Here is a 53,805-nt window from a genome sequence, read left to right on the forward strand (position 1 = left end):
GCGCTCGGGATCCGCGAGTACGCCGGCCCGTTCTGGCAGTTCGTCTTCGCCGTGCCGCTGGTGGGCCTGCCCATCGCGTTCCTCATGATGATCGCGATGAACATGTAGGCGAGCGTGCGCTCCGCGCGTCCGACGCCCGCCGGCTCCTGTGGCTTCACCCGTCAAGGATAGGGCGGCCCCGGTCGACTAAACTGATGGCTGCTTCATTTCCAGGAGGGGTCTGCATGCCTACCGGCAAGGTCAAGTTCTACGACGAGGAGAAGGGCTTCGGCTTCATCAGCACTGATGACGGCCAGGAGGTCTTCCTGCACGCTTCCGCGCTGCCCTCCGGGACCGCGGTCAAGGCCGGCACCCGCCTCGAGTTCGGCATCGCCGACGGCAAGCGCGGGGCGCAGGCGCTCTCGGCGCGCGTCCTCGACGCTCCGCCGAGCCTGGTGAAGCTCAACCGGAAGTCCGCGGACGACATGTCCGTGATCGTGGAGGACACGGTCAAGCTGCTCGACGGGATCGGCGCCGGGCTCAAGCGCGGCCGCTACCCCGACAAGGCGCACGGGCGCACGATCGCGGCGCTCCTGCGCCGGGTTGCGGACGAGCTGGATGCCTGACGCCGACGGCACGACCGACGAGCAGGGCCCGGTCGAGGAGACCGTCGCCGCTCCGACCCCGGAGGACGCTCGCGTGGAGCAGTCCTCGGGAGAGGGCGTCTCCGGCGCCGAGCCCGACGCGACTCCCGCCGATTCTGACTCCTCCGCTGAGGACGCGCGCGGAGCCGACGAGGAGACCGACGCCGACCAGGCGGCTCCTGTCGACGAGGCTCCCTCCGGCGAGGGTGAGAGCGACGCGGCCCTCCCGGTGACCGAGGCTTCTGGCGAGGACTCCGCCTCTGCGGAGGAGACTCCTCCGGCCGACGATGTCGCCGCTGAGGCGAGGGCTCCCGGCGCGGACACGGATTCTGCTGCCGTGCCGACTCCTGCTGAGGACGCGGCTCCTGCTGACGCTGCGGTTCCTGCTGACGACGCGGTTCCGGCCGAGGACGGGGCTCCTGCTGAGGATGCGACTTCTGCGGAGGATTCCGGCCCCGTCGCCGACGACCGTTCCGAGGCCGACGACGACGCTTCCACGGGGGAGGCGGACCAGACCGCCGCGGACGAGGCTCCCGAGCCCGTCTACGAGGCGGACGCCGTGCTTGCCGGGTCTCTCGATGTCGCGCGCGCCGCGCTCGCCGAGATCGCCCCCGAGGGGACGATCGGCGAGCTGGTCACGACTCTGGCGCAGGGCGAGCACGTCGTGTCGCTGCAGTTCGCGAACCTCATGCGCGGCTACCCGGGTTGGCTGTGGACGGCGACGCTGTCCCGGATCGACGAGACCGAGGACGTGAACGTCCTGGAGGTCGAGCTGCTGCCGGGCGAGGGCGCGGTCCTCGCTCCGGACTGGGTGCCGTGGTCCGTGCGTCTCGCCGACTACCAGACCGCGCAGGACGCGCTCGGCGAGGAGGTCGAGGACGCGGACGACGACGAGCTCGAGGACGCCGAGGAAGACGACCTCGACGACGAGTCGGACGACGACTCCGACGAGGACGAGGACGCGGGCGACGACGACGACTCGGATGACGACGACGACTCGGAGGACGATTCCGACGACGACGACTCGGACGACGAGGACTCGGACGAGGACGACTCCGACGACCCGGACGACGACTCGGACGACGAGGACTCCGACGACGTCGAGCCCGAACCCGCTCCCGCCCCGACCACCCGTCGCCGTCGCCGTCGCCGCTGATCCGGTCCGGCGCCGCCCGATGAGCATCGACTCCGACACCCGCGTCGCTTATCCCGACGGCGCCGTGCGCTCCTCCGGGCGCGTGCAGCACGTGGGCCGGCTGGAGGACGGCCGCTGGGCGGTCGTCCTCGATGCGACCTCCGCTCACCCCGTCGACCCGACCTGGCCCGACCAGGGGCCCGACCGCGGCGCGCTGGTCGTGGCGGGGGAGCGGCATCCCCTCATCGACTGCCGCATCGGGGCGTGGCAGGGCGGCGAGCTGCACGTCGGCGAGCGGCTCCCGGCGCGGCTCGGCACTCCGGAGTGGAGCTTCGTCGTCGTCCACATCGTCGACGACGCCTCCTCACTCCACGTGGACGACGAGGTCGACGTCGAGGTCGACGCGGACCACCGGCACGAGCTCTCCCGCGGGCACACCGCCTGCCACCTCGCCTCCCTCGCCCTCAACGCCGCTCTGGCCTCGTTCTGGTCGAAGCCGGCGCGCACCGATGCCCTGGGCAACCCGGACTTCGACCAGGCGGCGATCCAGACCTCGCGGATCCGCGAGTCCGGCTCCACCGACGTCTACCGCCTCGGCAAGTCCCTCCGACGCAGCGGGATGGACACCGCCCGCCTGCTGGCGGAGATCGTCGAGGTGCAGGAGCGGGTGAACGCCCTCCTCGCCGAGTGGATCGCCTCGGACGCGGAGGTGCGCATCGAGCGCGACGACGACCTCCTCAGCACGCGGCGGACATGGCGCTGCACCCTCCCCTCGGGGGACGCCGCGATCGCGTGCGGCGGCACCCACGTCGAGCGCCTCGGCGAGTTCACCGGCCTGCGCGTCCGTCTCGAGCCCGAGGCCGACGGCACCGGACTCCGGATGGAGACCGACGCGGTCTAGCGGCGGTTGCGGCTGTAGAACAGCCCGATCGTGCCGAGGACCAGTCCGATCACGACGGTCGACAGGGCGACCGGCTCGATGACGGCTCCGACGGCCGTCGCCACGAGCACGGCCACGAGCGCGACCGCCCAGACGACGCACCCGACCAGCAGAGCCGTCGCGTCGTCGCTCGCGTAGGGCGGCGGCGCGGGCCGCCGCTCCTCCTCGCGCAGCCACAGCCGCATGGCGTGCCTCAGACCGCCAGGCGCTCGAGGACGTGGTCGATGCAGCCGAGCAGCGAGCGGACGTCGTCCGGCTCGATCGCGACGAACGTCGCCACGCGCAGCTGGTTGCGGCCGAGCTTGCGGTACGGCTCCGTGTCGACGATCCCGTTCGCGCGGAGGATCCTCGCGACGAGAGCGGCATCGACGGAGGCGTCGAAGTCGACGGTCGCGACGACCTGGGAGCGGTGCTCGGGCACCTCGACGAACGGGGCGGCGAGGCTCGAGGCCTCGGCCCAGTCGTAGATCGCGGAGGAGGACTCGGCCGTGCGCGCCGACGCCCAGGCCAGGCCGCCCGAGGCGTTCATCCACTCGAGCTGCGACTCCATCAGCAGGAGGGTCGAGAGCGCCGGAGTGTTCAGCGTCTGGTTCAGGCGCGAGTTGTCGACGGCGTTCTTGAGGCTCAGGAACTCGGGGATGTAGCGGCCGCTCGCCGCGATGCGCTCGATCCGCTCGATCGCGGCGGGGGAGAAGAGGCCGAACCAGAGTCCGCCGTCGGAGGCGAAGTTCTTCTGCGGGGCGAAGTAGTAGACGTCGGCCTCGGCGATGTCGACGTCGATGCCGCCCGCCGCGCTGGTGGCGTCGATGACGGTGAGCGCGCCCTCGTCGCCGCGGACCCGGCGGACCGGGGCCATCACTCCGGTGCTCGTCTCGTTGTGGGGCCACGCGTACACGTCGATCCCCTCGACGATCTCGACCTCGCTCCGGGACCCCGCGGGGACGGAGACGACGTGGGCCGGCTCGAGGAACGGCGCGGAGGCGGCGGCCGCGAACTTCTGGCCGAACTCGCCGAACGTGAGGTTCTCGGCGCGGCGCTCGATGAGGGAGAAGGCCGCGGCGTCCCAGAAGGCGGTCGAGCCGCCGTTGCCCAGCAGGACCTCGTATCCCTCGGGAATGCGGAACAGCGAGGCGAGGTGCTCGCGCACGCGCCCGACGAGGTCCTTGACGGGCGCCTGGCGGTGCGAGGTCCCGAGGAGGTGCGCGCCCTGCGTCGCGAGGTGGGCGAGCTGGTCGTGCCGCACCTTGGACGGGCCGCAGCCGAACCGTCCGTCGTGGGGGAGCAGCTCGCGAGGAATGGTGAGGTCCGGCATGCGTTAATACTAGGGTTCCCGGCCCGCACCCCTCCTCCGAGCGACGGAGGCCTGCGTCGCGCCGCAGCGCCGATGCTGCGTCGTGGCGACCACTAGGGTGGACCGCGCCGAGACGGGAAGGCTGAGATGACGGATCTGATCGACACCACCGAGATGTACCTGCGCACCATCCTCGAGCTCGAGGAGGAGAACATCATCCCGCTGCGCGCGCGCATCTCGGAGCGGCTCAGCCACTCCGGGCCGACCGTGTCGCAGACCGTCGGTCGCATGGAGCGCGACGGCCTCGTCGTCGTCTCGGGCGACCGCCACCTCGAGCTCACCTCCGACGGCCGCCGCAAGGCGATCCACGTCATGCGCAAGCACCGCCTCGCCGAGCGGCTCCTCCACGACGTCATCAAGCTCGACTGGGAGTTCGTGCACGAGGAGGCCTGCCGCTGGGAGCACGTGATGAGCGAGCAGGTCGAGCGCCGTCTCCTCGAGATGCTCGACCACCCGACGGAGTCGCCCTACGGCAATCCGATCCCGGGCCTGGACGAGCTCGGCGACACCCCCGCCTCCCGCTTCGCCGACGGCGTCATCAGCCTGCCGCGCTTCGTCGCGGGGTCGAGCGAGCCCCGCCGCGGCGTCGTCCGGCGCCTCGGCGAGCCGGCGCAGGTCGATCCGGAGCTCCTCCTCCAGCTCAAGCAGGCCGGGGTCGTCCCCGGTGCCGAGGGCGAGTTCTCGGCCCTCAACGGCTACGTGCTCGCTCGCATCGACGGCGCCGAGGCGGGCATCGAGCTGCCGAACGAGGTCGCGGCGCACATCTTCCTCGTCGTCTGACCCGCGTCGCCCTGGGAGCGGCCCGTACGGGCCCTTACCGCATCCGGTGACCGGAGGCGAACGGGAGAGCGGTCTCTTCCCGCCGAGAAGGTGACAAATCGGTAACGGTCGCTTACGCTCTGTGGAGCCCTGCGGCCGAGCCTCGGTCCCAGGGCGCGGGATCCGACGCCCCCACACCCGTCTCGGATCCTGTGCACACCGATGCTTCGTGCATGAGACGGGACAGCTGCCTGGGCTGAGGGGACGTCGGAGGATCTCCCCCTTGCCCCAGAACCCCCTCACCCCGAACGAGGACGCCGGCTCACCCGACCGGTTCCGCTCCAACCACCCCGACCGCTCCGGCGACGCGACCTTCGAGAACCGGCCCCCGGTCATCCGCGCCCGGATCCACGGGGACGCACCCGTCTCCCGTCGCGCCGTTCCCGCAGCTCCTGCCCGCCGTGCGGACATCACCGACTTCGTGCCGTCGCCGGCCGGGACCCCGCGCAAGCGCCGGGGCCGTGTCGTCGGCAAGGTCGCGATGGTCGGCTTCGCCGGCGCGCTGGTCGCGACCATGGCGCTCCCCGCCTACGCCTTCACTCCGGGCAGCCAGGACGACGGCCTGTTCGCGGCATCGCGAGCCGACCTCCTCCGCCAGGGCTCCGCGCAGACCGTCGCCGTCGACGGCGGAGTGGTGCAGGCCGCGATCGCCCGAGACGGCTTCTCGGCCGAGGCGGCGCCCCCGCCGCCCGCACCGGAGCCCGAGCCCGTCGTGGTCGCCGAGCCCGTTGTCGACACGAGCGACGTCGCCGAGGCGCGCGCCGAGACCGCCGAGGAGTTCAACTCCTACTCCGGCGCCTCGGCCAGCGAGATCGCGGCCGCCGCCCCGACCACCAGCTACAGCCTCTCGGCGGTGTTCAACACGGCGATGCAGTACCAGGGCGTGCCCTACGTCTTCGGTGGAGCCGACCCGAGCGGCTTCGACTGCTCCGGCTTCGTGATGTACGTCTTCGCCCAGTACGGCATCTCGATGCCCCACTCGGCCGCGGGCCAGGGCGCCATGGGCACCCCCGTCTCGCTCGCCGACGCGCAGCCCGGCGACCTCGTCATCATGGACGGCCACGACGGCTTCTACGCCGGCAACGGCAACATCCTGCACGCACCCTACGAGGGCGCGAGCGTCCGCGTGCAGCCGCTGTGGACCTCCGACTACCGGATCGTGCGCATCAACGGCTGACCCGGTCTGTCCGCTCGAGAGCCCGTCCCCTCCTGGAGGGGGCGGGCTCTCGTCGTCCCGCCGTGTGAACGCCGCGTGACGAATCCGGACCGACCCCTGGTGTTCCGGGCGTGAAGGGTTAACCTGAACCCCAGTCCGCTCGCGTGGCGAGCGGACCGATTCGTCGAGGGACGGAGTGCCGGGATGGCCGAGCGGAGCGGGCGCCACAGCGTGGGGCTGCGCTCGCGCGTGCGGCCGGCCGATTCGATGCGCGCGCGGGTCCTCACCGCGGCGGTGCACTCCTCCGACACGCGGATACGACTCCACGTCATCGCGCGGCACTCCGCCGCGGCCTCGCAGGGCGCCGTCATCACGACGGCGCCCTTGCTCGTGGTCGCGGCGCCTTCGCGCGACGGCGTGCGACAGCACGGAGGTCACTGATGCGCACTCTGGTTCTCAACGCCGGCTACGAGCCGCTCGCGGTGGTGTCGTTCAAGCGGGCCCTGGTCCTGCTGATGACGGAGAAGGCGACCGTGATCGCCGCGGACGAGGGCAATCCGGTGCACAGCGCGCACGGCGACCACGTGCGGCCCTCGGTGATCGTGCTGACCCGGTACGTGCGCATCCCGAGCGGCCGGAGCGTGCCGGTGTCGCGCCGGGGCGTGCTCCGCCGGGACAACCACCGCTGCGGCTACTGCGGTCAGCACGCGGCGACGATCGACCACATCCAGCCCAAGTCGCGCGGGGGCCGGGACACGTGGGAGAACCTCGTCGCCTGCTGCCAGCGCTGCAACAACGTCAAGAGCGACCGCACCCCGCACGAGATGGGATGGCGTCTGCGCACCGTCCCCCGGATGCCGCGCGCCGGCTCCTGGCTCGTGCGCGGCGCGGAGCGGACGCAGCCCGACTGGGACGACTACCTGGCTCCCGCCGCCTGACGGGCCGCGGTCGCGTCGCTGGCGGCGTTGTCGTCGGGCGCGATACCGCCGGTATCGCTTCCTCCTCCGCCTTGCCAGCGACACGACCGCGACCCGTCAGGAGAGGGGCGTGGGGTGCGGCCCAGCGTTACTCGTTGTCGTTGCCGGTGTTGGCGCTGGCGTTGCCGGAGCGCTCGCCGGCCCAGGTCCAGTTCGCGACCTCGGGGATGTCCTCGCCGTGCTCGCGGGTGTAGGCGCGGGCGCGGATGCGGGCGTCCTGCATCTCCTGGCGGAGACCGGCGGCGCGGGCGCCGAGGCCGGGGGTCCGGTCGATGACGTCGATCACCAGCGAGTAGCGGTCGAGGTCGTTGAGCATCACCATGTCGAAGGGAGTGGTGGTGGTGCCGTTCTCCTTGTACCCGCGCACGTGCAGGTTGCCGTGGCCGGTCCGCTTGTAGGTCAGGCGGTGGATGAGCCACGGATAGCCGTGGTAGGCGAACACGATCGGGCGGTCGGGAGTGAAGATGGCGTCGAACTCGCGGTCGGAGAGGCCGTGCGGGTGCTCCGACTCCGACATCAGGCGCATCAGATCGACCACATTGACCGTGCGGATCGCGAGGTCCGGCAGCGTCTCGCGGAGGATGCTCACCGCCGCGAGGGTCTCGAGGGTCGGCACGTCGCCCGCGCAGGCGAGCACGACGTCCGGGGACTCGCCCTGCCGCTCGCTGCTCGCCCACTCCAGGATGCCGAGTCCGCGCGTGCAGTGGGCGACCGCCTCCGCCATCGTGAGCCACTGGGGCGAGGGCTGCTTCCCGGCGACGACCACGTTGACGTAGTCGACGCTCCGGAGGCAGTGGTCGTAGGTCGAGAGGAGCGTGTTCGCGTCGAAGGGCAGGTAGACGCGCACGACCTCGGGCTTCTTGTTGACGACGTGGTCGATGAAGCCGGGGTCCTGGTGGCTGAAGCCGTTGTGGTCCTGGCGCCAGACGTGGCTCGAGAGCAGGTAGTTGAGGCTCGCGATCGGGCGGCGCCACTCGATGTCGCGGGTGCCGTCCAGCCACTTCGCGTGCTGGTTGAACATCGAGTCGATGATGTGGATGAACGCCTCGTAGCAGGTGAAGAGCCCGTGGCGGCCGGTGAGCAGGTAGCCCTCCAGCCAGCCCTGGCACTGGTGCTCCGAGAGCACCTCCATGACCCGCCCGGCGCGGGCCAGGTGGTCGTCGAGGGGGCTGAGCTCGGCGTCCCACTGCTTGTCGGTGGCGGCGTAGACGGACTGCAGCCGGTTGCTCGCGACCTCGTCCGGCCCGAAGAGGCGGAAGTTGGTCGGGTTGGCGCGGATGACGTCGGCGAGCCACTCGCCGAGCACCTTCGTCGCCTCCGCGACGGTGCCACCCGGCTGCTCCACGACGACCTCGTAGCGGCGGAAGTCGGGCAGGTCGAGGGTCTGCCGCAGCAGCCCGCCGTTCGCGTGCGGGGTCGCGCTCATCCGCAGCTCGCCCTCGGGGGCCAGCGAGCGGACGCGGTCGACCACGCCGCCCTCCTCGGTGAAGAGCTCCTCGGGCCGGTAAGAGCGGAGCCAGTCCTCGAGGAGGCGGGTGTGCGCCTCGGTGTCGCGGGCGTTGGGCAGCGGAACCTGGTGCGAGCGGTAGGTGCCCTCCACCTGGACGCCGTCGATCTCGGTCGGGCAGGTCCAGCCCTTCGGCGTCTTCAGCACGATCATCGGCCAGGCCGGGCGTGAGAGGTCGCCGGCGGCGGCGCGCTCCTTGATCGCCGCGATGCGGTCGAGCACCGTGTCCAGGACGTCGGCGAACCGCTCGTGCACGCGCATCGGGTCCTCGCCGTCGAAGCCGCCCTCGACGAGGAACGGCTCGTGGCCGTACCCGCGGAGGAGGCTGTCGAGCTCCTCCTGCGGGATGCGGGCGAGGACGGTCGGGTTCGCGATCTTCCAGCCGTTGAGGTGCAGGATCGGCAGGACGACCCCGTCGGTGAGCGGGTTCACGAACTTGTTGGAGTGCCAGCTGGTGGCGAGCGGGCCGGTCTCGGCCTCGCCGTCGCCGACGACCGCCGCGACCAGGAGGTCCGGGTTGTCGAAGGCCGCTCCGTACGCGTGGCTCAGCGCGTAGCCGAGCTCTCCGCCCTCGTGGATGCTGCCCGGAGTCTCGGGGGCGGCGTGGCTGGGGATGCCCCCGGGGAAGCTGAACTGGCGGAAGAGGCGGCGCAGCCCCTCCTCCGACTCGTCGATGTGGGAGTAGATCTCGCTGTAGGTGCCGTCGAGATAGGCGTTGGCGACCATGCCCGGTCCGCCGTGGCCGGGACCGGTGATGTAGAGGGTCGGCTGGCGGCGCTCGCGGATCGCGCGGTTCAGGTGCGCGTAGATCAGGTTGAGGCCGGGGGTGGTGCCCCAGTGGCCGAGCAGGCGGGGCTTGATGTCCTCCCGGCTCAACGGGGTCTTCAGGAGCGGGTTCGCGAGCAGGTAGATCTGCCCGACCGCGAGGTAGTTCGCGGCGCGCCACCAGGCGTCGACCGTGTCGAGAGTGTCCTGGGTCAGCTCGGCGTCGGCGGGTCGCGCGATCCAGCTGTGCTCGGGGACGGGCAGGAGAGACGGAGCGGGGGAGTCGGCCATGTGCCCACGCTGGCATCCGGACGCCCGGGGCGGAAGGGCCTTGCAGGCCCGGCTCCGGAGGGGGTCAGCCGCGCGGCGTCGCCCGGCGGAGGACCAGCGAGCCCACCACCGTCAGGAGCGCGGCGGGGACGAGGAGCAGAGCTGCGGCTCCGGCGGTCCCCGCGCTCTCGAGGACGTCCACCACGACCGGCCGGCCGCCGGCGAAAGCGACGACGACGACCACCGCGAGTGCCGCCGCTCCGAGGGCGAGGAGGAAGGCCGTCACTCCGCGCTCCCGCCAGCGGAGGAAGACCGCGCCCGCTGCTCCGCCGAGGGCGAAGGCGGCGAGGAGCGAGCAGAGCAGGACGACGAAGCGCTCGAGCCACGGACCGTCGAGGGGGGAGGCGAGGAAGAGAGCGCCGCCCAGCCACCAGCCCCCGGTGGCCTCCTCGATCGCCCCGAGGACCACGACGATCGCGGACCAGAGCACGGACAGTGCCGCGAAGGCGAGGGCGCTGCCGAGGACGTGGTCGCGCCGGGTCGCTCCGTAGCTCAGCGCAAGCCCGAAGGTGGCGGTCGTGGCCTGGATGGAGCCGATGAAGAGGAAGACGACGATCAGCATCCCCGGCCCCACGAGGAGGATGCCGGAGTCACCGCCGCCCCGCTCGGCCCCGATCCCGCGGAGGACGAGCCACCAGATCACGAGGTTGCCGGCGAGGACGGCGAGCAGGACGAGCAGCGGCCAGCCGAGGACCGTCCCGGGGTGGGCGAGGTGGAGCCTCAGAACGGAGAGGATCCTCCGCGAGGAGGCGGAGCGGCGGGCGGGGGCGGTCATGGTCGGTCCTCTCGGATCGGGGGCGGTGGTGTCAGCTGCTGCGCGGGGTGGCGCGGCGGAGGATCGCCCAGCCCGCGACTCCGGCGATCGCGGTCGGGATGAGCGAGAGGGCGTAGCCGCCCGCGTATCCGACGCTGCCGAAGAAGGAGCCGACGGCGGGCCAGTTCTCGGTGAGCGTGAGGAGGGTGATCACGGCCAGCAGGAGGGCGCCGAGGATCCCGAAGAAGAGCAGCATCCCGCGCTGGCGCCAGCGCACGTAGACCGCCGCCGTCGCCGCTCCGATGAAGAAGAAGAAGAGCAGGGCGCAGAGCACCGCGACGGCCTGCTCGCCCACGGAGTCCCCGCCGAAGTAGATCGAGCGGAAGAAGCTGCCGCCGAAGCCCCAGCCGTCGGTCGCCCGCTCCACGATCCCGAGGACCACGAAGACGCCGGTGTAGAAGACCGAGAGGGCGACGAAGGTGAGGGCCGTGCCGAGGGAGAAGTCGCGGCGGGTGGCGCCGTAGCCGAGGGCGAGGCCGAAGGTGACGTTCACCGACTGGACGGCCACGACCATCATGTAGACGAAGAGGAAGAAGGACGCACCGGAGTAGGTCATCCCCTCCTGGGCCTCGAGGCGCTCGCCGGAGTCGAGCCCGCGGAGGATCAGCCACCAGACGACCAGGTTGCCCGCCAGGATGACGGCCGTGATGATCAGCGGCGTGTAGAGGATGGTGGCGGGGTTCGCGAAGTGCAGGCGGACGATGCTGCCGAGGCGGCCGGCGGCGGTGTCGTGGCGCGCGGGGGCGCCGGTGAGGGCGGTCATTCCGAGGCCTTCCCGGTGGTGAGCTGGACGACGAGCTGCTGGAGGGGGACGGACTCGAGCTCGAGCCCGTGGCGGGCGGCGGAGGCGCGGCCGGCGTCGTCGAGCCGGGGGAGCGTGGCCGAGGCGCGGCTGCCGAGAGCGGAGCGGGCGATGACCTCGCGGCCGGCGGTGAACGACTCGACGGCCTGCCGGGGTCCGACGACCGTTGCCGCAGCACCCCGCAGCTCCTCCGCGTCACTGTCGACGACGAGGCGGCCCTGATCGATGACGAGGACGTGCTCGAGCAGGCTGCTGACCTCGTCGATGAGGTGGGTGGAGAGGACGACCGTGCGCGGGTGCTCGGCGAAGTCCTGGAGGAGGCGGTCGTAGAACAGCTGCCGGGCGACGGCGTCCAGCCCCAGGTACGGCTCGTCGAAGAACGTGAGCGGGGCGCGGGAGGCGAGACCGACGATCACTCCGATCGCCGAGAGCTGTCCGCGGGAGAGCTTCTTGATCTTGCGGTCGACCGGGAGGCGGAAGTCCTCGACGAGCTCGCGGGCGAACGCCTCGTCCCAGCCGTCGAAGAACCAGGGGGCGCTGCGCAGGACGTGCTTCACCTTGAAGTCGTCCGGGTACTTCTGGCTCTCCTTGATGAAGCAGGTGCGGGAGAGGACGGCGGCGTTCTCCACCGGCGACTGCCCGAAGACGCGGATCTCGCCCGAGCTGGCGAACTCCTGGCCGGTGAGCAGCGACATCAGCGTCGTCTTGCCCGCGCCGTTGCGGCCGAGGAGGCCGTGGATGCGGTTCTCCTCCAGCGCGAAGCCGATGCCGTCGACGGCGCGCATGCGTCCGTAGTGCTTGGTGAGGTCGTGGACCTCGATGACCGCGCTCATCGCGATCCCCCTTCTGTGATCATGTCGGCGAGCTGCTCGGTGCTGAGGCCGAGCTTGGCGGCTTCGGCGAGCAGCGGAGCGACGAACTGGTCGCGGAACTGCGTGCGGCGCTTCTCGACCAGGCGGTCGCGCGCCCCCTCGGCGACGAACATGCCGATCCCCCTCTTCTTGTAGAGCACCCCGTCGTCGACGAGCAGGTTCACGCCCTTGCCGGCGGTGGCCGGGTTGATGCGGTGGAAGGCGGCGAACTCGTTGGTCGACGGGACCTGCGACTCCTCCGGCAGCGCGCCGTCGATGATGTCGTTCTCGATCTGCTCGGCGATCTGCAGGAAGAGCGGGCGGGAGTCGTCCACGCGGGCTCCTTCGGTGCTGGGTTGGGTGGTTAGTTGGTGTTGTAACTAACCATGGAGCCTCGGCGAGGCTGTGTCAAGAGGCGGGTGCCGCTCGGTCGGCGCGGGGAGGGCCGAGGCGCGCTTCGCGGGCGCTGTGATGGGGGCCGGTCGGCGCTTCGCGGGCGCCGGGGCACGGCGGGTACACTGGCTCGGCCAGCCTCTGTAGCTCAATGGAAGAGCGACTCCGTCCTAAGGAGCAGGTTGGGGGTTCGAGTCCCTCCAGGGGCACCAGGATCCGCAATCGGGATCAGTCCATCGGACGACCGCCGCCGTCGCTCCGTCTGACGCCAGGGTCTGCCCCCCCCCGCCCAGCACTCCGAGCTCTGCTCGTCGAGGCGACGACAGTTCGGGTCCTCGATGGTCCTGCCCGGGTCGGAACTCCTCGGCGGAAGGGACGCACGACCGAGGAGCTCCGTCGCGGGTTCTCGGCCGTCCTCGTCCGGAGCCTCGCCGTCCACCGGGACGCGTTCGCGAACAGCCGGCTCGCGGGATTCAGTGCGCTGCTCGCGTCAGCCGGTCGCATGGCGGCCGTCCGCAAGCGGTGGCCGGCGGAATCCGAGACCCCCTTCCTCGGCGGGATGTGGTAGGCCGTCCTCCGCCCGCGGTACGAGCGCGAGCTCCTCGATCAGGCGGAGAGCACGGATGCGCTCTCGGAGCGACGCCCAAGGCTCCGAGCGCTCACGGCCTTCTGAGGGCGTCTCGCGGGCCTTCGCTCAGGCGGCGCCGCCATGATCGAGGCTGGTACTCGACGGAAGGTTCTCTGTGAGCATGTTCAAGCGCGTTCTCGGCATGGCGTCGAAGGCGCTCGATTCGAAGAGCGGCCCGGGGTCGTCCTCGAGCGGGACGACCGATTGGCGCGATCTCGTGCGCACCGCCGCCGACAAGGTGACGGGCGACTCGCGGAGCGGGCAGGTCCAGCCGCCTCAGCAGTACGGCTCGCCGCAGCGACCCTCCGCGCGACCCCAGGACGCCCGGCCCGGGCAGCAGCCGGTCGTCACCAAGGAGGACCGCGCAGCGATCGCGCGCTACGACTACCTCCTCCGCACCGCCGACCCCGAGCAGCTCGAGCAGGTGCACCGGGACGCGTTCGCGAAGCTGACGACGACGCAGCGCACCCAGGTCGAGGCGCGGCTCCGCGACGAGCTGCCCGCGAACGAGCAGCCTCGGTCCTCCGCACCGGACGACCTGGCGCGCGCGGCGACGCGCGGCGAGGCGAACGATCCGGGGTTCCTCAAGAAGATGTTCTCGAAGCCGGGGACCCGCGGCGCCCTCGCGGGTGCTGGCGTCGGAGCGGCGGCGGGCATCGGGCTCGGCGCGGCGGGCGGACTGCTCGCGGCGGTCGCGGGCGGCGCCGTGATCAGCAGCGTCGCCGGTCCGCTGCTCGCGCAGGCGTCCGGCCTCGGCGTGGACTTCGAGAACCTCGCCGGCGGGTTCGGCGATCTGGGCGACTTCGGCGACATCACGGGCGGCGCGGGAGAGTTCGTCTCCGGTGCGGGTGAGCACGTGTCCGGGCTGGGGGACCAGGTGTCGGAGTTCGGCTCCGACTTCCAGCTGCCGGGGCTCGGCGACCTCGGGAACCTCTTCGACCGCTAGACGGACGGGACCGGAGCGCGCCTGCGGAGGAGCGGCGACGCGATCGCGAGTGCCGCGCCGACGACGAGCAGCACGGCCCCCACGATCGCGACGGCGGTCGTCGACCAGTCGGGGAGGTCGACCACCGTCGTGCCGTCGAGCAGCGTCCATTCGCAGGCCGCGCCCAGCGGCCACCACGACCAGAAGCCGCGGACCAGCTCGCCGGCCTCGGGCGGGACGCCGCCCAGGCTGACGCTGCAGACGTCGTCGAAGCCCTGACGGTCGATGTTCGCGTACTGCAGCGGCACGAGCGCGAGGGCCGCGAGTCCGGCGACGGCGAGGACGAGGCCGGCGAGCAGGGCGAGACGCGCGGCGGTCAGGCGCTTCCTCGCCGGCGTCGAGGCGGGGGCGGGCGGCGTCTCGGTCATCGTCCGATGGTGGCACGCGTTCGTGGGGAGCAGGCGTGTGCCCGGGATCGGCGCCGAACAGCGCGGAGGCACGGGGCGGATGCGTCGGAGCCGCTCCTCGACCGCAGGCGCCACGGACGTCGGCCGGCACAGCGGCGACGGGGAACCCTCGGCGTCGTACCCTCGACTGCATGGGGTTCGTCTTCTCGCTGGTGATCATCGTCCTGACAGTGCTCGCGCTGGTCGACGTCGTACGGCAGCCGGACAACGTCATCAAGAACCTGCCCAAGATCGTGTGGATCCTGCTGATCTTCTTCCTCCCGCTCATCGGCGTCTCGCTGTGGTTCCTGCTCGGGCACGACTGGAAGCGTGGCGACGGCGGATCCTTCGTGCCGGGCGGCCGAGTGCCCCGCCGCCGGAAGCAGGCGCCGCCGACGGTGGTGGTGCGGCCCGCTCCGAAGAGCACCGAGGAGCAGCTCGCCGACCTCGAGCGCGAGGAGGCGCACTACGCGCGGCTCGCGGAGGAGCAGCGTCGCCGCCGCGAGGGGGAGCGGCCGCTCGACGCGTGAGCGGCCGCTCCGGAGGCCGCTACTTCGAGAAGTTCGACGCCGTCCACTGGATCGAGGCGATCTTCGCCTGGCCCGCGACGCTCGGGTGGAAGTAGTCGGTGGTCCCGATCAGGCCCTTGGTGACGGGGGTCGCGGTGAGCGCTCCTCCGTCCCAGTCGCAGAGCTGACCGGCGGCGCTGCACGCCGTCTGCAGTGCGGTGTTGTACTGCGTCGTCCGCGTCTTCGCGGCAGCGGCGGAGGCGGCCGCGGCGGTGCTGCTGAGCCTGCGGCCGGTGGAGCTGACGCCGCGCGTGGTCCGGCAGAGGTCGCCGCCCGCCCAGACGAGCGCGCCGACTCCGGTCTTGACGACCGACCACTCGGAGGCCACGTTCGGCATCGACGAGAGGACGATGCGGGCGGAGGGCCACGTGGTGCGGATCTTCGTGATCGCGGCGGAGGCTCCGGTGCGGAACGTGCTCGCCGGGGTCATCGTGTAGCCGTCGGAGGCGACGCGGTTGTCGGGCGAGCAGAGGTCGTTGCCGCCGATGAGCAGGGTGACGACGTCCGGCCGCACGCCGGCGGCGACCGCGGCGTCGATCCGCGAGGGGACCTGCGCGACGACGTCGCCGGTGGTGGCGAAGTTCGCGGTCGTGACGGTGGTGCCGGGGAGCGCGGTCCGCAAGCGGGAGGCGAAGGAGTTCACGGAGGAGCTGGTGCCGGTGGACCAGTTGTTGCGGGGGCAGTCCGCGAAGGAGCCGCAGGTCCCGTAGGCCTGGGTGATGGAGTCGCCGAGGCTCAGCACCGAGAGGGTGGCGGGAGTGGCGGCGGCGGCGGCCTGCGCCGGGAGCAGCGCGGCGGCGAGGGCGAGCGCGGCTCCGACGGCGAGGGCGCGGACGCGGCGGCTCGGGGTCGGCGGGCGGGAGAGGGAGAGGCTCATGGGGGACCGTTCTCGAGGGGGAGGACGGTGGGGGAGCCGTCGGTGCTGACGCTAGGGGAGCGGCGCCCCGGATGACCCCGAACGGGTGACCCCAGAACGGGCCGGATGTGCGCGACGGCAGCGGATCCGGTCGTCCGGCGGGCGGAACCGTCTGGAAGGCGAGCGTCCTCTCAGCCGCCTGCCACCGGCACGATCCGCAGCCGGCTCATCGCCCAGACCAGCGCCCCCGACGCGAGGAACGCGACCGCGATCCCGACGACGAACACCGACACCTGCCCGTACCCGGTCGCGGGATCCAGGAACGGATAGGGCACCCAGCCGTCCGTCGCTCCGCGGATCAGCACCACGACGAGCCAGACGATCGGGTAGACCACGACCAGCCAGAGCCTGCGCCACGGCAGCGGAGGGCGATCCGCGAGCAGCAGCCAGTCGAGCAGTCCGTAGACGGGGAACAGCACGTGCATGACGGTGTTGGCCCACGGCAGCGCCACTCCGCCCGCCACATCGGTGAGGAGGGTGTTGTACACGAGGCCGACGACGATGATGTACCCGGTGAAGGCACCCCGCACCAGTAGGAGCCCGCTGGGCGCGGGACGGCGGCGGAGCGCGAGCACGGCGGTGGCTCCGAGCACGACGGCCAGCACGATGTTGCTCTGGATGGTGAAGAAGCCGAAGAAGTTGAACGGGTTCAGCGGCGTCCGAGAGGCGGTGTCGACGGCCGTCGCGATCACGGCCACCAGAACGGCGGCGGCCACGAGGAGGCGGAGGAGCGCGACCGTCACGCGGGCCGACTCCGCCCGGGAGGAGGGAGCGGGCGGCGTCATCGCTCGAGCGTAGCGCCGGAGCGCCTACCCTGTCCCCGTGCTCACGATCGGTGTCGACCTCGCTGCGGAGCCGGTGCGCACCGCTCTCGCCGCCCTCGAGTTCTCCGGCGGCCAGGCCGTCGTCCGCTCGCTCGTACTCGGCGCCGAGGACGCGACGATCGTCGATGCGTCACGGGACGCGGCGGTCATCGGGATCGACTGCGCGTTCGGCTGGCCGGTGGAGTTCGCGGCGTTCGTCTCCGCGCACACGCGACGGGAGGTCTCGCCGCGGACGCTCGCGGGACGCGACTGGCGCCGCCGCCTCGCGTACCGCGAGACGGACCGGGTGGCGCGCGAGGTCACCGGCCGCTGGCCGCTCAGCGTCTCGACCGACCGGCTCGGGATGACCGCGATGCGCTGCGCGGAGCTGCTCGACGCCTTCGCCGCGAGCGGGGAGGACGTCGACCGCTCCGGGCGCGGACGGCTCGTCGAGGCGTACCCGGCGGCCGCGCTGCGGCTCTGGGGAGTGGACACCACGGGGTACAAGACGCGACCGGAGGCCGTGGCGCTCGCCGCGGAGTCGCTGCGACGGGCCGCACCCTGGCTCGATGTGCCGGCGCCCGCGCTCGCGCTGATGAGCCGCTCCGACGACGCGTTCGACGCCGTCGTCGCCGCTCTCAACGCCCGCGCCCACGCCCTGGGCGCGACCATGCCGGTGCCTCCCGAACTGCAGGAGGCGGCGGAGGCCGAGGGGTGGATCGCGGTCCCGACCGGATCGCTCGCGGAGCTCGCGGGCTGATCCGGCCGTCTCGACGGGTGTGCGCTCAGGCCGGGATCTTCGCCCCCAGCAGGCCGGCGGCGACCTCGGCGGCCCGCTCGGCCTCCTCGACGGTCGAGAAGGGTCCGGTGGGGACGAGGGAGGGCGCGGTGGTCAGTCGGGCGTCGATCTCGAGTCGGAACCGGGGCAGCTCCGCCCCGGGAACGACGACGATCCTGACTCCGTTCCGGCTCCATCGCGCGGGTTGGATAGAGGAAATCTGTGTCATGGTGCTCTCCGCTTTCGCGATCATCCGCACGGGTGGCTGACGCCTCGACCGTGCACGCTTCACGCTACGTCCGGTGCCCGTCTCTCCGAACGGGCTTGACCTCTCAGGCTCGTCGGGCGTAGCGCGTCACTGCAGTCGGTCGAGGGTGTCGCTGATCCGCCGCAGGCACTCGATGAGGACCGACACCTGCGCGGTGTCCAGGTCGGCGAGCACCTCGCCCTCGGCGGCGACGAGATTGCGCATCGCCTCGTCGACCCGCTTCGTGCCCCGCGGGGTGAGCGAGACGATCTTGCTGCGCGAGTCGGCGGCGTTCTGCTCGCGGACCACGAGCCCGCGAGCCCCGAGGCGGTCGACGCGGCTGGCCAGGTTGCCGCTGGACAGCGCGAGGTGCGTGGCCAGGGCCGAGGGCGTCATCCCGCCCTCTCCGCGCTGCCGCAGCAGCGAGAGGAGCTCGAACTCCCACGGGGCGAGATCGCTGACGGCGAAGGACTGCCGCCGCACCTCCTGCACGCGCGGGCTGAGGCGGCGGAGGCGGGAGACGACGTCCAGAGGCGCGAAATCGAGGTCGGGCAGGGCCCCGGCCCACGCGTCGATCACCAGATCGACATCGTCGTCTTCGCGCATGCCCCGATTATCCCCGGACGGCGCGGGCGCCGACGACGGGTGGTCCGGGGAGGCCGGCCGGCCTAGCCTGTGCGGACGACGGGCGGACCGGTCAGGCGCGGGCGGCCCGGACGTAGGCGACGATCGCGTTGGCGTGGCCGTGGCCCAGGCCGTGCTCGGTCTTCAGCCAGGTGACGACCTGCATGTGCGGCTCGGAGCGCAGACGCTCGTCGGCGAGGTCCAGCCAGTCCTGGACGGGACGGTCGTAGGTCTTCTCGATGCTCGGGAAGTACGAGGCCGGTCCCTTCGGCTTCGCACCGTCGGCGGGCGGTTCGGGAGCGAGCACGCGGTCGGTCATGCGGTCACGATAGCGAGCCGCGGTCAGGTCGTGTAGGCCGAGGGGTCGAACCGGCCGAGCTCCTCGCGGAAGGCGAAGGCGAAGTCGGGCCAGAGCAGGGTGAGTCGCCGGTTGTCGTCCAGGTACCAGCTCTCGCAGCCGCCGTTGGTCCAGACGGTGTCGGCGCTGAGGGCGTCGAGGCGGGCGACGGAGGCGGCCTCGGCCTCGGCGGTGACCTCGAGCCGGTCGGCGCCGGAGACCGCGAGGTGGTCGAGCGCGGCGAGCACGTAGGTGATCTGCGTCTCGATCATGTGCACCGCGGAGTTGTGGCCGAGGCTCGCGTTGGGGCCGTTGACGACGAAGAGGCTCGGGAACCCGTGGACCGCGGTCGACTCGTAGGCGACCATGCCGTCGGCCCAGCGGTCGGCGAGGAGGACGCCGCCGCGGCCGCGGATGCGCCGGGCGAAGGGCGGCCGCGTGGAGTGGAAGCCGGTCGCGAAGACGAGCACGTCGACCCTGTGCGGGACGCCGTCGTCGCCGAGCGCGGCGCCCTCCTCGATGCGCCGGAGCGGACCCGGGACGACGCGGACGTGCGGCTGCGCGAGAGCGGGGTAGTAGTCGTCCGAGAGGAGCACGCGCTTGCAGCCGATCTCGTAGTCCGGAGTCAGCACGGCGCGGAGCGCGGGATCGATGATCTGCGCCTCGAGGTGGCCGAGCGCCTCCGCCCGCAGCCGATCGATGGCCTCGGGCACGGCGACGCGGCCGGCGAAGCCGAGCTCGGCGCGCCAGAACAGCTCCTCGCGGAGCCTCGCGAGGGCCCCGGGCGCGCGGGAGAGGGCTCGGCGCTCCTCCGGCGGGTACGGGCGGTTCCGGCGGGGGACGACGTACGGGGCCGAGCGCTGGAAGAGCACCACCTCGGCGGCGCGCTCGGCGAGGTGCGGCACGATCTGCACGGCGGAGGCTCCCGAGCCGACGATGCCGACGCGCTTCCCGTCGAGATCGACGTCGTCCCGCCAGCGGGCGGAGTGGAAGGCAGGACCCGCGAACGAATCCAGGCCCGGTACGGCCGGGAGGCGGGGCTCGGAGAGGCGCCCCGCGCAGACGAGGAGGACCGCGGCGGAGTAGTCGCCCCGGGAGGTGCGCACCCGCCAGCGGTGCGCCTCCTCGTCGAAGACCGCCTCGAGCACCTCGGTCCCCAGCCGGAGCCGGGGCGCCAGGCCCTCCTTCTCGACGACGCGCTCGAGGTAGGCCTGGATCTCGGCCCCGGGGGCGTAGAACGCCGACCAGTCGGCCTCGGGGGCGAAGGAGTAGGAGTAGAGGTGCGAGGGGATGTCGCAGGAGACCCCGGGGTAGACGTTGTCCCGCCAGGTCCCGCCGATCCGCTCGGCGCGCTCCAGCACGACGAACGAGGTCCCGCCGCGGCGCTCCAGGCGGACCGCGGCTCCGAGCCCGGCGAACCCGGCGCCGATCACGACGACGTCGACGTCCATCAGACCGTCGTCCTCGCCAGGACGCTGCCCGCCGGGTCGCGGTGCGGATCGGCGAGGAAGTGCTCGAGGACGGCGAGGAGCTCGGCGGGCCGCTCGGCGAGCACCGCGTGACCGGAGTCGAGGACGGCGTAGCGGGCGTCGTCGATCGCGCCGAGCAGAGCCTCGGCGCCCTCGACGCCGGCGGCGGCATCGGCGGAGCAGCCGACCACGAGGGCGGGTACCCGGCAGTCCGAGGCGGCCGCAGCGACGTCGGCCCGGGCGGAGGCGGCGAGCATCCGTGCGGCGTCGGCGCCCCACGGGGAGGAGGCGGTGGCCGAGCGGACGGCGAGGAGCCGAGCGGCCTCCTCCTGCGCGTCGGGCGGGAGCATCGGCCAGAGGCGCGCCGTGCGGAGGAGGCGCTCCGTCGGGCGCAGCCACCCGGCCACGAGGGCGAGGGCGCGCACCCGCCGATCGCCCGCGGCGAGGGCCACGGCGGCTCCGAGCGAGTGGCCGATCAGGACGGCCTCCTCGGCGCCGAGCGCGTCCAGGGAGGCGCGGACCGCGGCGGGTCCGTCGAGCCAGGGGTCGCCGAGATCGGCGAGCTCGAGCGCGGCGACGCGGTGGCGCCGCGCCAGCATCGGCAGCAGCAGCCCGGTGTCGCTTCGCGCGCCCCGGCCGACGCCGGTCAGCAGCAGGACCGCGCGCGGGCTCTCGGCGCCCGCGGTCAGCAGCCGCACGGTGGCGCTGTCCGACTTGATCCGCTCCTCCCGGACCAGCTCGGCCTGGCGCCGCAGGTACTCGGAGCGGGTCATGACGCCCGGCGGGTCCCGCGGACCGGGAGGCGCATCCGCTGAGGACCCGCCGCTGCGACGGGCTCCGCCCGCAGCGCCCTCTCCGGCGCGACCACGCCGTACGTCGTGGTGCGCTGGCGCCAGCCGCGGCCGATCTCGCCGCTCAGCCGGGCGACGGTCGCGATGTCGAGCGAGCGGTAGGCCTCCGCTCCGGCCTCGGGCCGCAGGGCGCCGTCGAGCAGCAGGCCGCCGAGGTCGTCCGCCCCGCCGCGGAGGAGGACCTGCGCCGCGTGCAGTCCGAGCTTGGTCCAGGCGGTCTGCACGTGGGCGATCCGGCCGTGGAGGACGAGCCGTGCGACGGCGTGCACGGCGCGGGTCTCGCGGAGGGTCGGCCCGCCCCGGCTCGCGCGCACCACGGCGGGAGGCGCCTCCGCCGGGACGAAGGGCATCCCGATGAACTCGGTGAAGCCGCCCGTCTCGTCCTGGATCGCCGCGAGCGTGCGCAGGTGCGCGAGCTGCTGCTCGGGGGTCTCGACGTGTCCGTAGACCATGGTCGAGGTGGAGCGGAGGCCGCTGCGGTGCGCGGCCGTGATCGCCTCGCGCCACTCGGCCACGGTCGGGTCCGTCCCCTCGCTCAGGACGGCGCGGACGTCGTCGTCGAGGATGCGGGCGGCGGTCCCCGGGACGGAGTCCACGCCGGCCTCGCGCAGAGCGTCGAGCATCGCGGGCAGGGTTCGGCCCGTGCGCCGTGCGACCTCGAGGATCTCGCCGGGCCGGTAGGCGTGCAGGTGCAGCGAGGGCTGCCGCTGCTTCAGCGTGCGGACGATCAGCAGCAGATCGTCGCCCGGGTGCTCCGGTCCGATCGCGCCCTGGAGGCAGAGCTCGGTGGCGCCGAGCGCGACCGCCTCGTCGGCGAGCTCCTCCAGCCGCTCGACGGTCAGCCCGCCGTCTCCCCAGAGGGAGGTGTCGATGTTGCGGTTGACGACGACCGAGACCTCGTCGCCGGCGGCGTCGTGCCGCAGGTCGTCCGCCAGAGCGGAGAGGGCGTCGAGGTCGTCGCCGTCGGCTGCGAGCAGGGCGAGGTAGTCGGCGTCCTCGAGACCGGCGGGGTCCGTCTCCGCCCGGGCGAGCACGGCGCCGAGGGCGGGCGCGACCGGTCGGGGCAGGGCGTCGAGCGAGTCGCGGTAGGGCCGGGGGAGGACCGCTGCCGCCTCGTCGGCGAGCCAGGTCCCGCGGTCGGCGAGCGCCTCGACGTAGGGAGCGACGCGCGGATCGATCCAGGTGGCCGAGTCGCGGAGGTACTGCGGGTGGGCGGTCAGCCGCTCGTGCAGCCGGTAGCCGGCCGCCGCGGTGAGCCGCGCGAGGTCGTCGATGTTCGGCCAGGGGCGCTCCGGATTCACGTGATCCGCCGTGAGCGGGCTGACACCGCCCCAGTCGTCGACCCCGGCGCGCAGCAGCAGCCCGAGCTCCTGCTCGTCGGTGAGGTTCGGCGGCGCTTGGATCGTCGCCTCGGCGCCCAGCACGAGGCGCGCGACCGCGACGTTGGCCACGTACTCCTGCAGCTCGAGGTCGACCTCGTTCTGCATGGCCGTCCGCGGCTTCGCGCGGAAGTTCTGGACGATGCACTCCTGCACGTGGCCCCACCGCTCGTGGGACTCGCGGATCGCGAAGAGGGCGTCCGCCCGCTCCGCCGCGTTCTCGCCGATGCCCAGCAGCACGCCGGTGGTGAAGGGGATGCGGCTGCGGCCCGCGTCCTCGAGCACGCGCAGGCGCAACGCCGGGTCCTTGTCCGGGGAGCCGTAGTGCACGCCGCCCTTCTCGGACCAGAGGCGCTCGGCGGTCGTCTCGAGCATCATGCCCATCGAGGGCGCGACCGGGCGGAGCCGCTGCAGCTCGGCCCACGACATCACGCCGGGGTTCAAGTGCGTGACCATGCCCGTCTCGCTCATCACCAGGACGGCCATCGCGCGCACGTACTCGAGCGTCGAGGCGTAGCCGTGCTCGGCGAGCCAGGCGCGGGCGACCGGCCACCGGTCCTCCGGGCGGTCGCCGAGCGTGAACAGGGCCTCCTTGCAGCCGAGCGCGGCACCGGCGCGGGCGACCTCGAGGATCTCCTCCGGCTCCATGAAGGTCGACTCGCGCTTGGCCGCGAGCCCGCCCGGTGTCTCCACGAAGACGCAGTAGTGGCACCGGTCGCGGCAGAGCTTGGTCAGCGGGACGAAGACCTTCCGCGAGTAGGTGACGACGCCGGGCCGTCCGCGGCGGGCGAGTCCGTCGTCGCGCAGGCGGCCGGCGGCCTCCAGCAGCAGGTCGAGGTCGTCGCCGCGCGCGCCGAGGAGCTCCTCGGCGGTCACGCGCGTCAGCGCCTCGCCGCGGTCGAGCCGGGCGAGCAGGGTGGCCGTGGTCATGCGGGAGCGGCCCTTCCGAAGGGGGTCGTGGAGGAGGCGGGAGGTCAGAGCGCGCGCAGCCGCGGCGCGAGGTCGCGCTCGAAGGCGTCGAAGAAGCGCTGCTGGTCGTCGCCCGGGGCGTGGAAGACCAGGTGGGTGAAGCCCGCGTCGACGTAAGGCTTGATCTGCGCGACCGTCTCCTCCGGGTCGGAGCCGACGATCCAGCGCTTCGCGACCTGCTCGATCGGCAGCTCGTCGGCGGCGCGCTCCATGTCGACCGGATCGGTCAGCGAGTGCTTCTGCTCCGGCGACAGCGAGAGCGGCGCCCAGAAGCGCGTGTTCTCGAGCGCGAGCGCCGGATCGGGATCGTAGGAGAGCTTGATCTCGATCATGCGGTCGATGGTCGAGGAGTCGCGATCGGCCGCCGCGGCGCCCTCCTCGACGGCGGGGAGCAGCTTCTCGGTGTAGAGCTCCATGCCCTTGCCCGACGTGCAGATGAAGCCGTCGCCCGCGCGGCCGGCGTACTTCGCGACGACGGGGCCGCCCGCCGCGATGTAGACCGGCACGCCGCTCTCGGGCTTGTCGTAGATCGACGCCTCGTGCGTGGAGTAGTACTCGCCGTCGAAGGTGACGCGGTCGCCCGCCCAGAGCGCGCGCATGAGCCGCACGGCCTCGCGCAGGCGGGCGAAGCGCTCCTTGAAGTCGGGCCAGGTCTGCTCGCCCGCGCCCTGGTAGCCGGTGGCGACCTCGTTCAGCGCCTCGCCGGTGCCGACGCCGAGCATGATCCGCTCGGGGTAGAGCACGCCGAGCGTGCCGAACGCCTGGGCGATGACGGCGGGGTTGTAGCGGTAGTGCGGGGTCATCACGGAGGTGCCGAGGGTGATGGTGGAGGTGCGCTCACCGGCCGCGGCGAGCCAGGCGAGGGAGAACGGCGCGTGCCCGCCCGTGTGCCGCCACGGCTGGAAGTGGTCCGAGACGACCGCGGTCTCGAAGCCGTGCCGCTCGGCGCCGACCGCGAGCTCGACGAGCTCCCGGGCGCCGAACTGCTCCGCCGATGCCTTGTACCCGAGCGTGATCGTCATCTGCAGCCTTCGTGAGAGGTGGGACGGCCCCCGGAGCGGGAGCGGCCCCTCCATTCTGCGCCCGCCGCGGCGTCCGGCGGGACGGGTGGACGCACCCGGGGGAGGCGTGCCCCGATCCCGTGCTGGGGAGGAGCCTCAGGCCGGCGGACCGGCGATGTTCACCATCCAGCCGACGCCGTAGCGGTCGACCAGCATCCCGAAGCGGTCGCCCCAGGGTGAGGCGACCAGCGGCTCGACGACCGTGCCGCCCTCGGCCAGGCCGTCCCAGTAGCCGCTCAGCTCGGCGTCGTCGTCGCCGAAGAGCGCGATCGTGATGCGGGCGCCGCTCTCGGCCGGGCTCGAGGAGGGGGAGTCGGAGCCCATCAGGATCATCCCGCTCGGCGTGACGAGCTGGGCGTGCATGATCCGGTCCTGGTCGGCCGGATCCGCGCTCATCCCGAAGTCGCCGAAGCGGCTGGAGCTGAGCTCGCCGCCGAGGACGTCCCGGTAGAACTCCATCGCCTCCTGCGCGGAGCCGTCGAAGCCGATGTAGGGGCTCAGTGAAGTGGGCACGGCACACCTTTCCGTCGAGGTGCGCCCAGTATCTCCGCGTCCCGACGCGAGCACCAGGGGCGTCCTGCAGAAGGTCCGCCCCCGGTCCTCAGAGCTCGTCGCGGGTGGGCGGGTTCGCGCCGGAGCGGGAGGTCGTGATGCCGGCGACGTGCGCGGCGTGGCGGCCGATCGCGTGCAGGGCGGGGCCGTCGAGGAGCATCCCGTTCGCGGCGCCGAGGCCCTGGCGGAACGCCTCGTCGAGGATCGCGCCCATCGCGGAGTCGCCGGCGCCGATCGTGTCCGCCACCACGATCCGGGCGGCGGGCACGGTCACCCGCGTCATGGCCGAGGCCAGCAGCAGTCCCTCCGCGCCGCGGGTGACGACCGCGAGCTGCGACCCGAGGGAGAGCAGCCGGCTGAGGACCTCGTCGAGCTGCATCGTCGGGTAGAGCCACTCCGCGTCCTCGTCGCTGAGCTTCACGACCTCGCACGCGGCGGCGATCCGCTCGAAGCGCGCGAGCGCCTCGGCGTGCGCGCCGACCAGAGCCGGGCGGATGTTCGCGTCGACGCTCGCCGTCACTCCGGCGGGCAGTGCCTCGAGGAGCTCGAGCACGGCGGATCCGCCCGGCTCGAGGAAGATCGCGATGGAACCGGTGTGGACGTGGGAGGCGCCCTCCGGGTCCGCCGCCGGCGGGTTCCAGGAGAGGTCGAAGACGTAGCGGGCCGACCCGTCCGCGGCGAGGACCGCCCGAGCGGTGCTGGTGCGCTCCGAGTCGCCGTGCCGGACCTCCACGCCGGAGGCCTCGAGGTGGGCGCTGATGCGGCGGCCGCGCTCGTCGTCGGCGATGTCGGTGACGAGGGTCGCGGGCCGCCCGAGTCGGGCGAGCGTGAGGGCGACGTTGGCCGGGGAGCCGCCGACGTGCTCCGTGGCGCTGCCGTCGCGCTCGACGATGTCGATCAGCGCCTCGCCGATGACCAGGGTGCGGGAAGCCGGGCTGACGCGCTCGTCGGTGGAGGACATGCCGACATCATGCCGGGTGACGGGGTCGCCCCGCGACGCGCGGGGCCGACCGGCGCAAGCGGCTCGCGTCCCGACCGCGGTCTCAGCCCCGGTCGCGCAGGTCCGCCAGCACCGCGTCCACGCTCGTGATCTCGATCAGCGGCGCGTACAGGGACATGGCGTCGAGCGCGCGCTGATGGTCGGCCTCGGAGGCGCCCGCGCAGGCGTCCGCGGCGACCCTGACCCGCACTCCGGCGTCCGCGGCCGCCAGCGCCGTCGAGAGCACGCAGCAGTCGGTCGAGACGCCGGTGAGCACGAGCTCGCGGGAGTCGTCGAGCTCGGCCTCGAGCTCGGGCCCCCACTTGCCGAAGGTCGTCGCGGTGATCGTGCGGTGGCCCTCGAACCCGGCCACGAGCTCGTAGAGCCGGTCGCTCTCGGGGACGAGCGCGAACGGCCACTCGCGGTAGTAGGGGATCCACGCGCCGGCGGGCCGCTCCGGGGCGACGAAGCGGGTGGTCACGACCCGCTCGCCGAACGCCGGGAGGAGCCGGCGGGTCCCGTCGGCCGCGCGCTCGAACCCGCCGGATCCCCACGGCGACTCGGCGTCGGCGAAGACGTGCTGCAGGTCGATCGCGACGAGCAGGCTCACGCCGAGGCCTCCTGGCGGCGGACGGCCCCGCGCGAGAGGGCGAGCGTTCCCGCGAAGCCGATCACGAGCGCCACGAGGACGCCGAGGTTGGCGCCGGCCCAGTCGCCGTCGCGGCCGCCGAGCGGGCCGAGGAGGTAGCCCTCCCACTCGAACCCGGGGGAGTAGTTGACCACCAGGCCCCAGCCGACGACGGCGCCGATCAGCACGAGGGCCACGGGGACCGCCGAGACGCTGCCGTAGCGGCCGCGGGAGTCGTACAGGGCTTCCTGGTCGTAGTCGCGCCGGCGGAGGAGGAGGTCGGCGAGGAACACGCCGAGCCAGGCCGCGATCGGCACGCCGAGGGTGATCAGGAAGCCCTGGAACGGGCCGAGGAAGTCGCCCGCGACGAACACGACGTAGACCGCTCCGAGGACCATCAGCACGCCGTCGATCCCGGCGGCCACCGGCCGCGAGACCTTGAGCCCCGTGCTGAGCAGCGCCAGGCCCGAGGAGTAGATGTCCATCACGGCCCCGCCGATCAGGCCGAGCAGCGCGACGACGATGAAGGGGAGCAGGAACCAGGTCGGCAGGATCCCGGCGAGCGCTCCGATCGGGTCCGCGGCGATCGCGTCCGAGAGCTCCTGCGAGGAGCCGGCCAGCAGCAGGCCGACGACCACCAGCACGACGGGCGCGACCGCTCCGCCGATCGTCGTCCACGCGATCACTCCGCTCGTGCGGGCACCGCGGGGGAGGTAGCGGGAGTAGTCGGCCGCGGCGTTCACCCAGCCCAGCCCGAAGCCGGTCATCATGAACACGAGCCCGCCGATGACCGCGGCGGCCGAGCCCGCGGGCAGGGCGCCGACGGCGGCGAGGTCGATCCGGTCGAGGACGAGCACGACGTAGACCACGGTCAGCACGGCGGTCGCGACGGTGATCGCGAGCTGGAGCCGCATGATCAGGCGGAAGCCCGCGATCCCGGCGATCACGATGAGCGCGGCGACCACGATCAGCGCGACCACCTTGGTGAGCACGCCCCCGTCCCAGCCGAACTCCTCGAACACCGTCGCCGTCGCGAGCACCGCGAGGGAGGCCAGCACCGTCTCCCAGCCCACCGTGAGCAGCCAGGAGATCACCGAGATGAGGCGGTTGCCGTCGACCCCGAAGGCCGCCCGGCTGAGCACCATCGTGGGGGCGGAGCCGCGCTTGCCGGCGACGGCGACCAGACCGCAGAAGAGGAACGAGACGACGATCCCGATCACGCTGACGAGCGTCGCCTGCCCGAAGGAGAGGCCGAAGCCGAGGAGGAAGGAGCCGTAGCTCAGCCCGAGCACGGACACGTTCGCGGCGAACCACGGCCAGAACAGGTCGCGAGGGCGGCCGTGCCGCTCCGACTCCTGGATCGTGTCGAGGCCGTTGAGCTCGATGCCGCTTGCGGGGCGGGTGCTCGGACGATCGGGGGAGGTCATCGCGTCCTCGTTCTCACGGGTGCCGGCCCTGCGCCGGAGCTGTGACGAACCTACAGCGCCCCGCGCTCGAACAGCAGCCGGAGCGATTCGAGGTCGTCCGCGACCCGCGCGCAGTCCTCGTCCCAGTCGTCGAGGCTCATCCCGGGGCGCCGCCGCACGGTGAAGGCCACCTCGGCGCCGTCCCCGTTCACGAGCACCCGGAGCGGATTGTCCACCACCGTCCCGTCGGGGAGCGTGACCTCGTGGTCCGCGACGCCGAACGGGTTCTGCGGGGCGAAGCGCACCTCGACCCGGCCCATCGGCGAGTCGGCGAACCAGCGTCCGTCTACCTGCTCGAGCGCGGAGGAGGCGAGGCCCGCGGCCCACCGCGGGAGGTTCGCCGGGTCGGAGACGAAGGCGTACACCTCCGCGGCCGGAGCCTCGATCACGACGCCTACGGGGCGCGATTCGTACAGGGTCATCCGCTCGTCCTTCCTCTGCAGCCGGTCAGTGCTCGTCGCCGAAGCTGGCGACCAGCAGCGCGGCGAGCGCCGTCCGCTCCAGCATGCCCTCGATGCCGATCGCCTCGCTGCGCGCGTGCGCCCCCTCGCCCGGGGCGCCGAGCCCGTCGAGGACCGGCAGGCCCAGCGCGGCGACGAGGTTGCCGTCGCTCGCCCCGCCGACCGCGATCTCGCGGAGGGGGACGTCGATCCGCTTCGCGACCCGCTCGGCCCTGCGGTAGAGCGCGGCGACGGAGGCGGTCCGCTCGAAGACGGGCCGCTCCCAGGAGCCGCGCACCTCCAGCCGGATGCGCGGGTCGGCGGCGGCGAGCGCGTCGAGCTCGGCCTCGACGCGGGCGGCCTCGGCGGATCCGCGGATCCGCGCCTCCAGCTCCAGGCGCACGCGGGCCGTCGTCACGTTGACCCGCGAGCCGCCGGAGACCACTCCGATGTTGACCGAGGTGCCCTCCTCCTCCCGCGCGATCGCCAGCACCCGCGGGATCAGCGAGCCGAGCTCGTGGATCGCGCTCGCCCCCTTCTCCGGCTCGACCCCGGCGTGCGCCTCGACCCCGACCACGTCGATCACGAAGCGCCCGATGCCCTTGCGCGCCGTCTTGACCGCGTCGCCGATCGCGCCCTCGAACACCAGGACCGCGTCGGCGCCCGCACACTGCCGCTCCAGGAACGGGCGGGAGGCGGCGCTGCCGATCTCCTCGTCCCCGCTCATCACCAGGCGGACGGCCGGATGCGGGACGCCGGCGTGGCGGAGCGCGGCCACCAGCCACACCATCTGCACCAGCCCGGCCTTCATGTCGTAGCTGCCCGGTCCGCTCAGGCGGTCGCCGTCGACGGCGAAGGGCCAGGAGCGGGTCGTGCCCAGGGGCCACACCGTGTCGTAGTGGCCGAGCAGCGCCACGAACGGACGCGTGCCCCGGTGCGGTCTCGCGCCGCCGCTCGCCGGGACGGTCCAGCTGGTCGCGGTCGGCGCGTCCTGCGCACGCCGGTGCTGCACGTCGGCGTCGTGCCCGAGCCGCTCTCCCACCCAGTGCACCAGGAAGGCGTGCAGCTCGCCGAGCGCCTCGAGGGAGTCGCTGGGGCTCTCGATCATCACGAGGTGCCGGACGTCGTCGAGCATCCGCGAGCGGTTGTCGCGGAGGAAGGAGCGCACGCGGGCGGCGTCGTCGGCATCGGGGAAGGTCATCGACTCCGGAGTACCAGAGTGCGGCCGCTCGCGCGAACCGGCTGAACCGTTCGGGCCCCCGTTACGTTGGTGCAGGAAGAGGTGGAGATGTCCGAGGATCAGGCCCAGATGCTGCGTGCGCTGCACGACGAGCACGCCAGCGCGCTCTGGCGGTTCGTGCTGCGCCTGACCGGCGACCGCCAGATGGCGGAGGACGTCGTGCAGGAGGCGCTGCTGCGCGCCTGGAAGCACCCCGAGATCCTCGCCCAGGGCGAGGCCGCCGCCCGCTCCTGGCTCTACACCGTGGCCCGGAACCTCGTCATCGACGACCGCCGCAGCGCCCGCTACGCCCGGGAGCTGGGCACGGACGAGGTCCCCGAGCGCCCGACCGCCGACCGCACCGACCAGGTGCTCGACGCCTGGCTGCTCTCGGACGCGCTCAGCGGACTGAGCCACGACCACCGCGCCGTCATCGTGCACGCCTACTACGGCGGCCGCACGGTCACCGAGATCGCCGCGCTGCTGGGGATCGCCCCGGGCACCGTCAAGTCGCGGATGCACTACGGGATGCGGGCCCTCAAGCTCGCACTGCAGGAGCGGGGGGTGACGGAGCTGTGAGCCGCGACCCCTCCTCCGACGACCGGCACGACGACCCCTTCCGCGACTGGGACGCCGCGTACCTCCTCGGATCCCTGACCGCCGCCGACCGCCGCGAGTACGAGCTGCACCTGCGCGCCTGCCCCGGCTGCCGCGAGTCCCTCGCCGAGTTCGTCCCGCTGCCGGGCCTGCTGGCCCACCTGCCCCAGGACGAGGCGATGCGCCTGGTCGAGGAGCCGGAGGCGGCCGGCGATCCGGCTCCGGCGGCACTGCTGACCCGCCTCGCCGCGGCCACCGACTCCGTCCGCCGCCGGACGCGGCTGCGCATCGCGGGCCTGGTGCTCGCCGCCGCGGGCGTCTCGGCCGCCGCCGCCGTCGCCCTGCCGCTCGCGATCGGCCCGTCCCTCGCCCCCGTCGAGACCGTCGGCTCGACCGTCTCGCTCGCCGCGGCTCCGGGCGTCCCCGTCGAGGCCTCCGTGCGGTTCGTGCCGCAGCAGTGGGGCACGCGGATCGACATGGACTGCAGCTGGGCCGACACGGCCGAGCAGTACGCGGGCTCGGCCGGCTACGTCCTCTACGTCACGGACACCTCGGGCGGCACCGAGGCCGTCGGATCGTGGACGAGCGCGCCGGGGACGACGATGGAGCCCAGCCTCGCCACCGGGCTCCCGCTGTCCGAGATCGCCTCGGTCGAGGTGCGGCTGCAGGGATCGGACACCGTCGTGCTCACCGGCCGCCCCTGAGCGGGCCGCCGGATTCCCAGGTGCGCGCTCGGCGGACTGAGTAGCTTCTCAGTCATGACGATCGCGACCCTCGCCCTCGCCCCCGCCTCCGTGGCGACCGCCTCCTCCTCCGACAGCATCGACGAGCTCTCCGGACTCGTCGGCGTCGCCGCGCGGGTGATCGCCGCGCTCGGTGAGGCGGGCGTCGGCCTGCTGACGCTGATCGAGACGGTGTTCCCGCCGATCCCGAGCGAGCTCGTGCTGCCGCTGGCCGGCTTCCTCGCCCAGCAGGGCCGGATGAACCTGGTGCTGGTCGTGATCACGGCGACCCTCGGCGCCTACCTCGGCGGCCTGATCCTCTACGCGCTCGGCCACCGCATCGGCACGGAGCGCTCGATCCGCCTGCTCTCCAAGCTCCCGCTGGTCGACCGCGAGGACTTCGAGAAGGCGGTCGGCTGGTTCCGCCGGCACGGCACCTGGGCGGTCCTCTTCGGTCGCCTCATCCCGGGCGTGCGCAGCCTCATTTCGCTCCCCGCGGGGGCCGAGCGGATGAACCTGCTGCTGTTCTCGGGACTGACGATCCTCGGCTCCGGCGTCTGGAACGGCCTGCTGATCGGCCTCGGCGCGGCCCTCGGCACGCAGTACGAGCTCGTCGACCAGTACGCGGGCGTGCTCGACGCGATCATCTACAGCGCGTTCGGCGTGCTGCTGCTCGCGCTCGTGGTGCGCCGCGTGCGGCGGCACCGTGCCGCGGCGCGCACCGGATCGCGCCACTGACCTGCGTCCACGGGCGGGCGGGCGCAAGGCCCCGCGCCACCTCGCCCCGGTGCCCTAACGTTCGAGGGGTCCGCACTCCCCGACGCGAAGGAACGCCATGTCCGAGACCGCCGCGCCCACGATGTCCCGCACCTCCGTCGAGCGCTGGTGGATCATCGCCGTCTCGCTGATCGCGATCGTGCTCGGCGTCATCGCCGTCCTGATCCCCGGTCCGACGCTGCTGACCGTCGCCATCGTCTTCGGCATCCACCTGATCGCCGCGGGCGTCTTCCGCCTGCTGCTGGCCTTCACCGCCTCGCGGCTCGATGCCCGGGTGCGCTGGCTCGCGGGCCTGCTCGGCGCCCTGATCCTGGTCGCAGGCATCCTGTGCCTGTCGAACCCGTTCGAGTCGCTGAGCGTCCTGGGCCTCGTGATCGGCGCGGGCTGGATCCTCGACGGCGTCTCGAGCATCACCAGCGGCCGCACCGTCGCCGGCCCCGCGTGGCTGCCGATCGCGGCAGGGATCGCCTCGGTCATCGCGGGCGTCCTGACGATCATCATGCCCGTGCTGGCGCTGGCCTCCTTCGTCACGGTCGCGGCCATCCTGCTGATCGTCGTGGGCGTCTCGGGCCTGCTCCTGCTCCCGGGCCGCACGAAGCGCCCCGAGGGCGCCGAGGCGTAGACCGCGCGGATGGCCGATCCCGATCTCGTCCCCGAGCTGCTCGTCGCCGACCTCGACCGGAGCCTGGGGTTCTGGTGCGGTCCCTGCGGGTTCCGGATCCACTACGCCCGGCCCGAGGAGGGCTTCGCGTACCTGGTCCTCGGCTCCGCGCACGTGATGCTCGAAGAGGCGGAGCGGGGCCGCAACTGGATCGCGGCACCGCTGGAGCGCCCGCTCGGCCGGGGGATGAACCTGCAGCTGCACGTCGACGACGCGGACCGGACGGCGGCGGCGCTCGCCGAGGCCGGGACGCCGCTGTTCTCGCCGCTCGAGACCCGCTGGTACCGGGTCGAAGCGGAGGAGGCGGGCGTCCGTCAGCTGGTGGTCGCCGATCCCGACGGGTACCTGCTGCGGTTCCAGTCGTCGCTCGGACGCCGACCGGCTCGAGCGGAAGGTCCCGTCGCTCCCTGACCGGCCGACTGCGCCACCATCCGCTCGGCTCAGGACGTCATGCCAGCGAGTGACGACCGTGACACCGCGAGGCTGGTTCCCTCGGAGACATGACGCAGCACCCCGCCACCGCGACCCTCCCGCAGGTCCCGGCCGCCGCCCTCTCCGAGCCCGCGATCGAGCAGGCCGCCTCGGCGGAGCACGAGCCCCTCGTCCGTCCGGCAGACCTGGTGTCGGCGCTCACGGGCGTCGCGCTCTGCTTCTTCTCCCTCTTCGTCTACGCCATCGCGCACTGGCAGTACTTCGGCACGGACGTCGACGAGGTGAGCGTCCTCGGCTGGCTCGCGCCGCTGATCGCCGGCGTCGCCTGCCTGCTGTCGGCCGTCGTGTCCGTCGGGGTCCGCGCCTCCGGGCGCCGCGCCGAGCGGACCGCGGCATGATCCCCGTCCTCGCCGGGCTCGGCCTCGAGGCCGCGGAGCAGCTCCTCGTCCGCGCCGGATGCCTCCGCCCCGAGCACCCGTGGGCGGCCGGTGCCGCCACGGAGGCCGCGCCGCGGATCGACTTCGCCGTCCTCGCCGAGCAGGCGTGCCTCCTCGACCTCTCGGAGGAGGCGGTCGCCCGCATCGCCGTGTCGCTCGCCACCGGCCGTCCCGTCGATCTGCGGAGCGCCTTCGGGCATCTCGCGCGCGACCACGCCCGGCTCGTCATGACCGCGGTCGCCGCTGCCGCCGGGCACGATCGCGTGAGCAGCCGGATCCGCGTGGTCGGCGACGAGCGCCGGGTCGAGACGGCGCCGCCCCTGGCCGTCTGGCCCTCCTGAGCCCCCGCCCGCCCCGATCGGGCGGGCGCGCTCGCCGATCCGACCCTGGGCTCCGCGTTCCTCCGATGCTCCGGCCCGGTGAGCCGTACGGAGGTGCCGTGCCGCCGACCCGCGTCGCTACGGCCTTTCGGAGGTGCCCGGTTTAGGGTGTCCGTGTGCAACGAGTCGACGATTTCCCAGGAGCCGGACCGGTGGCGACCTCACCCGAATCCGGTGACCAGGGGGAGGCGTCCGCGCATCGGCTCTCCCCGACGGCGACCTCTCCCGTGCAGGTGACGAGCGGCGAGGCCGGCTACCAGGGCGGCAACGTGGCCGATCCGGTGTGGCAGTCGTGGCGCGACGAGCTCGCCAAGGTCGGCGGTCCGTCGCCCCTGCTCCACTTCGTGGACTCGCCCCGGACGCGCATCGAGCTCTCGACCACGCACCCCGGCGGGCTGCCCCCGTTCATCTCGGGCAAGACGACGCTCCTCTCCTCGCTCATCCGCGACGAGCTCGCCCTGCGCACAGCGAAGAACGCCGCGGGTGCGATCACCGACAAGGGGATCGAGCTGCGCTCGGTCCGCGGCATCGAGGGCGTCCACCTCGCCATCGGCCTCGCCCAGTGGCGCGCCGGTGACACGGAGTTCACCGCACCCGTGCTCCTGCGCCCGCTCGCCATCCGCCGCTACGGCCGCGACTTCGAGCTCAAGCTCAAGGGCCAGCCCTACTTCAACCCGCAGCTCGCGCGCGCCCTCAAGCAGCAGTTCGGCATCACGATCGACCCCGAGCAGTTCGTCGAGCTGGCCGTGCAGAACGGCGTCTTCAAGCCGCAGCCGGTCATCGACCAGCTGCGCGGCCTGACCTCGCACCTGCCGTGGTTCGCCGTGCACCCGCGCCTCGTGGTCTCGAGCTTCGCCGACGTGGCGGGCGACATGCTCCGCGACGCCCGGATGCTCGAGCACCCCGTCCTCGACGCCGTCGCCGGGAACCCGGCCGCCAAGCGGGCGCTGCAGCAGTCGCAGAAGGTGGCGTCGATCATCCCGCAGGACGAGCGTCCTCCGGCGACCGACAACCTCCTCCTCGACGCGGACGCCGAGCAGGAGCAGGTGATCGCGAACATCGCGGCCGGCAACTCGCTCGTCGTGAAGACCCTCCCCGGCACGGGCGGCACCCAGACCATCGTCAACGCGATCGGCGCCCTGGCCGCCCAGCACAAGCGCGTGCTGGTCGTCAGCGCCCGCCGGTCGAGCCTCGACAGCATCCACCAGCGCCTGCTCTCGGCGGGCCTGGGCGGCATCGCGGTCGGGCCCCGCACGCTCCGCCGCGACCTCATCCAGTCGATCGGCCGCAACGAGAAGGCCGCGCGCCCCTCCGTCAGCGAGATCGACGACGCCCTGCTCCGGCTGCGGAAGGTGCTGCTCGACTACCGCGGCGCGCTCTCCCGGCGCGACGAGAGCTTCGGCGTCTCGGCGCTGCAGGCCCTCGAGGAGCTCGCCCGCCTCTCGCAGCTGCGGACGCCCCCGTCGACCGCCGCCCGCCTCGACCGCCGCTCCGTCACCGCTCTCGCGCACAGCCGCCCCGAGGCGACCCGGATGCTGATCGAGTCGGCGCGCCTGGGCGAGTTCCGCTACGGCCCGGGCGACTCGCCCTGGTACGGGGCCCAGTTCGACTCCACCGCCGACGCCGAGATCGCCCACGAGCTGGCCAAGCGCCTGCACCTGCGCGACCTGCCGCGCCTGCTCGACCGCGCCCAGGACGTCATCGGCCAGACGCGGATGCGCCCGTTCGAGTCGGTCGCCGAGCTCGGCATCTACCTGCGCCTGCTGCAGGACGTCCGCGAGACGCTGGACAAGTTCCAGCCGGCCGTCTTCGACCGCTCGATCCAGGACCTCATCGTCGCCACCTCGCCGCGCCGCGAGGCCGCCGAGATGTCGTCCACCAACCGCCGGCGCCTGAAGAAGCTCGCCCGCGAGTACCTGCGTCCCGGCGCGCACGTCACCGACCTCAACGCGGCGCTCCGCCGGGTGCAGCAGCAGCGGACGCTGTGGCAGCGCTACGCGGTCGCCGGCACGATCCCCGAGGTCCCGGTCGGCGTCGCCGACGTGCAGGTGGCCTACCAGCAGGTGACCGACCAGCTGAGCCGTCTCGACGAGCCGCTCGGCCGCCGCGGGACGAACCTGCAGCTCGCCTCGCTCCCTCTCGCCGAGCTGGCCTCGATGGTGTCCGGCCTCGCCGAGGACAGCGAGGTGCTGGCCAACCTCCAGGAGCGGACGACCCTCCTCGCCACCCTGCGCGACTGGGGCCTGGACCCGCTGCTCACCGACCTCTCGCGCCGCCACGTGCCGGCCGAGCTGGTCGCGGGCGAGCTGGACCTGGCCTGGTGGCGCTCGGCGCTCGAGATCATGCTGACCGACGAGCGCGCGCTGCTCGGCGGCAACACGAGCGTGCTCGACCGGCTCGAGGCCGACTTCAAGCTCGTCGACGAGGCGCACGCCGCCTCGAGCGCCGAGCTGCTGGCCTGGAAGCTCTCCGAGACCTGGAAGATCGGGCTCGTCGACTGGCCGCAGGAGCGCGACGCGCTGCGCGCGCTGCTGCGCACCGAGGCGGCGACGACCCCTCAGGAGCTGCAGAAGGCCGCTCCGCACCTCTCGCGCGTGCTCGCTCCGGCCTGGCTCGCCTCGCCCTACGAGGTGCACCGCATCGGCACCGAGACGACCTTCGACGCGGTGTTCCTCGTCGACGCCGGGGCGACCACGCTGGCCGAGAACGTCGGAGCGATCCGCCGGGCGAAGCAGGTCGTCGCGTTCGGCGACCCGGTCACGCAGACCCCCACTCCCTTCGGCCTGCGCGTCGACGAGACGCCGGAGTTCGGCTCCACCGCCTCGCGGACCGACGTGGAGGCGCTGCACGCCCAGTCGGCGCTCGCCCGACTCGGCGAGCTGCTCAACACCGTCACGCTCACCCGCAGCTACCGCGCGGGCGGCGAGGACCTGGCCGAGCTGGTCAACCGCCGCTTCTACGGCGGCCGCATCGACTCCCTGCCCTGGGCCGGCTCCTTCCTCGGACACGACTCGCTCCGCTTCCACTACATCGCGAGCGGGCACGGCATGCCCGAGAACGACTCCGGAGCCGTCGAGTCCGTCGACGCCGAGGTCGCGAAGGTGGTCGAGCTGGTGCTCGAGCACGCCGTGATCCGTCCGCGCGAGTCGCTGATGGTCATCACCGCGAGTCCTCGCCACGCCGTGCGGGTGCAGCAGGCGGTGCTGACGGCCTTCGCCAAGCGCACCGACCTGAGCGACTTCATCCTCGGCGACCGTCCCGAGCCCTTCGCCGTCGTGACGCTGGAGCAGTCGGTCGCGCAGAGCCGCGACCGCGTCATCTTCTCGATCGGCTACGGCCGGACGCCCCACGGCCGCCTGCTGTCGAACTTCGGCGCGCTCGCGGAGCCGGGCGGAGAGCGTCTGCTGGCGGTCGGGATGACCCGTGCCCGCCGCTCGATGGACATCGTCTCGTGCTTCCGCCCGGGCGACATCGACGAGTCGCGCATGCGCTACGGCATGGTCGCGCTCGCGCAGGTGCTGCAGGAGGCGGAGGACCGCGTCCAGCCGAGCGACCGCGACGACTACTCGGAGCCGATGCTGGTGGATCTCGCCGCGCGCCTCGAGCGCCGCGGACTCCGGGTCAACATCGGGCACAAGGGCAAGCTGGCCCTCGTCGCCGCGCACGGGACCCGTGCCGTGGTGGTCGAGACCGACCGCGACGTGAGCACGCAGAGCCTGCGCGTGTCGCTGCGCCTGCGTCCGGAGCTGCTGCGCCGGCTGGGCTGGCACTACCTGCGGGTGCACAACTTCGAGCTGTTCGCCGACCCCGAGGCCGTGGCCGCGCGGGTGGCCGGGCTGATCGGTGCGACCGCGGGGGAGGAGCAGAACCCTGCTCCCGCCGCCGGCGAGGCTCCTGCTGCTCCCGCCGCTGCTGCCGCCGCCGCCGCTCCGGCGTCGGGGGAGACGCAGCCCGTCGAGCCGCTGCCGCACGACTGATCGTGGCGCCGGATCCCGACGCCCCCGCGGGTGCCGACCGCCCGTTGCGGCGCACCCGCGGCGGCCGGCGGGCGACGCTCCCCGCGAAGCCCGGCACCGATCCGTCCCCGCACGACGCTCCGGTCGCCGACCCCTCCGCGCCGCCCGCGCGCCCCGACACCGGCCCGAACGACGCGCGCCTGCGCCAGGACGTCCCCCCGCACTACTGATTCCACCCGCGCGGCTGGCGGTCCGCGAGTCGACGCCGGTCCCGTCGACGACCTCGGGCCTCACCCCGGCACGCCCCCGCTCGACGAGCGGACACGTCACGCGGACGTCTGGCGACCGATCACGTCGGGCCCGTCGACGGTGGCCGACCGCTTCCCGACCGACGCCCGCTGACGACCGCACCCGTCCGGTGCCCGTTGACCGACAGCTTCCCGCCCGGTGCCCGCCGGTATCGAGGAGCGCGTGGAGACAGGGCCGATCAGCCCCCGTCGGAGACGCCGAAGGTCCCGTTCGGCGACCTCCCGAAGGTGCAGGTGCCGTCCGAAACGCGTGCCGACGTTTCGGACGCACCGTTCGCACAACGCTCTGCGAAGCGTTCCCCGATCGGGAAGCCGACCGCGGTCCTCTTCCGCCTCCGGCGGAAGGAGACAGAGCAACTCAGTCGACGTGCTTGCCGGAGTTCGCGGTGGTGGCGGTGCCGTTATTGGCGAGCAGGTCGCGGATGTCGGCGAGGAGCTCGAGCTCGGTGGGGGCCTTGTCCTCCGCGGCGGGGGCGTCGGCGGCCTTCTTGGCGAAGGCGGCGTTCTTGAGGTGGTTGATCGGCAGGACGAACGCGAAGTAGAGGACGAAGGCGACGATCACGAACTGGATTAGGGCCGAGACGACCGAGCCGTAGGCGATGACGGTCGGGTCCTCGCCGTTCTCTCCCGGCCGGATGACCCAGTTCAGGGTCTCGAGGGAGGAGGCGTCGAAGATCACGCCGATGAGCGGGTTGAAGATCCCCGTCACAATCGCGTTGACGATGGTCGTGAAGGCGGCGCCGATGACCACGGCGACAGCCAGGTCGATGACGTTGCCGCGGAGGATGAACTCCTTGAAGCCGTTGATCATGATCGTTCCGTTTCTGAGGTGAGCGGTGGGTGGCGGGTCAGCTCCCGGAGGAGGAACCCGAGGAGGAGGACCCGGAGGAGCCCGAGGACGACGAGGAGGAGGACGATCCGGAGCCCGAGGACCCCGAGCCGGACGAGGAGCCGCCCGAGCCCGATGAACCCGAGGATCCGGAGGAGGAGGCGCCCGATCCCGAGGAGCCCGACGACGAGTCGGATGAGCCGGAGCCGGATGCGCCCGAGCCGGACGAGCCGGAACCCGAGGAGGAGGAGGAGCCGCCCTCGCTCGACTTCCCGCCGGAGCGGGAGTCGGTGCGGTAGAAGCCCGAGCCGTTGAAGGTCACGCCGACCGCGCTGAACACCTTACGCAGCGCCCCCTGGCAGCTCGGGCACTCGGTGAGCGTGTCGTCAGTGAACTTCTGCTGGATGTCGAAGGCGTTGCCGCACTGCGTGCAGCGGTAGGAGTAGGTGGGCACAGGGGGCTCCTCGGAGGCGGGTGGGGGAGAAGGAGGACGGGGTCAGTGGCGCAGGTCGACGATGCCGGAGGGAGTGACGACTCCGTCGACGGCCTGGTCGTGGACCTCGCTCGGCACCCGGTCGACGAGCTCGCTGTCGAAGACGACGGCGTAGACCGGAGGGCACTTCTCCATCGAGCCGAGGGTCTTGTCGAAGTAGCCGCGCCCCCAGCCCATCCGCATCCCCTGCCGGTCGACGGTGGCGGCCGGGACGACGATGAGGTCGACGTCGTTGATCGCGATGGGGCCGAGCAGCTGCCCGACGGGCTCGGGCATGCCGAACAGGCCCTGGGTCTCGGTGTGGCCGTCGCCGACCGCCCAGTCGAGCAGGCCGTCCTGGCGCGAGACGGGGAAGAGGACGCGGATGCCGTGGCTCTCGGCCCAGCCCAGGAACGGCCGGGTGCTCGGCTCGTCCGGAGCGGAGAGGTAGCACGCGAGGGAGCGGGCCCCCACGCGGGTGGCGAGCTCGATCAGGTGGGCGGTGATCTGCTCCGCGGCCTGGTCGCGAGCGGTCGAGGTCTGCGTGCGGCGGCGCTCGCGCAGCTCGGCGCGCAGCGCCCGCTTCTCGTGCGTGATGTCGGCTGGCATGCGCTCAGTCTAGAACCGGGCCCCGCGCCGGTCTCCGCACGGACGACCCTGAGGGACGCTCGTCCCGGACCGCCCCGGAACGGGGTCCGGCGCCTTCTGTCGCCGGTCCTGGCGCGAAACTCCCGCGACTTCCCCCGCCGCTAGGATGGCGCCCCATGGGCACTCGAATCCGCAAAGCAGTCATCCCCGCCGCAGGTCTCGGCACCCGCTTCCTGCCGGCGACGAAGGCCATCCCCAAGGAGATGCTGCCGGTCGTCGACAAGCCGGCGATCCAGTACGTGGTCGAGGAGGCGGCGGACGCCGGCCTCCAGGACGTGCTCGTGATCATCGGGCGCAACAAGAACGCGCTCGCCAACCACTTCGACTCGGTGCCCGAGCTCGAGCAGAACCTGTCCCAGAAGAAGGACGACAAGAAGCTCGAGCACGTCAAGTACGCCAGCGACCTCGCCGACGTGCACTTCGTCCGTCAGGGCGAGCCGAAGGGCCTCGGCCACGCGGTCTCCCGCGCGCAGCGCCACGTCGGCGACGAGCCCTTCGCCGTGCTCCTCGGCGACGACCTGATCGACGCCCGCGACCCGCTGCTCTCGCGCATGATCGACGTCGCCGAGCAGCGCGACACCACGGTGGTCGCGCTGCTCGAGGTCGACCCCGACCAGATCCACCTCTACGGCTGCGCGGCGGTCGAGGCGACCGACGAGGACGACGTGGTGCGGATCACCGGCCTGGTCGAGAAGCCCTCCAAGGAGGACGCCCCCTCGAACCTCGCGATCATCGGCCGCTACGTGCTGAAGCCCGACGTGTTCGGCGTGCTCGAGCACACCGCTCCGGGCAAGGGCGGCGAGATCCAGCTGACCGACGCGCTGGAGCGCATGGCCCAGGATCCGGCCGAGTTCGGCGGCGTCTACGGCGTCGTGTTCCGCGGCCGCCGCTACGACACCGGCGACAAGCTCGACTACATCAAGGCCATCGTGCAGCTCGCCTCCGACCGCGATGACCTCGGCAAGGACCTCAAGCCCTGGCTGAAGGACTTCGTCGCCGGCCTCTGAGCCCCGGCGAGCGCGCCTCCGGAACGGACGGGACCCCCTGCTGAGGCGGGGGATCCCGTCCGTTCCTCCGTTCCACGGAAGCACGGAATGCCCCGGAGTCCAGTCCCCCTCCCGCAGTGCGGCGGAGCAGTAGGGTCGCATCATGCCGCTCCCGATCCCGACGCTCACCGAGGGTCGTGTCACCGTCCGCCCCATCCGCGTGCGCGACGCCCGCCCTCTCGAGCGGGAGCTGATCGCGAACCGGTCGTGGCTGCGCCAGTGGGAGGCGTCCGACCCCCGGGGAGGCGCCGCGTTCGACGTGCGCGCCAGCATCCGCTCGCTGCAGCAGAACGCGCGGGCCGGCGGGGGAGTGCCGTTCCTCATCGACTGGGACGGCGAGCTCGCCGGGCAGCTCAACATCTCGAACATCGGGTACGGCTCGCTCTCCTCCGGGTCGATCGGCTACTGGGTGTCCGAGCGCTACGCCGGGCGGGGGATCACTCCGATCGCCGTGGCGCTCGCTGCCGACCACGCCTTCCTCGACCTGGGCCTGCACCGGATCGAGATCTGCATCCGCCCGGAGAACCGGCCGAGCCTGCGCGTGGTCGAGAAGCTCGGCTTCCGCTACGAGGGCCTGCGGCGGCGCTTCATCCACATCAACGGCGACTGGCGCGACCACTTCTGCTTCGCCCTCGTGGCGGAGGAGGTGCCCCGCGGCGTGCTCCGCCGCTACCTCGACGGGCAGGTCCCGTCGGAGGTCGGCGTGCCGACCGACGCGGATCTCCGCGCCTCGCGCCGCTCGGGTCTCTCCGGACCCTCCGACGGCGCCGGTGTCCCTCCGACGGGGCCCCGGCTGATTCGCGATCCGCACGGACACACCTACCCGTAATGACGGACGGGAGTGCCCGGTACTCCTAGCGTTGTCCGCATGAGTAGCGACTGGCTGGGCGGGGGCGTCGTCTGGGCGCTCGCCGCCGTTCTGTGGGTCGCCTACCTGATCCCCACGTGGATGCGCAGGCGGTCGTACAACGCGACCGAGCGCAACGCGGTGAGGCTGCAGCAGACGCTGCGGATCCTCGCCGAGACCGCGGAAGTGCCCGAGCACGTGCGTGCGGAGGCGACGGCCCGCGAGGTGGCGCTGCAGCAGCGCCGGCTCCGGGTGACCGAGACACGACGACGAGCCGAAGAGAAGGCACAGGCGATGGAGCTGGCACAGGCGGAGAAGGCGGCGCGCGACGCGCTGCGACGGGCGACCGCGAGCGCACGGCGGAGCACGCGGTCAGGGCCCTCGGTCCTGCGCTGGCGCCAGGGCGCCGCGCTGGCCGTGCTGGTCGGCGCGGTCGCCGCGCTGGTCGGGCTCGTGATGCTGCCGTTCGGCGGCACGGGCGCGGTGCCGCTCGTCGGCCTGCTCCTCGCCGTCGCGGGGCTCGGCACGCTGATCCTGCTGGCGCCGGGTCGCCGCCGCGCCGCCGCTCCGGCCGCGACCGCGACGACGGCCGCCGCGACCGAGCGCCGGCGCGCCGAGGTCTTCGAGGCCGAGCTCGCCGAGGAGGCCGCGGACGACGCCTCCGAGGAGCTCGCCGAGGACCGTGCGAGCTGGACGCCGCAGCCGCTCCCCAAGCCGCTGTACCTCTCCCGGGGCACGGTCGCCGCCTCCGCGATGGCGTCGATCGACGCCGTGGAGCGCCTGCGCACCGCCGCGGCGGAGGCGGAGCTCGCCCAGCGCGCCGCCGCGACCGCTCCCGAGGTGGCGCCGCTGCGCGTCCCGCGTGCCGCCGCTCCCGCTCCCGAGGCCCCGCGTCCCTCCTCCCGCTTCGCCGCCATGGGCGTCGTGGACGGCGTCGACGCGATCGACCTCGACCAGGCGCTGCAGCGCCGCCGCGGGGCCTGACGCGAGTGCGAGGCGCCTGCTCGTCCGTGCTAGTGTGGACGAGTTGTTCGGGCCGGTGACGGCTCGGAAGGCACGGGTCCGTGGCGCAGTTGGTAGCGCGCTTCGTTCGCAATGAAGAGGTCAGGGGTTCGAATCCCCTCGGATCCACCACCACAGAAGGCCCGCTCGAGAGAGCGGGCCTTCTGCTTTGTGCCGGCGGCCCGCTCAACGAGAACGTGCTGGTCGCGCTCGCCGTCTGCCCTGCCGTTCCCGCCCTGCGGCCGAAGGCCGGTCCTCCGCGGTGAGCAGCCGTCGTGCTCGCGGCCGCCCGCCTCTCCCCTCCCGGATCGCTCCCGCCCGACCGCCGACAGACGTCCTCCGTGTCCCCCATCCGGGCCGCGCCGGACGGGAGCCGTTCTCCTCCGGTCCGTCGGGGGATCCGCAGCGACGTACGCTCGCCCCTCGTGCTCTCGCAGCACGCGAGGCACTCGAACGATGGACGACCAGGGGACGGGACGACATGGGGACCACAGCACACAGGGCACGGCGGAGAGCGGCAGGGGTCGGCGCGGGGGCGATCGCGCTCCTGGCGGGGCTCCTGGCGGCACCGCCGGCGCAGGCGTCCGGGACGCAGACGCTGCTCGCGCTCGGCGACTCGATCACGCGCGCAGCGACGACCTGCGGGGTGAACCGCGACTGCGTCGAGAACTCCTGGGCGACGGGATCGGCGCCCGCGGTCGACTCGATCGCGAGCCGGATGGCGGCGGCGGATCCGCGGACGGCGGTCCGCGCGGTGAACTACGCGAAGTCGGGCGCGGTCATCAGCGGAGTCGAGTCGCGGATCGACGCCGCGGTCGCGGCCGGGGAGGAGCCGGACGTGGTCACGCTGCTGATCGGCGGCAACGACCTCTGCTCGCTGAGCCTCTCGCCCGACTCCCGCGACGGCTACGCGATGACGCCCGCGGCCTCCTTCGCCGCGTCGGCGACCCGGATCCTTCGCTCGATCGGCGAGGAGTGGCCGGAGGCGACGGTGCTCGTCGGCTCGGTCCCGGACATCGAGTCGGAGTGGGAGGCCGTGAAGCCGACGCCGGGCGCCGCGATCTGGGCCTGGGGCGGGGTCTGCCGGACCCAGCGCGGAGTCGACGCCACGACCGGAGCCCCGCTGACCGGCTCGGCCTACACCGCCTCGCTCGCGGCGGCGGAGGACCGGGAGGCCGACTTCAACGAGGCACTCGAATCGGCCTGCGCATCCGCCGCGAACGACTGCGTCTGGGACGGCGGCGCCCTCACGGCGGCTCCGATCTCGCTCGACCAGCTCTCGACGGACGTCGACTACTTCCACCCGAACGTCGCCGGCCAGGCGATGATCGCGGAGGAGCTGTGGACGGCCTGGGGCCTCGGCGACGAACCGGCTCCGACCCCGACCCCGACTCCCACGTCGGCGCCCACCGCGGCTCCTGCTCCGGCACCCACGGGCTCGCCCGCGCCGTCGCGCGACACGACGGCTCCGAAGACCGTCATCACCGCGCCGACGAGCGGATCGACGGTGCGCGGCTCTGTCACCCTGGTCGCCACCGCCAAGGACGACGTCGGCACGACGAAGCTGAGCTTCTGGAGCGGAGCCACGCGGCTGGGCGACGCGACGAGGGCGTCGGACGGCACGTGGCGCCTGACTGTCTCGGCCTCCTCCTACCCGGCCGGGCGGTACGCGATCGTCGCGCACGCCTCCGACGCCGCGGGCAACCTCGGGCGGAGCTCTTCGATCACCCTCAAGCGCTGAGCGGCTGAGGGGGCCGCCACCGGCCCCCTCAGCCCCGCGCGACGAGCAGCACGTCGGGACGATCCCAGTTCTCGGCGGTCTGCAGCACCCAGAAGACCCCGAAGAGGGCGAGCGCGACGGCCTCGCCGAGCAGGAGCCACTGCTCGCCGAGCAGCTCCGCTCCCCGCCCCGTGAGCAGCAGGAGCACCAGCGCCGCATCGACCGCGGCGATCAGCACCGCGAGAACGGCGTAGCAGCGGGAGTAGAAGCGCGGCGTCCCCGGCCCGCTCGCTCCCTCCTCGCGCACCGCGACGGCGTGCAGACCGGCGGTGACGGCGATGAGGAGGAAGAAGACGCCGGCGGCGGCGTAGTGGCCGAGCCGCAGGAACGACGGGAGCGTGCTCCAGGCCGCCAGCGCGATCAGGAGGGCGGCGGCGATCGCGGTGCGGACGAGCGCCCAGCGGTCGAGGACCCGGTCGAGGGCGAGCAGGATCACGGAGGCGACGAGGACGGCCGCGGCCGTGACCAGGTAGGCGGGCAGGGAGGCGGCGACCTCACCCGCGGCCGTCGCGGGAAGGCACGACGCCCCTCCCGCCGGGCACACCGCTCCCTGGAGGCGCTGCAGCTCCTCCGAGGCGAGGGGCACCGGCACGATCGCGATGACCGGCGCCGTCATGCCCGCCAGCAGCAGGAGGAAGCGCCGCACGCTCCTCCCGGCGAGGACGACCAGCGCTACGCCGACCGCGAAGAGCGCCCCGGTGAAGAGGGAGCGGACCGGGGTGTAGTACGAGGCGCTGATCGAGCGCAGCGGGCCTCCGACGACGAGCTGGTGGACGAGGCCGGCCGTGAGGAGCACCACGGCCGCCACCAGGGAGAGGCGGACGTAGCGGTAGGTGCGGAGGGAGGAGACGGCACCGCCCCCGCCCAGCGCGTCGCCGCGGGCCACCCGGCTACTCCGCGCGCAGGCCGGAGGAGGCGAGGGCGAAGTCGACGTCGATGCGGATGGCGACGCGGAGGGGGTTCGGGCGCGGAGTGCGGTAGCGCTGGGAGTAGAGCTCGACGGCGTGCTGTACGGCGTCCGGCTCCTCCTCGATCGTCGCCGGACCGCCCAGGCTCAGCCACCGGATGCCGTCGACCTGCCCGACCGTCGCGGTGCCGCCCCGCCGGACGTTGAGCACCTTCTGGCTCTCGCGGGAGGTGATGACGCGGACGACGCCGTCCTCGTAGGTGAAGCCCACGGCGACCACGTGCAGGCGGCCCTGGCGGCCGGGGGTGGAGAGGGTGGCCAGGTGGCGCTCGGTGACGAAGGCGAGGCCGTCGGCGCTCAGGATGCTCATCCCGCGAGCGTAGCCGGAGGCGCCGACGCGCTCCTGGGGGCGGACCGCCGGTCAGCCCTCGAGGATCAGCGCCTCGCCCTGGCCGCCTCCGCCGCAGAGCGCGGCGACGCCCAGGCCGCCGCCCCGGCGCCGGAGGGCCAGCGCCAGGTGCAGGGCCAGCCGTGCTCCGGAGGCGCCGACCGGGTGGCCGAGCGCGATCGCCCCGCCGTCGACGTTGACCGCCTCGGGCTCGACGCCGAGATCGTCCGCCGACTGGAGGACGACGGAGGCGAACGCCTCGTTGATCTCGATCAGGTCCAGGTCGGACACCGCTGCACCGCGGCGGCCGAGCGCCCGGAGGATCGCCGCCGACGGCTGTGAATGCAGGGAGTTGTCCGGTCCGGCGACCTGCCCGTGCTCGGCGACGGTCGCGAGCCAGGGCAGTCCGCGCTCGCGGGCCCAGCCGCGGGACACGACGACCAGCGCGGCGGCACCGTCGGTGATCGGGGACGAGCTGCCCGCGGTGATCGTGCCCTCGGCTGAGAACGCGGGGGCCAGCCGGGCGAGCGTCTCGACCGTGCTGTCCTCCCGGATCCCGTCGTCGGCGGACACGACGAGGTCCGGTCCGCGCCGCTGCGGCACCGCGACCGGCACGATCTCCTCGGCGAGCACGCCGGTGGACCGTGCCGCGGCGGCCCGCTGGTGCGAGAGCGCGGCGAAGGCGTCCTGGCGCTCGCGGCGGATGCCCCGTGCGGCGTTGCCGTCGTCTGTCACCCTCCCCATCAGGCGGCGGTCGAACGGATCGAGCAGGCCGTCGTGGAGGAGTGCGTCCTCGAGCGGACGCGGACCGACACCCAGGCCCGAGCGGGATCCGAGCAGGAGGTGCGGCGCGTTGGTCATCGACTCCTGCCCTCCGGCGACGACCACCTGCGCCTCGCCGAGCCGGATCATCCGCGCCGCGTCGATCACCGCGGTGAGACCCGACAGGCAGAGCTTGTTGATCGTGACCGCCGGGACGTCCCAGCCCAGGCCCGCGAGGACCGCGGCCTGCCGGGCGGGGCCCTGACCGGCTCCGGCCTGGATCACCTGGCCGAGCACGACCGCGTCGACGTCGGCCGCGGAGGCGCCCGAGCGCTCGAGAGCCCCTCGGATGGCAGCGGCGCCGAGCTCGACGCCCGAGAGCGGCGCGAAGGCTCCGGAGAAGCGGGCGAACGGGGTGCGGGCGCCCCCCAGGATCACGGGGGTGGTGTCGTCAGTGGACACGGGGACTCCTTCTCGACGGTGAGAGCGGGGGAAGCGGTGGGGAGACGGATGCCGGATGCCGGCCCGGGTCAGGGAACGAGCAGGATCTTCCCGCGGACGTGGCCGTCCTCGCTGAGCCGATGCGCCTCGGCGGCCTGCTCGAGCGGGAGGCGCGGACCGGTCGCGACCGCGAAGCGCCCCTCGCTCGCCAGCCGGGCGGCGAGCGGCACGCCCTCGCGGCGGAGGCGCTGCTCCTTTTCGGTCAGCGGCACGGGACTGCCGCCGCTCCACGCCCGGATGCCCAGCTCTGCCGCACGAGGGCCGGCGACCACCGTTCCGACGTGCTGCGGATCCGCCACCAGCGCGAGCGAGGCGGCGAGCGCCTCATCCGTCCCGGCCGCGTCGAGCACGCGGTCGACGCCCTCGGGCGCTGCGGCGCGCAGCCGCTCGAGCAGCCCGGGCCCGTAGGCGACCGGCACCGCTCCGAGCGCGCGCAGCGCCTCGTGGTTCGCCGGGCTCGCCGTGGCGATCACCCGGGCTCCGCGGTCGACGGCGAACTGGATCGCCGCCCGTCCTACCGCGCCGGCGCCCGCGTGGACCACGAACGTCGATCCCTCCGCGACGCCGAGCGAGACCACCGCCTGGTAGGCGGTGGAGACCGGGATGCCGAGCGCGGCCGCCTCCTCGAAGCCGAGTCCGTCGGGGAGCGGATCGAGGGAGTCGGGGGAGACCGCGACGGCGGTCGCGTAGGTGCCGGTGGCGCCGCTGACGATCACCCGGTCTCCGACGCTCCAACCGGTCACGCCCGGACCGACGGCGGAGACCACGCCGGAGCCGTCCGACCCGAGCCTCCGCGGACCGTCGAACGGCGGGCTCGGGCGCAGGCCGGAGCGCACCTTCCACTCGATCGGGTTCACGCCGGCCGCGCGGACGGCGACCACCACGGTGCCGGGCCCCGCCTCGGGCTCCGGCGCCTCGACGGTCTCGAGCACCTCGGGCCCGCCGATCATCTCGTACTGCACGATCCTCGCCATGTCGTCCTCCTCCTCGCGGGCCACCGCCCGCTCCGGTCGCCTCAGTCCAGCAGACTCTCGCGCACCTGGCGGCGCAGCACCTTGCCGATCAGCGAGGTCGGCAGCTCGTCCACCGGGACGATCCGCTTGGGCACCTTGTAGGGCGTCAGGTGCAGCCGGCAGAAGTCGCGCAGCGCCTCCGGATCCACGGCCGTCCCGGCCCGCAGGACCACGGCCGCCGCGACGCTCTCGCCGCCGTCCTCGCGGGGGAGCCCGACGACGGCCGCGCGCGTCACGTCCGGGTGCGACTCCAGCACTCCCTCGACCTCGGAGGGGGAGACGTTGAAGCCGCCGGTGATGATGAGCTCCTTGGCCCGGTCGACGATCGTCACGAAGCCGTCGGCCGAGACGGTCGCGATGTCACCCGTGCGCAGCCAGCCGCCGGGGAGGAGGGCCTCGGCCGTCTCCTCCGGCCGCTTCCAGTACCCCTGGAACACCTGCGGCCCCCGGAGCAGGAGCTCGCCGGACTCGCCCGGGCCGCGGTCGACCGACGGATCGGCGGGGTCGACGAGGCGGATCGTCGTGCTGGGGAACGGCACGCCGACCGTGCCGGGCCGGCGGGTCGGGCCGACCGGGTTGCCGAGGGCGACCGGCGAGCTCTCGGTCATTCCGTAGCCCTCGACCAGGAGTCCCCGGCTCGCGCGCTCCCAGCGGTCGACCGTCGCGACCGGCAGGCTCATCGCTCCCGAGATCGCGAAGCGGATGCCGCGCAGGTCGAGCTCGTGGCGCTCGGAGGCGCGGGCCAGCGCGTCGTACACGGGCGGCACCGCGGGGAGGAAGGTGGGCGGCGACGACTTCGCGGCCGCCTTCACGAGGCCGACGTCGAAGGTCGGGAACAGCACGACCTTCGCGCCGATGCTGATCGCGAAGGTCAGGCACAGCGTCAGCCCGTAGGCGTGGAACAGAGGGAGCACCGCGTAGAACGTCTCGTCGCCCTCGCGCAGGCCCGGCACCCAGGCGCGGCCCTGCAGGGCGTTCGCGCGGAGGTTCGCGTGCGAGAGGATCGCGCCCTTGGGCGTGCCGGTGGTGCCGCTCGTGTACTGCAGCAGGGCCGTGTCGCCGAGGACCGGGCGGGGGTGCGAGCGCGCGATGCGGCGGTTCTTCAGCAGCGACGCGAAGGGCACCAGGGAGCGGCTGCGGGGGGTCGCGGTCAGCTTCTCGCGTGACCGGCGCACCGACGGCAGGGGGAGCCGGAGCGCCAGGCGCTTGCCGAGCGGGAAGGAGCGGGTGAGGTCGACGGAGACGACGCGCTCGACGCCCAGGTCGGCGGGCATGGTCGCGACGACGTCGGCGATCTTGTCCCAGACGACCGCGAACCGGGCGCCGTGGTCCTCGAACTGCCGCCGCAGCTCGCGCGGCGTGTAGAGCGGGTTGTGCTCGACCACGATCGCTCCGAGGCGGAGAGCGGCGTAGAACGCCACCACGTGCTCCGGGCAGTTCGGGAGCACCAGCGCGACGCGGTCGCCGACGCGCACGCCCAGGCGCCGCAGGCCCTCCGCCGCGCGCGCGACCTGCTCGCCGAGCTCGGCGTAGCTGGTCTCGGCGCCGAAGAACTCGAGGGCGGTGCCGCGGCGGTACCGCGCGACCGAGTCCTCGAGCAGGTCGACGAGGGTCTGGGTGGGAGGGTCGATCTCGGCGGGCACGCCCTCCGCGTAGGAGGTCAGCCACGGCTTCGTCGCCAGGTTCGAGGATCCGGAGGTCACGGGCCGAGTATCGGGCACCCGCCTCCGCACTTCCTCCGAGGCGCGCGGAGGGGGTGCCGCACCGGGCGCGGGAGCGGCAGGCTGGCGGCATGAGCGCAGCCATCGACCTCCTCCGCGACGCCTTCGGCCGGGTGCACGAGAACGTGCACGCCGTCCTCGACGACAGCACCCCCGATCAGCTCGCGTTCCGCGCGGACGCCCGCTCGAACTCGCCCGCCTGGCTCGTCTGGCATCTCGTCCGGGTGCAGGACGACCACCTCGCCCCGCTCGCCGGCCACGAGCAGGTGTGGACGGCCGACGGCTTCCACGGCCGGTCCGGCCTGCCCTTCGGGCCCGACGAGACCGGCTACGGGCAGGAGCCGGCCGAGGTGGCGGCGCTCGCCGCGGTGCCGGCCGCGCTGCTCGCGGAGTACGCCGACGCCGTGCACCGGCAGACGCTCGCCCTCCTCGACACGCTCGGCGACGAGGACCTCGAGCGCGTCGTCGACGAGCAGTGGGATCCGCCGGTGACCCTCGGGGTGCGGCTGGTCTCGGTGATCGACGACGACACGCAGCACGTCGGCCAGGCCGCGTACGCGAAGGGTCTCGCCGAGCGCTCGGCGCGCTGAGCCCGGCCTCTACGCTGGCGGGATGCGCGCGCTCCGGACCCTGCCCGCGAGCGCGGTCCTCGCCCTCGCCACCGCGCTGACCCTCGTCGGCTCCTGGATCCCCTCCTACTGGAACGACGAGGCCGCGACCCTCCGCCTGGCGCGGCTCCCGGTGGGGGAGCTCCTCGCCTTCGTGCAGGAGAAGGACGCGGTGCACCTGGTCTACGGCCTGATGATGCACGGCTGGATCGCGATCGCCGGGGAGTCGGAGCTCGCGGTGCGGGCGCCGTCCGCTCTCGCCACGGGAGCGGCGGCGGCGGGCGTCGTCGTCCTGCTGCGATCGTTCGACCGGCCCCGGGCGGCACTCCTCGCCGCCGCGGTGCTCGTGCTGCTCCCGCGGTCCTCGTTCTCGGGGACCGAGGCGCGATCCTCCGCTCTGGCCACCGCGCTCGTGGTGGGAGCGGCGGTCCTCGTCGTGCGGGCGGCCCGCTCCGGAGGAGCCCTGCGCTGGATCGCGTTCGCGGCCGTCGCGGGTCTGGCGGACGCGGTGTTCCTCTACTCCGTGCTGGTGCTGCCGGCTCTCGTCGCGCTCGCCGCGGCCGCGGCGCCCCGGGGTGCCGTGCGGGCTCTCCCGGCGAGCGCCCTCTCTGCACTGGGCGCCGTGCCGGTGCTGCTCCTCGCCGCCGGGCAGAGCGGCCAGGTCGGCTGGCTCCGCTCGCAGCCGGTGACCGCGTTCACCGTCCTGGTCGAGCCGTTCTTCGGATCCGCGTGGTGGCTGGCCGGGATCGCCGTCGCGCTCCTCGCGGTCGCCGCGGTGCGGGGCGGCCTGCGCGGGCCGCTCCTGCCGGCCCTCGTCCTCTGGATCGTGCTGCCGACGGCGGTGCTGGTGCTCGGGACCCTCCTCGTCGAGCCGATGTTCACTCCGCGCTACCTCGCGTCGAGCACGCCCGCCCTCGCGGTCCTCCTCGGCCTCGCGCTCGACTCGTTCAGGGCCCGGACGGGCGTCGCCCTCCTCGCCCTGATCGCGGTGGCCGCCCTGCCGGTCCTCGTGCAGATGCGCACGGTCACCGGGAAGCCGGCCGGGCAGGACCTCCGCGGTCTGGCGGCCGCCGTCGAGGAGCGGGCCCGTTCGGGCGACGCCGTCCTCCTCGGCTCCTCCGGGACGGTCTCGCTCCGGCCCCGCCTGGCGCTCGCCGCCTACCCGGAGGCGTTCGCGGGCGTGGACGACGTCGCCCTCGCCGCTCCGTACAGGACGACGGGCACGTATTCGGACGTCCTGCTGGAGGGCGAGGCGCTGCGCGCCGCGCTCGCCGGGGAGGACCGGGTCTGGCAGGCGCTGCCGGAGGGCGAGGCGGACACGGTGCTCGCTGAGGCGGGGTTCGTCGCGCGCGAGCGGATCCGGGTGCCGACGACCGTGCTGACGCTGTGGGAGCGTCCGGAGGGCCGCTGATCCGGAGCGCTCGGGGCGTCGCAGCCCCGGAGTGGAGAGACGCCGGAGTGCCCGGAGCCCCGCCGACGGGGAGCCGCTACCCTTGTCCCCGGCGCCGTCGCAGAGCGGTGGCGTCCGCGGAGCGAGGACCGCGCCACCGAGAGGACCCGAACGTGACGTTGCCCGAGACCACCACCACCGCCATCGCGAAGCGGAAGGGGCGCGACGTCGCCCCCGAGATCGCGCGCTCCTGGCTGCTGGTGAACGCCACCCGCACCGAGACGTTCGACGCCGCGCACGCATCCCGCGCCGACCAGATCGTCCTCGACATCGAGGACGCGGTCGACCCCAAGGCGAAGCCCGACGCGCGGACCGACGTCGCGGAGTGGCTGACCGGCGAGAAGCGCGCCTGGGTCCGCATCAACGACCACTCCACCCCGTTCTGGTCCGACGACGTCGACGCGCTGAAGGGCCTGCCCGGCCTCGCCGGCGTCATGCTCGCCAAGACCGAGGCCGCTGAGCACGTCACCGAGACTTTCGACCGCCTCGGCGGCTCCACCCCGGTGCTCGCCCTGGTCGAGTCCGCCCTCGGCATCGAGGAGGCGGTCTCGATCGCCCGCGCCCGCGGCACCTTCCGCCTCGCGTTCGGCAGCGGCGACTACCGCCGCGACACCGGCACCAGCGCCGACGACCTCGCGATGGCCTACCCGCGCTCGCGCCTGGTCGTCGCCTCGCGCATCGGCGACCTGCCCGGCCCGATCGACGGACCGACCGTCTCGAACAGCCACCCCGTGCTGCGCGAGCAGTCCGCGCTCACGGTCTCGCTCGGCCTCACCGGGAAGCTCTGCCTCGACACCGAGCAGCTCGCCGTGATCAACGAGGTCATCAGCCCGACGCCGTCCGACGTCGCCTGGGCCCGCGACTTCCTCGACGACTTCGAGGCCCGCGGCCGCGTCATCCGCGACGGCAGCGACCTGCCCCGGCTGGGCCGCGCCAAGAAGATCGACAAGCTGGCCACGGCGTTCGGCGTCAACCCGCTGTGATCCGTCGCGGGGAGGGCGCCTCCGCGGCACACTGAGGGAGCCGCGGAGACCCTCCCGCGCAGGACGGAGACTCCGATGGGCGCGGTCAGCACCTTCCTCTGGTTCGACGACGGCGCGGGGGAGGCGGCGCGCTTCTACACGGAGCTGGTGCCGAACTCGCGGATCACCGGAAGCCAGGTGCTGCCGGAGGGCTCCCCGTCGCCCGGCGAGGTGCTGTCGGTGACGTTCGAGCTCGACGGGCAGCGGTTCCAGGCGATCAACGCCGGGCCGCGGTTCCCGTTCACCGAGGCCGTCTCGATCGTCGTGACCGTCGGCGACCAGTCCGAGCTCGACCGGCTGTGGGACGCCCTGGTCGCGGACGGCGGCGAGGAGAGCCGGTGCGGCTGGCTCCGCGACCGCTGGGGGCTGTCCTGGCAGATCGTGCCGGAGGTCCTCCCGCGTCTGCTCGGAGGCGCCGACCCCGAGGCGTCCGCGCGCGCGCTGCAGGCGATGCTCGCGATGAGCCGCCTCGACATCGCGGAGCTGGAGCGGGCCCATGCCGGCGCGTGACTCCGCCCGCCCGCGCCGCTCGACCTCGCTGCGGCGCGCGTACCTCCGCGACTACCGCTACGCCTACGGCTCGCGCTTCGTGCACCTGCGGGAGGGCTGGGACGTGTCGCGGTACGCGTCCGGCGACGGCGCTCCGGTGCTGCTCATCCCCGGGATCTACGAGACGTGGCAGTTCCTCCGGCCCATCGCCGAGAGGCTGCACGCGGCGGGCCATCCGATCCACGTGCTGCCCGCGCTCGGCTACAACACGCGGCCGATCGTCGCGTCGGCCGGACTCGGC

At 73.2% G+C, this 53,805-nt stretch carries 58 protein-coding genes, 2 tRNA genes and 1 pseudogene (1 of these 61 only partly in view); 30 read left to right on the forward strand and 31 right to left on the reverse strand.

The window, feature by feature from the left end; translation table 11 throughout:
* Window positions 1-224: 224 nt before the first annotated feature.
* Genes C5C82_RS03645 through C5C82_RS03655 form a run of 3 tightly spaced genes read left to right on the forward strand, consistent with a single transcriptional unit; the run spans window position 225 to window position 2,659 of the window.
* Window positions 225-605: a cold-shock protein gene (locus C5C82_RS03645; RefSeq protein ID WP_104224602.1), complete on the forward strand. Its 381-nt coding sequence runs from the start codon at window positions 225-227 to the stop codon at window positions 603-605.
* Window positions 598-1,779, forward strand: coding sequence for a DUF3027 domain-containing protein (locus C5C82_RS03650; RefSeq protein WP_104354617.1), 1,182 nt, complete (start codon window positions 598-600; stop codon window positions 1,777-1,779). Before C5C82_RS03645 ends, C5C82_RS03650 begins: the two co-directional genes overlap by 8 nt.
* A gap of 19 nt (window positions 1,780-1,798) precedes the next feature.
* The gene (locus C5C82_RS03655; RefSeq protein WP_104354618.1) at window positions 1,799-2,659 is read left to right on the forward strand and encodes a metal-dependent hydrolase; all 861 of its coding nucleotides are present in this window, start codon (window positions 1,799-1,801) and stop codon (window positions 2,657-2,659) included.
* On the opposite strand, the gene C5C82_RS03660 is transcribed toward C5C82_RS03655, so the two are convergent.
* A complete protein-coding gene (locus tag C5C82_RS03660) occupies window positions 2,656-2,883 on the reverse strand; it encodes a DUF2530 domain-containing protein (protein ID WP_104317256.1) in 228 nt (75 codons plus the stop codon). The genes C5C82_RS03655 and C5C82_RS03660 overlap by 4 nt on opposite strands.
* 8 nt (window positions 2,884-2,891) lie before the next feature.
* Window positions 2,892-4,010, reverse strand: a complete 1,119-nt coding sequence (serC, locus tag C5C82_RS03665; RefSeq protein WP_104354619.1) for a phosphoserine transaminase — start codon at window positions 4,008-4,010, stop codon at window positions 2,892-2,894.
* A 126-nt stretch (window positions 4,011-4,136) separates the two neighbouring features.
* Between serC and C5C82_RS03670 the strand changes: the two genes are divergently transcribed.
* The 3 genes from C5C82_RS03670 to C5C82_RS03685 all read left to right on the forward strand — a co-directional run bounded on the left by C5C82_RS03670 (window position 4,137) and on the right by C5C82_RS03685 (window position 6,962).
* Window positions 4,137-4,829: a metal-dependent transcriptional regulator gene (locus C5C82_RS03670; protein ID WP_104224606.1), complete on the forward strand. Its 693-nt coding sequence runs from the start codon at window positions 4,137-4,139 to the stop codon at window positions 4,827-4,829.
* Window positions 4,830-5,091: 262 nt separating this feature from the next.
* The gene (locus C5C82_RS17785; protein ID WP_244229473.1) at window positions 5,092-6,045 is read left to right on the forward strand and encodes a C40 family peptidase; all 954 of its coding nucleotides are present in this window, start codon (window positions 5,092-5,094) and stop codon (window positions 6,043-6,045) included.
* Window positions 6,046-6,464: 419 nt separating this feature from the next.
* Entirely contained in the window at window positions 6,465-6,962 is a 498-nt protein-coding gene (locus C5C82_RS03685) for an HNH endonuclease (protein WP_104224608.1), read from the forward strand.
* Window positions 6,963-7,089: 127 nt separating this feature from the next.
* Here C5C82_RS03685 and C5C82_RS03690 read toward each other — a convergent pair whose 3' ends face one another.
* The 5 genes from C5C82_RS03690 to C5C82_RS03710 form a co-directional block, all read right to left on the reverse strand.
* Complete coding sequence (locus C5C82_RS03690) at window positions 7,090-9,564, reverse strand: phosphoketolase (protein WP_104224609.1); 2,475 nt, start codon at window positions 9,562-9,564, stop codon at window positions 7,090-7,092.
* Between the two features lie 64 nt (window positions 9,565-9,628).
* Window positions 9,629-10,378 (reverse strand): hypothetical protein, encoded by a 750-nt coding sequence (locus tag C5C82_RS03695; protein WP_104354621.1) that lies wholly within the window; start codon window positions 10,376-10,378, stop codon window positions 9,629-9,631.
* A 31-nt stretch (window positions 10,379-10,409) separates the two neighbouring features.
* Complete coding sequence (locus tag C5C82_RS03700) at window positions 10,410-11,180, reverse strand: ABC transporter permease (RefSeq protein WP_104233881.1); 771 nt, start codon at window positions 11,178-11,180, stop codon at window positions 10,410-10,412.
* Window positions 11,177-12,052, reverse strand: a complete 876-nt coding sequence (locus C5C82_RS03705) for an ABC transporter ATP-binding protein (protein WP_104317908.1) — start codon at window positions 12,050-12,052, stop codon at window positions 11,177-11,179. The genes C5C82_RS03700 and C5C82_RS03705 overlap by 4 nt, the downstream gene beginning before the upstream one ends.
* Complete coding sequence (locus tag C5C82_RS03710; protein WP_104224613.1) at window positions 12,049-12,405, reverse strand: GntR family transcriptional regulator; 357 nt, start codon at window positions 12,403-12,405, stop codon at window positions 12,049-12,051. Before C5C82_RS03710 ends, C5C82_RS03705 begins: the two co-directional genes overlap by 4 nt.
* A 195-nt stretch (window positions 12,406-12,600) precedes the next feature.
* On the opposite strand from C5C82_RS03710, the gene C5C82_RS03715 reads away from it, so the two are divergent.
* Window positions 12,601-12,675 (forward strand) — tRNA-Arg (locus C5C82_RS03715).
* A gap of 537 nt (window positions 12,676-13,212) precedes the next feature.
* Window positions 13,213-14,037: a hypothetical protein gene (locus C5C82_RS03720; RefSeq protein WP_258065922.1), complete on the forward strand. Its 825-nt coding sequence runs from the start codon at window positions 13,213-13,215 to the stop codon at window positions 14,035-14,037.
* Here the strand turns inward: C5C82_RS03720 and C5C82_RS03725 are convergent.
* A complete protein-coding gene (locus C5C82_RS03725; protein WP_104354623.1) occupies window positions 14,034-14,444 on the reverse strand; it encodes a hypothetical protein in 411 nt (136 codons plus the stop codon). The genes C5C82_RS03720 and C5C82_RS03725 overlap by 4 nt on opposite strands.
* Before the next feature lie 170 nt (window positions 14,445-14,614).
* Here C5C82_RS03725 and C5C82_RS03730 point away from each other — a divergent pair, with 170 nt between their 5' ends.
* A complete protein-coding gene (locus C5C82_RS03730) occupies window positions 14,615-14,992 on the forward strand; it encodes a PLD nuclease N-terminal domain-containing protein (protein ID WP_104255426.1) in 378 nt (125 codons plus the stop codon).
* Window positions 14,993-15,011: 19 nt separating this feature from the next.
* Here C5C82_RS03730 and C5C82_RS03735 read toward each other — a convergent pair whose 3' ends face one another.
* Entirely contained in the window at window positions 15,012-15,908 is an 897-nt protein-coding gene (locus C5C82_RS03735) for a GDSL-type esterase/lipase family protein (RefSeq protein ID WP_104328774.1), read from the reverse strand.
* A gap of 170 nt (window positions 15,909-16,078) precedes the next feature.
* A complete protein-coding gene (locus C5C82_RS03740; RefSeq protein ID WP_104354624.1) occupies window positions 16,079-16,732 on the reverse strand; it encodes a Pr6Pr family membrane protein in 654 nt (217 codons plus the stop codon).
* Between the two features lie 37 nt (window positions 16,733-16,769).
* Here C5C82_RS03740 and C5C82_RS03745 point away from each other — a divergent pair, with 37 nt between their 5' ends.
* A complete protein-coding gene (locus C5C82_RS03745; RefSeq protein ID WP_104354625.1) occupies window positions 16,770-17,510 on the forward strand; it encodes a DUF429 domain-containing protein in 741 nt (246 codons plus the stop codon).
* Between the two features lie 25 nt (window positions 17,511-17,535).
* Here the strand turns inward: C5C82_RS03745 and C5C82_RS03750 are convergent, their stop codons facing one another.
* The 13 genes from C5C82_RS03750 to C5C82_RS03810 all read right to left on the reverse strand — a co-directional run bounded on the left by C5C82_RS03750 (window position 17,536) and on the right by C5C82_RS03810 (window position 29,731).
* Window positions 17,536-17,757, reverse strand: coding sequence for a hypothetical protein (locus C5C82_RS03750; protein WP_146076606.1), 222 nt, complete (start codon window positions 17,755-17,757; stop codon window positions 17,536-17,538).
* Between the two features lie 126 nt (window positions 17,758-17,883).
* Window positions 17,884-18,381 carry a MarR family winged helix-turn-helix transcriptional regulator gene (locus C5C82_RS03755; protein ID WP_104226460.1) on the reverse strand — a complete coding sequence of 166 codons (498 nt, stop codon included), beginning with the start codon at window positions 18,379-18,381 and terminating at the stop codon, window positions 17,884-17,886.
* A 91-nt stretch (window positions 18,382-18,472) separates the two neighbouring features.
* A complete protein-coding gene (locus C5C82_RS03760) occupies window positions 18,473-18,718 on the reverse strand; it encodes a DUF4287 domain-containing protein (protein WP_104232872.1) in 246 nt (81 codons plus the stop codon).
* 23 nt (window positions 18,719-18,741) lie between these two features.
* On the reverse strand, window positions 18,742-20,187 hold the full coding sequence (locus C5C82_RS03765) for an NAD(P)/FAD-dependent oxidoreductase (protein WP_104354626.1): 1,446 nt from the start codon (window positions 20,185-20,187) through the stop codon (window positions 18,742-18,744).
* A complete protein-coding gene (locus tag C5C82_RS03770) occupies window positions 20,187-20,978 on the reverse strand; it encodes an alpha/beta fold hydrolase (RefSeq protein WP_104354627.1) in 792 nt (263 codons plus the stop codon). The genes C5C82_RS03765 and C5C82_RS03770 overlap by 1 nt, the downstream gene beginning before the upstream one ends.
* The gene (cofG, locus tag C5C82_RS03775) at window positions 20,975-23,365 is read right to left on the reverse strand and encodes a 7,8-didemethyl-8-hydroxy-5-deazariboflavin synthase CofG (RefSeq protein ID WP_104354628.1); all 2,391 of its coding nucleotides are present in this window, start codon (window positions 23,363-23,365) and stop codon (window positions 20,975-20,977) included. The genes C5C82_RS03770 and cofG overlap by 4 nt, the downstream gene beginning before the upstream one ends.
* A 44-nt stretch (window positions 23,366-23,409) precedes the next feature.
* Window positions 23,410-24,426, reverse strand: a complete 1,017-nt coding sequence (fgd, locus tag C5C82_RS03780; RefSeq protein WP_181067747.1) for a glucose-6-phosphate dehydrogenase (coenzyme-F420) — start codon at window positions 24,424-24,426, stop codon at window positions 23,410-23,412.
* Between the two features lie 135 nt (window positions 24,427-24,561).
* Window positions 24,562-24,978: a VOC family protein gene (locus C5C82_RS03785; RefSeq protein ID WP_104325769.1), complete on the reverse strand. Its 417-nt coding sequence runs from the start codon at window positions 24,976-24,978 to the stop codon at window positions 24,562-24,564.
* Between the two features lie 88 nt (window positions 24,979-25,066).
* Entirely contained in the window at window positions 25,067-25,978 is a 912-nt protein-coding gene (locus tag C5C82_RS03790; protein WP_104266866.1) for a carbohydrate kinase, read from the reverse strand.
* Window positions 25,979-26,060: 82 nt separating this feature from the next.
* Window positions 26,061-26,606: a cysteine hydrolase family protein gene (locus C5C82_RS03795; RefSeq protein ID WP_104325770.1), complete on the reverse strand. Its 546-nt coding sequence runs from the start codon at window positions 26,604-26,606 to the stop codon at window positions 26,061-26,063.
* On the reverse strand, window positions 26,603-28,051 hold the full coding sequence (locus C5C82_RS03800; protein ID WP_104225067.1) for a cytosine permease: 1,449 nt from the start codon (window positions 28,049-28,051) through the stop codon (window positions 26,603-26,605). Before C5C82_RS03800 ends, C5C82_RS03795 begins: the two co-directional genes overlap by 4 nt.
* Window positions 28,052-28,101: 50 nt before the next feature.
* The gene (locus tag C5C82_RS03805) at window positions 28,102-28,512 is read right to left on the reverse strand and encodes an SRPBCC family protein (protein WP_104249452.1); all 411 of its coding nucleotides are present in this window, start codon (window positions 28,510-28,512) and stop codon (window positions 28,102-28,104) included.
* A gap of 25 nt (window positions 28,513-28,537) precedes the next feature.
* On the reverse strand, window positions 28,538-29,731 hold the full coding sequence (locus C5C82_RS03810; RefSeq protein ID WP_104225069.1) for a M20/M25/M40 family metallo-hydrolase: 1,194 nt from the start codon (window positions 29,729-29,731) through the stop codon (window positions 28,538-28,540).
* An 87-nt stretch (window positions 29,732-29,818) separates the two neighbouring features.
* On the opposite strand from C5C82_RS03810, the gene C5C82_RS03815 reads away from it, so the two are divergent.
* The 9 genes from C5C82_RS03815 to C5C82_RS03855 all read left to right on the forward strand — a co-directional run bounded on the left by C5C82_RS03815 (window position 29,819) and on the right by C5C82_RS03855 (window position 37,941).
* The gene (locus tag C5C82_RS03815) at window positions 29,819-30,328 is read left to right on the forward strand and encodes a sigma-70 family RNA polymerase sigma factor (RefSeq protein ID WP_104225070.1); all 510 of its coding nucleotides are present in this window, start codon (window positions 29,819-29,821) and stop codon (window positions 30,326-30,328) included.
* Window positions 30,325-31,050 (forward strand): anti-sigma factor, encoded by a 726-nt coding sequence (locus C5C82_RS03820; RefSeq protein WP_104225071.1) that lies wholly within the window; start codon window positions 30,325-30,327, stop codon window positions 31,048-31,050. Before C5C82_RS03815 ends, C5C82_RS03820 begins: the two co-directional genes overlap by 4 nt.
* A gap of 54 nt (window positions 31,051-31,104) precedes the next feature.
* Window positions 31,105-31,806, forward strand: coding sequence for a DedA family protein (locus C5C82_RS03825; protein WP_104225072.1), 702 nt, complete (start codon window positions 31,105-31,107; stop codon window positions 31,804-31,806).
* Between the two features lie 97 nt (window positions 31,807-31,903).
* Entirely contained in the window at window positions 31,904-32,467 is a 564-nt protein-coding gene (locus C5C82_RS03830; RefSeq protein ID WP_104232862.1) for an HdeD family acid-resistance protein, read from the forward strand.
* Window positions 32,468-32,476: 9 nt separating this feature from the next.
* Entirely contained in the window at window positions 32,477-32,917 is a 441-nt protein-coding gene (locus C5C82_RS03835) for a VOC family protein (protein ID WP_104354629.1), read from the forward strand.
* Between the two features lie 89 nt (window positions 32,918-33,006).
* Window positions 33,007-33,336, forward strand: a complete 330-nt coding sequence (locus tag C5C82_RS03840; RefSeq protein ID WP_104226447.1) for a hypothetical protein — start codon at window positions 33,007-33,009, stop codon at window positions 33,334-33,336.
* Window positions 33,333-33,716: a hypothetical protein gene (locus C5C82_RS03845; RefSeq protein WP_104354630.1), complete on the forward strand. Its 384-nt coding sequence runs from the start codon at window positions 33,333-33,335 to the stop codon at window positions 33,714-33,716. The genes C5C82_RS03840 and C5C82_RS03845 overlap by 4 nt, the downstream gene beginning before the upstream one ends.
* Before the next feature lie 191 nt (window positions 33,717-33,907).
* Window positions 33,908-37,732: a DEAD/DEAH box helicase gene (locus C5C82_RS03850; RefSeq protein WP_374953859.1), complete on the forward strand. Its 3,825-nt coding sequence runs from the start codon at window positions 33,908-33,910 to the stop codon at window positions 37,730-37,732.
* Between the two features lie 2 nt (window positions 37,733-37,734).
* A complete protein-coding gene (locus C5C82_RS03855; RefSeq protein ID WP_104232858.1) occupies window positions 37,735-37,941 on the forward strand; it encodes a hypothetical protein in 207 nt (68 codons plus the stop codon).
* 436 nt (window positions 37,942-38,377) lie between these two features.
* Here the strand turns inward: C5C82_RS03855 and mscL are convergent, their stop codons facing one another.
* Window positions 38,378-38,830 carry a large conductance mechanosensitive channel protein MscL gene (gene mscL / locus C5C82_RS03860; protein WP_181067745.1) on the reverse strand — a complete coding sequence of 151 codons (453 nt, stop codon included), beginning with the start codon at window positions 38,828-38,830 and terminating at the stop codon, window positions 38,378-38,380.
* Between the two features lie 29 nt (window positions 38,831-38,859).
* Here mscL and C5C82_RS18150 point away from each other — a divergent pair, with 29 nt between their 5' ends.
* Complete coding sequence (locus tag C5C82_RS18150; RefSeq protein ID WP_308471850.1) at window positions 38,860-39,147, forward strand: hypothetical protein; 288 nt, start codon at window positions 38,860-38,862, stop codon at window positions 39,145-39,147.
* Window positions 39,148-39,161: 14 nt separating this feature from the next.
* Here C5C82_RS18150 and C5C82_RS18155 read toward each other — a convergent pair.
* Together C5C82_RS18155 and C5C82_RS03870 are read right to left on the reverse strand one after the other, a co-directional pair.
* A pseudogene (locus C5C82_RS18155) lies at window positions 39,162-39,302 on the reverse strand (FmdB family zinc ribbon protein); the annotation flags it as partial.
* A 42-nt stretch (window positions 39,303-39,344) separates the two neighbouring features.
* The gene (locus tag C5C82_RS03870) at window positions 39,345-39,929 is read right to left on the reverse strand and encodes a 5-formyltetrahydrofolate cyclo-ligase (RefSeq protein ID WP_104223219.1); all 585 of its coding nucleotides are present in this window, start codon (window positions 39,927-39,929) and stop codon (window positions 39,345-39,347) included.
* Window positions 39,930-40,084: 155 nt separating this feature from the next.
* Between C5C82_RS03870 and galU the strand changes: the two genes are divergently transcribed.
* The 5 genes from galU to C5C82_RS03895 all read left to right on the forward strand — a co-directional run bounded on the left by galU (window position 40,085) and on the right by C5C82_RS03895 (window position 44,604).
* Entirely contained in the window at window positions 40,085-40,975 is an 891-nt protein-coding gene (gene galU, locus C5C82_RS03875; protein WP_104223218.1) for a UTP--glucose-1-phosphate uridylyltransferase GalU, read from the forward strand.
* A 142-nt stretch (window positions 40,976-41,117) separates the two neighbouring features.
* Window positions 41,118-41,843: a GNAT family N-acetyltransferase gene (locus tag C5C82_RS03880; protein WP_104223217.1), complete on the forward strand. Its 726-nt coding sequence runs from the start codon at window positions 41,118-41,120 to the stop codon at window positions 41,841-41,843.
* A 39-nt stretch (window positions 41,844-41,882) separates the two neighbouring features.
* Complete coding sequence (locus C5C82_RS03885; protein ID WP_104223216.1) at window positions 41,883-42,845, forward strand: hypothetical protein; 963 nt, start codon at window positions 41,883-41,885, stop codon at window positions 42,843-42,845.
* A gap of 74 nt (window positions 42,846-42,919) precedes the next feature.
* Window positions 42,920-42,995, forward strand: a tRNA-Ala gene (locus C5C82_RS03890).
* 349 nt (window positions 42,996-43,344) lie between these two features.
* A complete protein-coding gene (locus C5C82_RS03895) occupies window positions 43,345-44,604 on the forward strand; it encodes a GDSL-type esterase/lipase family protein (protein WP_104354632.1) in 1,260 nt (419 codons plus the stop codon).
* Between the two features lie 28 nt (window positions 44,605-44,632).
* Here C5C82_RS03895 and C5C82_RS03900 read toward each other — a convergent pair whose 3' ends face one another.
* From C5C82_RS03900 to C5C82_RS03920, 5 genes are all read right to left on the reverse strand, one after another.
* On the reverse strand, window positions 44,633-45,529 hold the full coding sequence (locus C5C82_RS03900; protein WP_104354633.1) for a hypothetical protein: 897 nt from the start codon (window positions 45,527-45,529) through the stop codon (window positions 44,633-44,635).
* A gap of 4 nt (window positions 45,530-45,533) precedes the next feature.
* Window positions 45,534-45,920, reverse strand: a complete 387-nt coding sequence (locus C5C82_RS03905; RefSeq protein ID WP_104223212.1) for a pyridoxamine 5'-phosphate oxidase family protein — start codon at window positions 45,918-45,920, stop codon at window positions 45,534-45,536.
* 51 nt (window positions 45,921-45,971) lie between these two features.
* Entirely contained in the window at window positions 45,972-47,162 is a 1,191-nt protein-coding gene (locus tag C5C82_RS03910) for an acetyl-CoA C-acyltransferase (protein ID WP_104354634.1), read from the reverse strand.
* Window positions 47,163-47,230: 68 nt separating this feature from the next.
* Window positions 47,231-48,175, reverse strand: a complete 945-nt coding sequence (locus tag C5C82_RS03915; protein WP_104354648.1) for an NADP-dependent oxidoreductase — start codon at window positions 48,173-48,175, stop codon at window positions 47,231-47,233.
* Between the two features lie 41 nt (window positions 48,176-48,216).
* Window positions 48,217-49,917 (reverse strand): long-chain-fatty-acid--CoA ligase, encoded by a 1,701-nt coding sequence (locus C5C82_RS03920; protein ID WP_104354635.1) that lies wholly within the window; start codon window positions 49,915-49,917, stop codon window positions 48,217-48,219.
* An 89-nt stretch (window positions 49,918-50,006) separates the two neighbouring features.
* Between C5C82_RS03920 and C5C82_RS03925 the strand changes: the two genes are divergently transcribed.
* The 5 genes from C5C82_RS03925 to C5C82_RS03945 form a co-directional block, all read left to right on the forward strand.
* Window positions 50,007-50,525, forward strand: a complete 519-nt coding sequence (locus C5C82_RS03925) for a DinB family protein (RefSeq protein ID WP_104223209.1) — start codon at window positions 50,007-50,009, stop codon at window positions 50,523-50,525.
* A 22-nt stretch (window positions 50,526-50,547) separates the two neighbouring features.
* On the forward strand, window positions 50,548-51,954 hold the full coding sequence (locus tag C5C82_RS03930) for a glycosyltransferase family 39 protein (RefSeq protein WP_104354636.1): 1,407 nt from the start codon (window positions 50,548-50,550) through the stop codon (window positions 51,952-51,954).
* Between the two features lie 158 nt (window positions 51,955-52,112).
* Window positions 52,113-52,976: a CoA ester lyase gene (locus C5C82_RS03935; RefSeq protein ID WP_208543400.1), complete on the forward strand. Its 864-nt coding sequence runs from the start codon at window positions 52,113-52,115 to the stop codon at window positions 52,974-52,976.
* Window positions 52,977-53,051: 75 nt separating this feature from the next.
* A complete protein-coding gene (locus C5C82_RS03940; protein WP_104354637.1) occupies window positions 53,052-53,525 on the forward strand; it encodes a VOC family protein in 474 nt (157 codons plus the stop codon).
* Window positions 53,512-53,805: the 5' portion of a triacylglycerol lipase gene (locus C5C82_RS03945; RefSeq protein WP_104223206.1), read on the forward strand. The gene runs 402 nt beyond the window's last position; only the first 294 of its 696 coding nucleotides appear in the window; it begins with the start codon at window positions 53,512-53,514; its stop codon lies off the right edge, out of view. The genes C5C82_RS03940 and C5C82_RS03945 overlap by 14 nt, the downstream gene beginning before the upstream one ends.

The organism is Rathayibacter sp. AY1D5 (assembly GCF_002932515.1).
GTDB lineage: Bacteria > Actinomycetota > Actinomycetes > Actinomycetales > Microbacteriaceae > Rathayibacter.

Excerpts from the sequence above, each read along its gene's own strand:
- C5C82_RS03645 (WP_104224602.1), top strand. The coding sequence starts at position 225 with ATGCCTACCGGCAAGGTCAAGTTCTACGACGAGGAGAAGGGCTTCGGC.
- C5C82_RS03650 (WP_104354617.1), top strand. The coding sequence starts at position 598 with ATGCCTGACGCCGACGGCACGACCGACGAGCAGGGCCCGGTCGAGGAG.
- C5C82_RS03655 (WP_104354618.1), top strand. The coding sequence starts at position 1,799 with ATGAGCATCGACTCCGACACCCGCGTCGCTTATCCCGACGGCGCCGTG.
- C5C82_RS03660 (WP_104317256.1), bottom strand. The coding sequence starts at position 2,883 with ATGCGGCTGTGGCTGCGCGAGGAGGAGCGGCGGCCCGCGCCGCCGCCC.
- serC (WP_104354619.1), bottom strand. The coding sequence starts at position 4,010 with ATGCCGGACCTCACCATTCCTCGCGAGCTGCTCCCCCACGACGGACGG.
- C5C82_RS03670 (WP_104224606.1), top strand. The coding sequence starts at position 4,137 with ATGACGGATCTGATCGACACCACCGAGATGTACCTGCGCACCATCCTC.
- C5C82_RS03685 (WP_104224608.1), top strand. The coding sequence starts at position 6,465 with ATGCGCACTCTGGTTCTCAACGCCGGCTACGAGCCGCTCGCGGTGGTG.
- C5C82_RS03690 (WP_104224609.1), bottom strand. The coding sequence starts at position 9,564 with ATGGCCGACTCCCCCGCTCCGTCTCTCCTGCCCGTCCCCGAGCACAGC.
- C5C82_RS03695 (WP_104354621.1), bottom strand. The coding sequence starts at position 10,378 with ATGACCGCCCCCGCCCGCCGCTCCGCCTCCTCGCGGAGGATCCTCTCC.
- C5C82_RS03700 (WP_104233881.1), bottom strand. The coding sequence starts at position 11,180 with ATGACCGCCCTCACCGGCGCCCCCGCGCGCCACGACACCGCCGCCGGC.
- C5C82_RS03705 (WP_104317908.1), bottom strand. The coding sequence starts at position 12,052 with ATGAGCGCGGTCATCGAGGTCCACGACCTCACCAAGCACTACGGACGC.
- C5C82_RS03720 (WP_258065922.1), top strand. The coding sequence starts at position 13,213 with ATGTTCAAGCGCGTTCTCGGCATGGCGTCGAAGGCGCTCGATTCGAAG.
- C5C82_RS03725 (WP_104354623.1), bottom strand. The coding sequence starts at position 14,444 with ATGACCGAGACGCCGCCCGCCCCCGCCTCGACGCCGGCGAGGAAGCGC.
- C5C82_RS03730 (WP_104255426.1), top strand. The coding sequence starts at position 14,615 with ATGGGGTTCGTCTTCTCGCTGGTGATCATCGTCCTGACAGTGCTCGCG.
- C5C82_RS03735 (WP_104328774.1), bottom strand. The coding sequence starts at position 15,908 with ATGAGCCTCTCCCTCTCCCGCCCGCCGACCCCGAGCCGCCGCGTCCGC.
- C5C82_RS03740 (WP_104354624.1), bottom strand. The coding sequence starts at position 16,732 with ATGACGCCGCCCGCTCCCTCCTCCCGGGCGGAGTCGGCCCGCGTGACG.
- C5C82_RS03750 (WP_146076606.1), bottom strand. The coding sequence starts at position 17,757 with ATGACACAGATTTCCTCTATCCAACCCGCGCGATGGAGCCGGAACGGA.
- C5C82_RS03755 (WP_104226460.1), bottom strand. The coding sequence starts at position 18,381 with ATGCGCGAAGACGACGATGTCGATCTGGTGATCGACGCGTGGGCCGGG.
- C5C82_RS03760 (WP_104232872.1), bottom strand. The coding sequence starts at position 18,718 with ATGACCGACCGCGTGCTCGCTCCCGAACCGCCCGCCGACGGTGCGAAG.
- C5C82_RS03765 (WP_104354626.1), bottom strand. The coding sequence starts at position 20,187 with ATGGACGTCGACGTCGTCGTGATCGGCGCCGGGTTCGCCGGGCTCGGA.
- C5C82_RS03770 (WP_104354627.1), bottom strand. The coding sequence starts at position 20,978 with ATGACCCGCTCCGAGTACCTGCGGCGCCAGGCCGAGCTGGTCCGGGAG.
- cofG (WP_104354628.1), bottom strand. The coding sequence starts at position 23,365 with ATGACCACGGCCACCCTGCTCGCCCGGCTCGACCGCGGCGAGGCGCTG.
- fgd (WP_181067747.1), bottom strand. The coding sequence starts at position 24,426 with ATGACGATCACGCTCGGGTACAAGGCATCGGCGGAGCAGTTCGGCGCC.
- C5C82_RS03790 (WP_104266866.1), bottom strand. The coding sequence starts at position 25,978 with ATGTCCTCCACCGACGAGCGCGTCAGCCCGGCTTCCCGCACCCTGGTC.
- C5C82_RS03800 (WP_104225067.1), bottom strand. The coding sequence starts at position 28,051 with ATGACCTCCCCCGATCGTCCGAGCACCCGCCCCGCAAGCGGCATCGAG.
- C5C82_RS03805 (WP_104249452.1), bottom strand. The coding sequence starts at position 28,512 with ATGACCCTGTACGAATCGCGCCCCGTAGGCGTCGTGATCGAGGCTCCG.
- C5C82_RS03810 (WP_104225069.1), bottom strand. The coding sequence starts at position 29,731 with ATGACCTTCCCCGATGCCGACGACGCCGCCCGCGTGCGCTCCTTCCTC.
- C5C82_RS03815 (WP_104225070.1), top strand. The coding sequence starts at position 29,819 with ATGTCCGAGGATCAGGCCCAGATGCTGCGTGCGCTGCACGACGAGCAC.
- C5C82_RS03825 (WP_104225072.1), top strand. The coding sequence starts at position 31,105 with ATGACGATCGCGACCCTCGCCCTCGCCCCCGCCTCCGTGGCGACCGCC.
- C5C82_RS03830 (WP_104232862.1), top strand. The coding sequence starts at position 31,904 with ATGTCCGAGACCGCCGCGCCCACGATGTCCCGCACCTCCGTCGAGCGC.
- C5C82_RS03835 (WP_104354629.1), top strand. The coding sequence starts at position 32,477 with ATGGCCGATCCCGATCTCGTCCCCGAGCTGCTCGTCGCCGACCTCGAC.
- C5C82_RS03840 (WP_104226447.1), top strand. The coding sequence starts at position 33,007 with ATGACGCAGCACCCCGCCACCGCGACCCTCCCGCAGGTCCCGGCCGCC.
- C5C82_RS03845 (WP_104354630.1), top strand. The coding sequence starts at position 33,333 with ATGATCCCCGTCCTCGCCGGGCTCGGCCTCGAGGCCGCGGAGCAGCTC.
- mscL (WP_181067745.1), bottom strand. The coding sequence starts at position 38,830 with ATGATCAACGGCTTCAAGGAGTTCATCCTCCGCGGCAACGTCATCGAC.
- C5C82_RS03870 (WP_104223219.1), bottom strand. The coding sequence starts at position 39,929 with ATGCCAGCCGACATCACGCACGAGAAGCGGGCGCTGCGCGCCGAGCTG.
- galU (WP_104223218.1), top strand. The coding sequence starts at position 40,085 with ATGGGCACTCGAATCCGCAAAGCAGTCATCCCCGCCGCAGGTCTCGGC.
- C5C82_RS03880 (WP_104223217.1), top strand. The coding sequence starts at position 41,118 with ATGCCGCTCCCGATCCCGACGCTCACCGAGGGTCGTGTCACCGTCCGC.
- C5C82_RS03885 (WP_104223216.1), top strand. The coding sequence starts at position 41,883 with ATGAGTAGCGACTGGCTGGGCGGGGGCGTCGTCTGGGCGCTCGCCGCC.
- C5C82_RS03895 (WP_104354632.1), top strand. The coding sequence starts at position 43,345 with ATGGGGACCACAGCACACAGGGCACGGCGGAGAGCGGCAGGGGTCGGC.
- C5C82_RS03905 (WP_104223212.1), bottom strand. The coding sequence starts at position 45,920 with ATGAGCATCCTGAGCGCCGACGGCCTCGCCTTCGTCACCGAGCGCCAC.
- C5C82_RS03915 (WP_104354648.1), bottom strand. The coding sequence starts at position 48,175 with ATGGCGAGGATCGTGCAGTACGAGATGATCGGCGGGCCCGAGGTGCTC.
- C5C82_RS03925 (WP_104223209.1), top strand. The coding sequence starts at position 50,007 with ATGAGCGCAGCCATCGACCTCCTCCGCGACGCCTTCGGCCGGGTGCAC.
- C5C82_RS03930 (WP_104354636.1), top strand. The coding sequence starts at position 50,548 with ATGCGCGCGCTCCGGACCCTGCCCGCGAGCGCGGTCCTCGCCCTCGCC.
- C5C82_RS03940 (WP_104354637.1), top strand. The coding sequence starts at position 53,052 with ATGGGCGCGGTCAGCACCTTCCTCTGGTTCGACGACGGCGCGGGGGAG.